This is a genomic window from Bacillus cereus ATCC 14579, from assembly GCF_000007825.1.
Lineage (GTDB): Bacteria > Bacillota > Bacilli > Bacillales > Bacillaceae_G > Bacillus_A > Bacillus_A cereus.
In genome coordinates, this window is record NC_004722.1 from 4,238,650 (window position 1) to 4,296,320 (window position 57,671).

The window sequence follows — 57,671 nt, forward strand, 5'->3', positions numbered from 1 at the left end:
TCCTCTAAAAACATCGTACAAATTGCATCGTATACGGAAACATTTTTATCAATTACAACCGGTCTAGATTGATAATCTTGTACTTTAATTTTCTTAACAGCTTCAGATAATAGCTGCCCCCCAGTTTTACCCGTATAAAAATAACCTACGCGTGGACGTGCTTCTAAATAACCAGCCATCGTTAAAATTGCTAAGTCTGGTCTTAGCGTCGCACGTGTTAGACCCAATTGCGCTGCAATTGATTCCCCTGTAATAGGACCGTGATCTTTTACAATCTGAATGATATGTTCTTGCCGTTTATTCAGCTCTATGATAATCACCACCTTTAATGCACAACGAAAAAAGTTATACTATCTCTTAAATATTATATACTAAATATGCTATTCGAAAAAGAAAGTATGTAAAAAGGACCGTATACGGCCCAAAATTATATTTGAAACTTATCAAGTTGTTCTAAAAAACGTCTTGATTTCAAATAAATTCCGCAATATTCATCATAATATGTATTCAATACTAAACGCATTTGTTTTTTTGTGCTATCCTTTACCGATACATTTCCGAGCCTATGTAAATCGAAATGGAAGAAAAGGCGTAATAATTTATGAACAGCTTCTCCTACCGGTATACGATATGGGTCTTGCTCTGCATGACGTGAGCACAGAAAACCGCCTTCCCTTACGGAGAAGGCGACAAAGTCTGTTTCTTGATGACAAATCGCACATGTATCAAAGTACGGGCGCATCCCTAATACCGGAAGCATTTTCGTTTGATAAATTAATGATAATACTTCTGGATCAACACCCTCACACATATAATGCAACGTTTGATATAACATTTCAAATAAATACGGATTATGTTTTTTATCTTCTGTTGCTTTATCAGTTAACTCAACAATAAATGATGCATAAGCAGTTAAAAATATATCCTCGCGAATTTCTTTCATAGTTGAAATAATCTCGCCTTGTTGCAATGTTCCAAGCCCAGATCCCATTTGAATTAGAAAATGGCCATGTGTCATTAATTGCGACACAGATGCTAATCGGCTTTTCGGTTTTTTTGACCCTCTTGCCATTGCACTTACCTTACCAAGTTCTCTTGAGAATATTGTAACAATTTTGTTCGTTTCTCCGTAATCTGTCGTACGGATAACGATGCCCTCAACTTTTTGAAACATGTTCGTCACCATCCAAGGTTTGAACAAAACGGGTCAAGAAATTGGAGAGTCTAGATGCGCTAGCTCCTCTTCATGTTGATCCATCTCATCGTTTACGTCTTTTTCCATTTCTTTCAAAAGCAAGTACGTTTCAATGCTTCCTGTTTTGGAGAAAAACTTCCAGGTAAAATCTAGCATAAGAATCCACCTTTCTCAATAAGCGTAGCCTATAAACCAATTTCCTTTGTTGTTATTAAATTGACCCATTTTGTCCATTTTCATGTGAGAAAAATTTTTCCTAATTTATCAAAGTTCATAAAAACCAATAATCAGTGGATGAACCAACCATCCACTGATTACAACTTTACTCTATTTTAGTACTCATCCTCGCGGAAACCTAGGTCACGAAGCTGAGACATTTTATTACGCCAATCTTTTTGCACTTTTACCCATACTTCTAAAAATACTTTAGAACCAAGTAGCGCTTCAATATCAAAACGAGCTCGCTTACCAACTTCTTTTAACATTTTCCCTTGTTTTCCGATGATGATTCCTTTTTGTGATGCACGTTCAACAACAATCGTTGCATTTATATAAACTGCCCCGCCCTCACGCTTTTGAATCGCATCGATAACAACAGCCACAGAATGCGGCACTTCTTCACGTGTTAAATGTAGTACTTTCTCACGAATAAGCTCTGCAATAATAAATCTCTCCGGATGATCCGTTACTTGATTCTCTGGATAGTATTGTGGTCCTTCTGGTAAATACTTTTTAATTGTTCCAATTAAAGCGTCCACATTATTACCGTCTAACGCAGAAATTGGTACAATCTCTGCAAATTCATGTAGTTTACGATATTGATCAATTAACTCTAGTAATTGCTCTGGATGAAGTTGGTCAATTTTATTAATGACTAAAAATACTGGTTGTTTCGTTTCTTTTAATTTCTCAATGATGAATTCCTCACCACGACCAAATCCTTCAACTGCATTAACCATAAACAGAACAATATCAACTTCTTTTAATGTCGTTTGAGCCATCTTTACCATGAAGTCGCCTAATTTATGTTTAGGTTTATGTATTCCTGGTGTATCAATGAAAATAACTTGTGCATCATTTTCTGTATATACACCTTGAATTTTATTACGAGTCGTTTGTGGCTTATCACTCATAATAGCAATTTTCTGGCCAATAATACGGTTTAAAAATGTAGATTTTCCAACATTCGGTCTGCCAATAATAGAGACAAAACCTGATTTATAACCTTTTCTATTCATGTAAATCCTCCGCTAAAAATGCTCCTGGTAACAATTCTCCGACTGTCGTCTCCTGAACGTCACCATGTAAGTTTGATAAGTATACTTTCGTATCCTGTTTACATAATTCTACCATAACTTGTCGACATGCTCCACAAGGAGGTACTGGGCGCTTTGTATCTGCTACAACCGCAATGGCTACAAATTCTTTATCTCCTTCAGAAACCGCCTTAAATAAAGCTGTTCTTTCAGCACAATTACATAAGCCATATGATGCATTCTCAACATTACATCCACGATATACTTTTCCACCGCGCGTTAATAATGCTGCACCTACTTGAAATTTAGAATATGGTACGTACGCTTGTTTACGCGCTTCGATTGCTTCTAGAATTAATTGTTTACTATTCATATTCCCGCATCCTTCCTGTTCACAGCTATGAAGAGATACACTCTCTCATTAAAGGCCCTTACAGCACTTGCCAAAGCTTAATAAAAGCTTCGGAATGCAACTATACCATATACGGAAAAAAGATAATAGCACCGATTATAACAGCTATAATTGCAAACAATAAAACCGCTCCTGCCGCAACATCCTTTGCAATTTTTGCAAACGGATGAATATGGGCAGACGGTAAATCTACCGTATTTTCCACAGCCGTATTTACCATCTCTAAGCTCATTACACTCCCTATTACAACAAGTAATATCATCCACTCTATTTTCGTAATATGGAAATAAAAGCCGCAGCATATAACAATGACTGCGGCTAAATAATGGATTTTCATATTTCGTTCATGACGAAAACAAAAGAATATACCAGCTATAGCATATCCAAAACTATCTATAAGTTTTCCTTTTTTCATCGTCCTAATCCAAAAGCTTCTAAAATTTCTTTTTGTCTTCCGAACATTTCTTTTTCATCTTCTTCTGTCATGTGATCATAACCAAGTAAATGTAAAAAGCCATGTAACGCCAAAAATCCAAGTTCACGATCGAAAGAATGTCCGTACTCTTCAGCTTGCTCTTTCGCCCTTGGAATAGAGATAATAAGATCCCCTAACATGCGCGGCATCTCTGCACCAACAATCTCCATTTCTCCTTCTCCCATCTCTTCCATGGCAAAGGATATTACATCTGTAGGTTGATCTTTATCTCGGTAATCACGATTAATTTCTCTAATGCGCTCATTATCTACAAATGTCACCGATACCTCCGCACCATCCTCGATATTTTCCATTTGAGCTGCTTTTTCTAACACTTCACGAATTAAACTCATATACTCTTCTTTTACTTCTTCTGTTTCATCAATAAAATCAATTAACAAACTCATTCTTTCTCCTTTTCTTCCGGAGGTTCCGGATATGTAATACGCGAATGGAAAATACCATTTAACGTTTCACACAACGTTTTTCCAACGATTTGTAGTTCCTTAAACGTCAAATCACATTCACTAAATTGACCGTCTTGCAGTCGATCTTTAATAATACTTTGCACCAAATTATTAATTTGTTCTGGCGTTGGGTGATTCATAGAACGTACCGCAGCTTCTACACTATCAGCAATACCAACAATTGCCGATTCTTTCGAAGTTGCTTTTGAACCTGGATAACGGAACATCTCTTCTGTATATTTTTCTTTATCTTCTTTAATAGCTTTATAATAAAAATATTTCAGTAACGTTGTACCGTGATGTTGCCCAGCGATATCAATAATTTCTTGTGGAATATGATATTCTTCGAGCATTCTTACTCCATCCGTTACGTGAGCAATTATAATATCTTTACTTGTTACAGGATCTAATTTATCATGCGGGTTTTCAATTCCCATTTGGTTTTCAATAAAGAATTGCGGTTGTACTGTTTTTCCTACATCATGATAATATGCCCCTACACGCGCTAATACACCATTTGCCCCGACTGCTTCACAAGCAGCCTCAGAAAGATTCGCTACCATTACACTATGATGATATGTCCCTGGCGCTTCTAACAAAATTCTGCGTAAAAGTGGATGATTTGGGCTTGATAATTCCATAAGCTTCATACTTGATACGATTCCAAGTCCACTTTCTAAATATGGTAAAATCCCCATAGCCAAAACGGATGATATAATCCCTGAAAGTGAAGCCATTAATAATTGCGTACCAATTTCAAGAGGCGAAAAATTCCCATTACGTAATAATAAGAGCGCCGCCAATACGACTACATTTAATACAGAAACGAGTATACCAGCTTGTAAAATCATTGTACGACGATTTTTTTCTCGCAAGAAAATACTAACCGATAACGAACTTAACAATACGTAAATCCCTACACTATAATTTAATGTACTCGTTACTCCTTCATTAAACATAATACTTCCGCATACAGAAAAAATCATACTCGTTAAAAAGACAAATCGATCACCAATCATTAGTTTTACAAGTATTGTTCCCATCGCAACTGGGACAACATATGCAATCCCTGCGTATTCAAGTTTTTGAAACAAACTAATGATTTTCATTAAGACGATTGTGATAGACAAAATTGTAATATACGCTAAAACATACGGTCTATCTTCTCTTTTTCTCTTTAAAAATAATTCAAATTGTTTATGCATAAAGTATAGTAACACACCAATGAGTACCGCTAATCCAACATAAGGTTGAAAACCGTTCCCTTTTTCTAACAAACCAACTAATTTCAACTGATTATACACATCACTTGAAATTGTTTCACCTTCTCTAACAAGAACTTGTCCTTGAAGAATATAAACAGGTGGAACTAAATCTTCCTCTGCTTTTCTCTTCTCTTTCGTTAAGATTGGGTCATAAAAATAGTTAGCTGAAATTGCATATCTTCCTAGCGCCTTAATTGATTCTTTTAACCCATTATCAACATTAACACTATTCATCTCACTTACATATCGTTCTTTCGCATCTTTCAATTCGTCCATTTTAATATGCTCAGTCATGATACTATTAATCGCTGTGACCGCAGCATCTTTCGCTAATACTAATTGGCTCGGATCTGCATTAATCAAATTCAGTAAGTTTGAATCAGATAACTCTTTCGTTAAGTCAGCGGGTAGTTTCTTTTTTAACTTGTCCACTTTCTCAGCATCAGTCATCTTTTTTTGATCATCCGGTCCAACAGCTTTAATCTCTTGCACCACTTCATCCACTTTAGCAAAGACGTCATTCACAATATCAACTTTGTTTTGTTTATACTCACTTTTATATGTATATTGATCTTCAACTTTTGTAGCGGCTTCTTTTTTCTTTTTATCCGTTGTAACTTTATCTTCAATTTTTATAGGAGAATGGATTGTCTTTTTCGCAATAGAATACATATTAACATCTAATTGTTCTGGTTTTACATTATTCATAAGCGCAAAAAACAGCACTGCTCCTAACACAACGTAAGAAATCCAACTTAGTTTTTTCGAATGTTGTAAATTACGAAACCACTTAGAAATTTCTTGAGATCTTGACATGATTTCAATACCTTCTCCTCTCCAGAAATAAAGTGAAACTATTTATAGCTTTCATTTCTTCTACCAAACGATACTTTGAGGCAATATTTTATACACTAGTACCAATAGTTTATTTTCCTTATCTTTCATGATAGTAAAAAATATGACGTTCGCCAACCTTATCATACAAAAAGAAATGATCCTGACAAATAGGATCATTCCATTTTATCATATGCCTCAATAATACGTTGCACCAATGGATGTCTCACAACGTCCGTTTGTTCTAATGTAATAAATGACAGACCTGATACACCAGATAAAATATTAGCAGCTATAGATAGCCCTGATTTTACCCCTTTTGGCAAGTCTACTTGTGAAGGGTCCCCTGTAATAACCATTTTAGAACTAAAACCTAATCTTGTTAAAAACATTTTTATTTGAGCACCCGTTGTATTTTGAGCCTCATCTAAAATAACAAATGAATCATCAAGCGTACGCCCCCTCATATAAGCAAGCGGAGCTATTTCAATTACTCCTCGCTCCATCATACGCTGCGTATATTCTTGTCCAAGAATATCATGTAAAGCATCATATAACGGGCGTAAGTATGGATCTACCTTCTCTTTCAAATCCCCTGGTAAAAAACCTAAATTTTCTCCAGCTTCTACAGCAGGTCTTGTTAAAATAATTTTCTTTACATATCCTTGTTTTAAAGCCCTCACAGCCATTACTACAGCTAAATATGTTTTTCCAGTTCCTGCAGGCCCTATCCCAAAGACAATATCATTCTTCTTCATCGCATGAATATATCTTCTTTGCCCCATTGTTTTTACACGAATGGATTTACCTTTTGCAGTCTTGAAAATTTCTTCCTCATATAACTCTTCAAATTGAGCAATTTTCCCTTGTTGTGCAAGCTGAATCGCATACGCAACATCTCTCTCTGAAATTGATATACTTTTACGAATTACAACAAGTAATTGCTGTAAGATTTTTTCTACGAGTGCCACCGTTTCAACTGCCCCAGATACATGAACAGTTTCTCCTCTAGTTACGATCGATACATTCAGTTCTCGTTCAATTACTTTTAAATGCGCATCATTAACTCCAAAAAGAGCGATTGCTTCGTTAGCATTTTCCAATTGTTGGTTCATTTCTACTAATTGTTCTGCCATTACTCAGTCTCCTTGAATATCGGATTCGGATATTGGTTGTGGCTCTGCAATATTTTCAACCACAGTATAATGCAATGTGACTTTTAGTTGATCCGCCTCAACCTCTTTACTCAAAATCTTATCACTTACAATCATAGCATGTTCATCCAATTTTTTCTTTAGTTCTTTTTCGGCCATCTCCTTCGCTACTTTCAGCGCTTGCTTTTCTGTATATTCTCGATTCGCTTCTTCTTCTTCTCTCACAACATCTTTTTCATATGCAATCGGCAGTGTAAAACCAAATAATTTCACATCATGCTTTACACTTTCAGTACGAGAGCGTTTATACTTATCATGCTGAAATCCCCATATTTTTATTTTCGTATCCCCGAATTTAAGAAAATGTTCATTGTATACATTACCAGTATACACTTGGAATTGCGTCTTTAACGGGACATCCACCTTAGATGTATACCACGTTTCGCCATATACAATACCTTTCGCTGAAACAATCGTCGGACTTTCCTCATTACCATATATTCCCGATACGAGAATCTGTCCTTTTTCTACATGATCATTTTTCAGTACAACCGGCTTTCCAACTTCTACAAACGTTTTTGTAATAATCGCTTCTTTTTTTGCTACTAAATTTTGTGGCCTTTGTTCCTTTTCTTTCTTCGGTTCGTTTTTTTCAACAATTTTAAAATGATAAGTCGTTCCCCTTACTTCTAGTCCCGCCCAAGTAATGGCATTAATATTATCTGTCAAATGGCGTTGCACATCTTCTACATTCGGCATTTGAAATTGTAGTTTCCCTTTTTTAATACCCATTTTATCCAATTCTTTCATCAATATATATTCTGTTTCAGGTTTAGCTCCTGTAATTTCAATTTTCCAAACCATATTTGACATTGCAATCACACCAAAAAAGAAAATTAAAAAACCAATTAAAAATCCACTGTTTTTAATTAAACGTTTATTCCAAAAAGGAAAACCATAACGTCCAATAAAATATAATTTACATTCATTTTTTCTATAAATTGGTTTTATTTTTTTCACATCGCGTAACAACATACAAAAAACTAACGTTTCATCAGCTATCTTTTTAACATCCCAAACTAATAAATTCCTCCGTACACATTCATTAACAAACCGTTCCGCTCCTCTACCTTCAATTCGCACTTTTACATATCCAAGCCACTTTATAAACCATTTATTTTTCATTTACCACCTTCACTACCTTTCTAAAAGTAGATATACTACTTTTTATTTGAAGCATTAAAATAGCTCGTACTAAAATAAAACAGAGTAAAACTGTAATCAGTCTCTATCAACGGAACTTTTACAGGATAAAGAAGAAAAACTTCACAAATGGAAGTTTCACTTCAATCACCTTTTTTTTCATTTTCTAAAAATGTTACTTGCTCAATTATCCCCTCGAGTAAAAGCTCTTCTGGAAGAATCGTTTTAATAACAAAGGATTGTCCTTTAATTAATAATTGACCGTGTTTTAAAAGCAATCGCACTTCTTTATCTGAAAACACTAATAACCCCCGATGATTTTCTATATAAATATGTATTTGCCCAACAAGAGTAATCCGAGGTAGATCCATTAATACATCCACTGGTAGGTCTACTTGTTTTGTCAACCAATTTTTCATTTGTTCTAATTTCTTCATCTCGAAAGACCCCCTCTCATCCCATATATATGTATTTCTTCACAAGTGCCTATCGTGTTATAACGACTTCACTAACATAACTATATTCTGCAAGAGTTCATATCATGTTAATTAAAACAGTCGCTATATGAAATCATATTTGTCAGGACAATGATGGATCAGAGGATGTTACCTTTAATAATAGAAGTATTAATACAAGAATATGCGCCCCTACAGGATATCAGTACAAGTTACATTAAGAAATTGAGCCTAGCAAGAAGTTGGAAACTTGAAAAAACCTGTTACAATTCGTTCTGGACGTGACATACTGACCATAGAATAAGTAGTTGTCATTCATTAGACAAATGAGATAAAATCCGAAAAAGGAAATTGCTCCACTCTGAATTTTGCGGTGTAAGTAAGAATATTTTATAGGTGGTTGTTATATGAATTTCAAAAAAATATTAGGATTCATTAAAAAACAAAAAAATGAATTAATAAGCGAGGAAATACGAAAGGAAATTGGATTTAGTCAAGAAATTTTGAATGTTATAAAACAAGTTACTAACAGCAGCATCCAGCCCTTTTATGCAACTGATTCAAAATCTAAAATAGCCGGAGTCTCTTTCGTTACCTTTGAGGATTCTGCTGAACAGCAAGTTATAAAACTTCAATCTGAGGTTCAGAAACTTGGATACTTAGCTTTTATTTGCGAAAGAAGTTTTAGTCAAGGAAGTAAGAGTGAGTGTAGAATTGCAATTACACAAGGAAATGACCAATTTGATATCCTTACAATCCAACAAACAAATGGCGTTAATTACGAAGTTAGCAATATAGATGTTATTTTTAAACTAAGAAAATGGAATGATCGCTATCCTTTTATCATAATCGGTGCAGATCATGACTGGGTTGATGCCATTTTTAGCGCGTTACCTACAGACGAAGAAATGCAATCTTTCGCGCAAGAAATGTATGAATTTTGTCCAGATATAGTGGAACAAGGAACAGAAAGCATTGAGGAGTTAGTCGAAGAAATTAAGAAAACGAAAAAGCTTTTTTTATGGTGGGATTAATCATAACTAAGGCCGTTACCTTTTTTTACATACCAGAGGCGTTTCTACCACTTACAGAAACGCTTTTTAAGCAATATAGCGTTTTTCCTTAATAAGAACAATAAAAAAACGTCTCATACGAAATGAGACGTTTTTTTATGCTAATAGCTGGATAACCAGCTTATTCACAAGTGATCCGTCTGTTTTACCTTTTACTTTCGGCATAACAGCAGTCATCACCTTACCCATATCTGCTTTAGAAGTCGCACCAACTTCAGAAATAACTTGCTTGATTACATCAACTAGTTCTTCTTCAGTTAATTGCTCTGGCAAATATGCGCTTAAAATCTGAATTTCACTTTGCAGTTTATTAACAAGGTCTTCACGACCAGCTTTTTTAAATTCAAGGAGGGAGTCCTTATACTGTTTTACTTCACGAGCTAAAACTGTTATTTCCTCTTCTTCAGTAAGAGTATGTTGCAGTTTAATACCTTCATTTTGTAAAGCAGCCTTAACCATACGAATAACGGTTAATTTTTCTTTTTGTTTATTCTTCATCGCTTGTTTCATATCATCGTTTAAACGACCGAGAAGACTCATAACTTACACCCTCTCTTAGAATTTACGCTTTCTTGCCGCTTCAGATTTCTTCTTACGTTTTACACTTGGTTTTTCATAAAACTCGCGCTTTCTTGCTTCAGCAAGTGTACCAGTTTTAGAAACCGATCTTTTAAAACAGCGAAGTAGCATCCTCCAAAGACTCGTTTTTACGAACGACTGTTTTTGACATTCTCTTTCCCTCCCTCCGAAACATCACACTTACATACTAACTTCAGCATGCAAAAAGAAACACTTCTTCAGCATGTCTTTTACGATTATAATACATTTTATCACTTCAGGTCAACTCTTTGGCAGAATAAAAGAAGAATAGAAGCATTTCCTTTTCAAAAGTTATACAAATAGCTAGTATCCTCTCTTTCATGAAGACAACTATATTTTTATCATTTCAACTTTTTTCATACAGGGATGCACGAAATGCCTCTCCACCCTTCTAGTACTTAACCGCTTCAAATAAAGAAAGCATGCAAACCGTTTCCGGTTGCACGCTCTTTTTTATGCGCTTGCTGATTCTTTTTTCACATCATCTTCAAGAACACGAACAAATTGCGCTTCGTTATATGGATAACCAGCTTTCGTAATTTTCACTTTCACTAGCTTACCAATTAATTCTTCTGATCCTTCAAATACAATTTTCAAGTAGTTATCTGTATACCCTACATATAACCCTTCACGGTCGCCGTCTTTAAATTGCTCTTCTGGAATGATTTCAAGCACTTCACCTTCAAACGCTGATGCATATTCTTTCGCTAATTGATTAGATAGCTCAATTAAACGATGAACACGATCATTCTTCACATCTTCAGGAACTTGATCTTCCATGCGTGCTGCAGGTGTTCCTGTACGTTTTGAGTAAGGGAACACATGTAACTCAGAGAAGCGGTTCTCTTTAATGAAATTGTATGTTTCCATGAATTCTTCTTCTGTTTCACCTGGGAAACCAACGATTACGTCAGATGTAATCGCAAGGCCTGGTAACGCTTCTTTCAAACGATCTAAACGCTCTTGGAAGAATTCCATCGTATATTTACGACGCATACGTTTTAATACAGTATTAGAACCAGATTGCAACGGAATATGCAAGTGACGTACAACTACTTCAGATTTATCTAACACTTCAATTACTTCATCTGAAATTTGACTCGCTTCAATAGAAGAAATACGAAGACGTTTTAATCCGCCTACTTCCGCTTCCATATCACGAAGTAATCCAGCTAAGTTATAATCTTTTATGTCTTCGCCGTATCCACCTGTATGAATACCCGTTAATACGATTTCTTTATAGCCTGCATCCACTAATTGTTGCGCTTGTTTAATAACTTCTTTTCCATCACGAGAACGCATTAAACCGCGCGCCCAAGGAATGATACAGAATGTACAGAAGTTATTGCAACCCTCTTGTATTTTTAAAGACGCACGTGTACGATCCGTGAAATAAGGTACATCAAGTTCTTCGTACACACGTGTTTTCATAATATTGCGGACAGCATTAATTGGTTGACGCTCTTTACGGAATTCTTCGATGTAACCTAACATCTTTTCACGATCCTGTGTACCAACTACAATATCTACACCTGGAATCGCCATAATTTCAGCTGGAGATGTTTGTGCATAACATCCCGTTACGCAAATAACTGCATCTGGATTTTGACGCACAGCACGTCTGATTACTTGACGGCTTTTTTTGTCCCCAGTATTCGTTACTGTACATGTGTTAATAACATATACATCAGCTTTCTTTTCATATTCTGTTCTTTCATAACCACCTTGTTTAAACAATTGCCAAATGGCTTCTGTTTCATAGTGGTTTACTTTACAACCTAACGTATGGAACGCAACAGTTGACATTGATCATCACCCCATCAATTCAAAATGATACGAAGCAGCACTTAACGCGTATAACGGCGCCGTTTCTGTTCTTAAAATTCTTGGGGCCTAAACTACATGGTACAAATTTATGTTCACGAAGCGCTGTAATCTCTTCCTCAGCTAAACCGCCTTCTGGGCCAAATACAATCAATAGCTTTTGACCTGGTTTCATTGTCGTTAAAGCTTTCGCAAAATTAGATTTCTCGCCTTGTTTTGCTTCCTCTTCGTAAGCAACAAGACAAGTATCATACTCACCACTCATTGAAAGCAATTGCTTAAATGATGCCGGAGCATGTACTTCTGGAATTTCACTTCTATGTGATTGTTCCGCAGCTTCTTTCACAATTTTTCTTAAACGCTCAACTTTTTTATCAGCTTTTTTCGCATCCCATTTTACGATAGAGCGAGATGCTTGAAATGGTAAGAATGCAGCTGCCCCAAGCTCAGTTCCTTTTTGAAAAATTAACTCTAGCTTGTCTCCTTTTGGCAGTCCACTTGCAATCGTCACGAAAACAGGAAGTTCACTTGACGCCTCTACCCATTCTACAATAGCCGTATTAATAAATTCACTGGTAATTTCATCAATTGAACATACTGCTGTTTTTCCATTCACACAGCAATAAATATGATCACCAGCTGACATACGCATCACTCTTGCGATATGATGTACGTCATCACCTACAATGCGAATACTTGTCTCATTTACATATTTCTCTTCTACAAAATAACGTTGCATATAATCACTTTAGTAGAGTTTCGTTCCTTTCGTAAGTCAACACTTACGAAAAGAACGAAACGTTATCATTTTTCATATAACAAACGGCAAGTCCCTCACCTTATAGTGAGAGACTCCCCTTTTCATTATAGACTAAAATCTATATTACGCATTTCGTGCAATAATTGCTACCCAATCTTCCATTCGTAACACTTCTTCAATTGTAAATCCAGCTTTTTCTAGCGCCTCAGAAATTACTTTTTCCTTCGCAGCAATAATGCCCGATGTAATAAATAATCCACCTGACTTCACAACTCTTGCTGCATCTTCAGGGAATAATAGAATAATTTCTGCTAATAAGTTAGCTACGATTAAATCAACTGGACCTTCAATACCTTCTAAAAGACTATTTTGTCCAACAGACACGATATCATCTGTTTTATTTAAACGTACATTCATTTCTGCACTTTCAACCGCAACCGGATCTAAATCATACGCTTGAACAGAAGACGCACCTAATTTTGCTGCTGCAATACTAAGTACACCAGAACCTGTTCCTACATCAATAATATTGTCACCTGGCTGTACTGTTTTTTCTAAAGCACGGATACACATCGTTGTTGTTGGATGAGTTCCTGTACCAAACGCCATACCCGGGTCTAATTCAATGATTTTTTCATCAGGAGAAGATGGTGTATATTCTTCCCAAGTCGGTACGATTGTGAATGTATCAGAAATTTGTACTGGATGGTAATATTTTTTCCAAGCAGTAGCCCAATCTTCTTCATTGACTTCGTTAACGGTAATATTTCCAGTACCAATTTCGATGTCGTAAGATGGAAGCACATCAATAGATGATTTTACACCTGCAATCGTTTCATGTAAAGAATCCGTTTGCGGGAAATACGCTTTTATTAATACACCTTCCGCCGGATATTCATCTGGGTTCAATGCATAAATTTCACCATATTGTTGCTCGCGCTCTTTCGTTAACTCCGCTGGATCCTCAATCGCAACTCCACTAGCACCAGCTTCATGTAAAATATGAGAGACAGCTTCTACTGCTTCTTCTGTTGTATGAATACTAATTTCTGACCATTTCACAATTTACCAACTCCATTTTTTATTTCCATTATTCCCCTTTGAAAGCACGTTTAAGCTTTCCGAATAAACTATCATCCTGCTCTTCTTGTCCTGCAAATTCACGTAATAAATCTTTTTGCTGTGAAGTCAATTTCGTCGGTACAACAACACGAACGACTACATATTGATCTCCTTGGCCGTATCCACGTACATTCGGAGCACCTTTTCCTTTTAAGCGGAATTCTGTTCCAGTTTGTGTTCCTGCTGGAATTTTCAGCTTCACTTTACCATGAACAGTAGGAACTTCCACTTCATCACCAAGCGCCATTTGCGCAAATGTTAATGGCATTTCGCAAATAATGTGATCTCCTTCACGCTCGAAGAATTCATGATTTCTTACATGAACGACAACATATAAGTCTCTTGCTGGTCCGCCATTTACGCCGGCTTCACCTTTTCCAGACACTCGAATTTGTTGACCATTATCGATACCCGCTGGAATTTTAACATTGATTTTTTTACGTTTACGAACTTTACTTGAACCGTGACATGTCGTACATTTTTCTTTAATAATTTGTCCAGTTCCTGAACAATGACCACAAGCTTGACGGTTTACGATACGACCAAACGGTGTGTTTTGTTCAACACTCACTTGACCAGAACCTGAACAATGTTTACATGTTTCTTTTGAAGTTCCTGGTTTTGCTCCACTACCTTTACAAGTATCACATGGATCTTCTACTGGAATTTCCACATTTAATTCCTTACCAAAAATAGCTTCTTCAAAATCTAAAGTGACTTGATATTGTAAGTCAGCACCTTGGCGCGGAGCATTTGGATCACGACGTCTGCCGCCGCCACCGCCAAAGAAAGAACTAAATATATCTTCAAAACCGAAGCCACCGCCGAAGTCTCCTCCGCCGCCAAATCCACCGAATCCTTGATTTGCACCAGCATGACCAAATTGATCGTACTGCGCACGCTTTTGATCATCACTTAACACTTCATATGCTTCTTGTACTTCTTTAAACTTTTCAATTGCATTTTCTTCTTTGCTTACGTCTGGATGGTATTTTTTAGCCAAACGACGATACGCTTTTTTTATTTCATCTGTTGAAGCGCCCTTGCTAAGTCCAAGGACCTCATAATAGTCTCGTTTACTCATAAATTTACAACCCCCGAATCTTTCACATAAACGTAATTTTAACACCGAAAGAAAGTGCTTTGCAACAAAGTTTCCTCACTTACAGTATGCAAAGCGAAAAACTTAAGATCCTCACACATCGCTTCTCATTCGTGAAAAAAGCCAAAGTCAAGGCACGCTTGACTTTGACTTTTTGTCATCTTACTTATTATGTTTACAGTTGAATTACTTGTCTTCTTTTACTTCTTCAAACTCAGCGTCAACTACATTGTCTTTCTTCGCGCCAGCGTCTTGTGCACCTTGCGCACCTTCTGCTTGACCAGCAGCTGCTTGAGCTTGCTCGTATAATTTAACAGTTAATTGTTGTACGATTTCTTGTAAAGCATCTTTTTTCGCACGAATTTCTTCAAGCTCGTTTTTCTCAATTGCAGCTTGTAATGCTTCTTTCGCTTCTGTTGCTTTTGCAACTTCAGCTGCATCTACTTTACCTTCTAAATCTTTTACAACTTTGTCTGTTTGGAATACAAGTTGGTCAGCTTCGTTACGAAGTTCAACTTCTTCCTTACGTTTTTGGTCAGCGTCAGCATTTGCTTCCGCTTCTTGTACCATACGTTCTACTTCTTCATCAGAAAGACCTGAAGAAGATTGGATTGTAATAGCTTGCTCTTTGCTTGTTCCTAAGTCTTTCGCACGTACGTTAACGATACCGTTCGCATCAATATCGAATGTTACTTCGATTTGTGGAATACCACGTGGTGCTGGTGGAAGGTCAGTTAATTGGAAACGACCTAACGTTTTGTTGTCAGCTGACATTGGACGCTCACCTTGTAATACGTGAATGTCTACTGCTGGTTGATTATCAGCAGCTGTCGAGAATACTTGTGACTTACTTGTTGGAATTGTAGTGTTACGCTCAATTAATTTCGTGAACACGCCACCCATAGTTTCAATACCTAAAGAAAGTGGAGTTACGTCTAATAATAGAACGCCTTCTACATCTCCAGTAAGTACGCCACCTTGAACTGCAGCACCTAATGCTACAACTTCATCAGGGTTTACACCTTTATATGGCTCTTTACCAGTTTCACGTTTAATAGCTTCTTGTACAGCTGGGATACGAGTAGATCCACCAACAAGAATAACTTTATCTAATTCGCTTGGAGCAAAACCAGCGTCTTTTAATGCACGACGAGTTGGCTCTAATGTTCTTTCAACAAGACCTGCTGAAAGCTCTTCGAATTTCGCTCTTGTTAACGTTAATTCTAAGTGTAATGGACCAGCAGCTCCAGCACTAATGAATGGTAATGAAATTTGAGTTTGTGTTACACCAGAAAGATCTTTTTTCGCTTTTTCAGCTGCATCTTTCAAGCGTTGAAGCGCCATTTTATCTTGGCTTAAATCAATGTTATTTTCTTTTTTGAACTCAGCTACTAAGTGATCGATGATAACTTGGTCAAAGTCATCGCCACCAAGACGGTTGTCACCAGCAGTTGAAATAACTTCGAATGTGCCGTCTGCTAACTCAAGGATAGATACGTCAAATGTACCGCCACCTAAGTCATATACTAAGATTTTTTGTTCTTCGTCTTGTTTTTCTAAACCGTAAGCAAGTGCTGCTGCTGTTGGCTCGTTAATGATACGCTCAACTTCTAAACCAGCGATACGACCAGCATCTTTCGTTGCTTGACGCTCTGCATCGTTGAAGTATGCAGGTACTGTAATAACAGCTTTCGTTACTGTTTCACCTAAGTATGCTTCAGCAGAAGCTTTTAAGTTTTGTAAAATGATGGCAGAAATTTCTTGAGGTGTATAATCTTTACCTTCAACTTCTACTTTGTAGTCTGTACCCATATGACGTTTAACAGACATGATTGTATTTGGGTTTGTAATTGCTTGGCGCTTTGCAACTTCCCCAACTTGACGTTCTTCATTTTTGAAAGCTACAACAGAAGGTGTTGTACGGTTCCCTTCTGGATTTGGGATAACCTTTGGTTCTCCACCTTCCATAACAGCTACACAAGAGTTTGTTGTACCTAAGTCAATACCGATAATTTTACTCATGGCGAATCCTCCTAGTTTTATGTAAATTATTGATTTACTTTTACCATTGATGGGCGAATCACACGGTCTTTTAATTTATAACCTTTTTGGAATTCTTCCACAACCGCGTTTGATTCAAATTCACTATCTTCCACTTGCATAATAGCTTGGTGTTCATTAGGATCAAACTGTTTACCAACAGCTTCAATCACTTCCACACCTTCTTTAGTCAGCGCTTCTAACAATTGACGATGCACCATTTCCATACCTTGTAACAAGGATTTCGTTTGCTCATCAGTCGCTTCCACTTGCATTGCTCTTTCAAAATTATCAAGAGCTGGCAAGATGTCTGAAACTAGACTTTGTGCTCTATATTTTTCAGCAGCCTGTTTATCCATTTGGACACGGCGCTTATAATTTTCAAAATCAGCTTGTAGACGTAATGTGCGACCTTCCGTTTCCGTTAGTTTCGCTTGTAACTCATCTACTTTTTCTTGTAAAAGAGCAGCCTCACTTTTTTCTTCTACAGTTTCTTCACTGTTTTCTGGCGTGACAGCTTCTTCAACTTGCGCTTCTTTTACTTCTTCTACCACTTGTTCGTTACGCTCTTCCACAATATTCACCTCCTTAAAAGGTATTAGGTATCATGCATAGCATGATTACCTAAGCATTATATATTACACACAGCAATGAAAATTTCATCACTTGAGCGAATGTATTACTCTCATTTACTTTTTAAGCCCATCAGTAAATTGTCTCGTAAATAACTGTAACAAACTAATTACACGAGAGTATTGCATTCTCGTAGGACCTAAAATAGCAATTGTTCCAAGTTGCTCTTCGCCGATCGAATATGTTGCAGAAATTAAACTACAATCCTCCATAGCCGTCGAAGAGTTTTCCCTACCAATTTTCACTTGAATCCCGACTTGTTTATGACGCAAAATGTCATAAAATTCGGCTTCATTATCAATCATGGTAAGTAAAGATCTAACCTTTTGAATGTCATGGAACTCTGGCTGCGAAAGCATATTTGCTTTTCCTCCAAAGTATATCTTTTCCGATAACGGAACTTGAAATGTACCATCCAACATTTTTATTGCACTATCGTAATTATGAACATACCCACGTAAAACTGTAACAATTTCCTTAAAGATTTTATTATGAAGTTCTTCCATCGGTACGCCAGATAGCTTTTCATTTAAAATATTAACCATTTTTTCTAAATCTGATAAATCAACAGATTCCGGAACGGTAATCGTTTTACTTTGTACATGCCCTGTATCGGTTACAATAATAGCGACTGCAGTTTGACGATCAAGCGGCACAATTTGTACATTTTTAAGTTTATTTGTACTTAACTTCGGTCCAAGAACAATTGCCGTATAATTCGTAAGTTCTGATAAAATTTGAGCAGATTGCTGTGCAATTTTTTCCGCTTCAAAAATTCTTTCAGCAAATAAATCTTTAATTTGTACAATTTCAGCGTTCGGTAAGTTTTGCGGCGCTAAAAGATGGTCTACATAAAATCGGTAGCCTTTCTCAGAAGGAACACGTCCAGAAGAACTGTGCGTTTTTTCAATAAAGCCTAATTCTTCTAAGTCCGCCATTTCATTTCGAATAGTAGCTGAACTAAATGTGATTTCATCTTTTTTAGCCAACGTTCTAGACCCAACGGGCTGCGCTGATCCAATAAAGTCATCAATAATTGTTTGTAAAATTAAGAGCTGACGTTCCGTAAGCATCTCATCATCACCTCTGTTAGCACTCTTTGTCTTTGAGTGCTAAATCTATTAATAACTTACCAAAATTGACATTCAATTGTCAACGGAAACGTCACGAAATAATGAAACTTTTTCACGCCTATAGAACATTTAATTAGTCAATCAAAAATGATTGGAATACTTCATTCCCTAATAATTTTCCTTTTCGCGTTAAACGCACATGTCCATCTTCCTCTTCAAGCAATCCCTGCTCTTGGTTGCTTTGTAACTGCTTCGCGAAAACTTGATCCATCTCTACATTAAATTTATTGCGGAACGCCGTTTTAGAAACACCTTTTGTTTTTCGAAGCCCTAAGAACAGCTCTTCTTCCATTCTTTCTTTCTCCGTCACTTTGTGAACATCTAAATACGGAAATCCTGTTTCATCAATTTTATTAAAATATTGCTTCAGGGGACCAACATTTTGAATACGTTCTCCGTTCACATAACTATGAGCTCCAGCTCCAAATCCATAATACTCTTCATTATTCCAGTATGTGAGATTATGTCTACTTTTATTGTCACCTTTTGAGAAATTACTAATTTCATACTGGTTATAACCGTGTTTCTCCATTTCATCCATTACTATTTCATACATTTTCGCTTCATGGTCTTCACCCGGAAGACGTAATTTCCCTTTGTTCATTAAGTTATAAAACACTGTTTTTGGCTCCACAATTAATGAATATGCCGAGAAATGTTGTACACCAAGCGTAAAAGCAATATCTAATGTTTCTTTTACATCTTCTATCGTCTGTCCTGGCAAAGCATAAATAATATCTACATTAATATTTTTAAAGCCTACTTCCTGTGCCTCTCGAATCGCGAGGAATGCATCTTCCCTCGTATGCTTGCGCCCGATCTTCTCAAGAAGTTCATCACGGAACGTTTGCACACCAAAACTAATTCGATTTACTCCACCTTCTAGCAGTACATTTAGCTTCTCTTTCGGTAGATCTCCTGGATTCGCTTCAAATGTTAATTCACAATTCGGGGCGAACGGACGCAAATGACGATTAATAATCTCGAGTAATTTTTTTGTCTGTTCCATATTTAACGCTGTCGGAGTTCCCCCACCCACAAAAATCGTTTTCATACTATCAAATGGAACTTTTTGAACCGTATTTATTATTTCCTTCTCTAAATAATCTAAATATTGATCAACCGGTTGGCGTTCAATAAACACTTTATTAAAATCACAATAGTGACAAATGTGCTGACAAAACGGAATATGAATGTATGCAGCTTGTACCAAATATAACTCCTACCTTTCTAAAAAGAAAACCTCCGCACTCCGGAGGGTTCTCTACTTCTCTAACGTATTACGAATTTGTTCCATTCGCATTTTTCCCCAATCATACATCATTTCAACGATCGGTAAAAGTGACATGCCTAGTTCCGTCATATAATACTCAACGCGAGGAGGAATTTCGGGATATACTGTCCGATCAACAATCCCATCTTCCATTAACTCTTTTAATTGGTTCGACAAAACTTTATGAGAAATGCTTGGGAATAACCGTTGTAATTCACTGAAACGATGCGGCCTTTCCACACCAAGATGCCACAGTATCACAACTTTCCACTTTCCACTAATAATAGAAAGCGTCAATTCCTTTTCACAATTAAAATTACCATTTTGTATTTTATCTTGAATATCTTTTCGAATATTTTCGGACATTAACAATCTCCTAACTCTATATGAACTAAAAAGCTCTCTCATTATTGTAAATGAGAGCTGCTCAGATGTCTAAAAAGTAATTATACAGAAAAAAGAAGCCGCACAAACGACTTCTTTTTTATTTCAAATATTAGTTGTCATCCATTTTCAGTACAGCCATGAATGCTTCTTGCGGTACTTCTACAGAGCCAACGGACTTCATACGTTTTTTACTTTCTTTTTGCTTATCAAGAAGTTTACGCTTACGAGAAATGTCACCGCCGTAACATTTTGCAAGTACGTTTTTACGCATCGCTTTAATTGTAGAACGTGCTACAACTTTATTTCCGATAGTCGCCTGAATTGGCACTTCGAACTGTTGTCTCGGAATTAATTCTTTTAATTTCTCTACGATTACTTTACCACGGTCATACGCTGAATCACGGTGTACGATAAATGATAAAGCATCCACTTGTTCATTATTTAAAAGAATATCCATTTTCACAAGTTTAGATGGTTTATAGCCAATTAACTCGTAGTCAAATGATGCATACCCTTTCGTATTTGATTTCAATTGATCAAAGAAGTCATATACGATTTCTGATAACGGGATTTCATATGTTAATGTAACACGCGTTTCATCTAAATATTGCATATCAATAAACGTTCCACGTTTACCTTGGCAAATCTCCATTACAGCTCCAACATAGTCATTCGGAACCATAATTGAAGCCTTCACAAACGGCTCTTCTACACGATCGATAGACTGTGGATCTGGCATATTAGATGGGTTATCAACAATAACATCTTCACCGTTAGTTAAATAAACTTTATAAATAACGCTTGGCGCTGTTGTAATTAAGTCAATCTTAAATTCACGTTCAATACGTTCTTGAATGATTTCCATGTGAAGAAGTCCTAAGAAACCACAACGGAAACCAAATCCTAGCGCTTGAGATGTTTCTGGTTCAAACTCAAGGGCAGAATCGTTTAACTCTAATTTTTCTAATGCATCACGTAAATCGTTATAACGAGCAGAGTCAATTGGATACAGACCACAGAATACCATCGGGTTTAACTTACGGTAACCTGCTAACGGCTCTGCAGCTGGACGTTTCGCATGTGTAATCGTATCACCAACGCGTGTGTCACCAACATTTTTAATCGATGCTGCTAAGAAACCTACATCACCTACCGTTAACTCGTCACGTTGCGTAGTTTTCGGTGTAAATACACCTACTTCTGTTACTTCAAATTCTTTACCCGTTGCCATCATACGTACTTTATCGCCAACTTTTACTGTTCCATTTACAACACGGATATAAGCAATTACACCGCGGTATGGATCATATAAAGAGTCGAAAATCATACATTGTAACGGCTCTTCTGAATCACCCGCCGGAGCTGGTACTTTTTCAACAATTTGTTCTAAAATTTCTTCAATACCAATTCCAGCTTTCGCAGAAGCAAGTACCGCTTCTGATGCATCTAAACCAATTACATCTTCTACCTCTTGACGTACACGTTCTGGATCCGCACTCGGTAAGTCGATTTTATTAATAACTGGTAAAATTTCTAAATTATTATCAAGCGCTAAGTATACGTTTGCTAACGTTTGCGCTTCAATACCTTGCGCTGCATCTACTACAAGAATCGCGCCTTCACAAGCCGCTAAACTACGAGATACTTCGTACGTAAAGTCGACGTGTCCTGGTGTATCAATTAAATGAAGAATATACTCTTCACCATCTTTTGCTTTATAGTTTAATTGTACTGCGTTTAATTTGATTGTAATACCACGCTCACGCTCTAAATCCATAGAGTCAAGCAACTGAGCTTTCATTTCACGTTGTGTTAACGCGTTTGTTTTCTCTAAAATACGGTCTGCTAACGTTGATTTTCCGTGGTCAATATGAGCAATAATAGAGAAATTACGGATTTTGGACTGTCTTTTTGCTCTTTCTTCTTTATTCATCTATGTTCTCAACTCCTAATAGTCTCGCCAATATACACTAGCACTGATTATATCAATAGAGCAACAAAGATTCAATGAAAACTCGTGCTGCTTACGATACAAATCATTCTATCTATATCTTATGCGAATAAACCATAAGAGACAAACCCTTTTCAAATTTTAAAACGGCTGTCTTACAAACCAGTAAAACAACCGCCTCCCATGTTACTCTTAGCTAAAAATTCCTTTTATTTTCCCAACAACGATATCCGTTCCGAACTTCGTCATTTCATAAGCTACACTTGCTACTGCCATCCCAATTCCTTCTACAACATTAAAACTTCTTAAACGTTCTAACTGTTGTTGTTTTTCTGAGGCCGAAAACGAGCTACCCAAAATTTCTGATTCAGCACCTGTACTTTCTGTCCCTGTCATATGAGCTATTTGTTCATATGACAATTGCTGATAACCTTTCATACTTTTCAAACCATGATTAGCAAGTGCCACTCCTGCTATCATCATAAGTAAACATAAAGCCACACTACATATACACAAAAGCGTAAAGCGACTCAAACGATAATCATCTGTTCCCCTCAATGTGTATATGCTCCCGTATTATCTTGATCAATTTGATGATGCAACGCCGCATTTAAACCACTCGCTATTACATTCGCCATATCCTCAATAAAAGAATCTACTTCTTTTGGGGGTACCATTAAATTATGACCAAGAAGAGATAGCACTTCGTAAATCAGCCTTCTTTTTTCTTCTTCTTCCAACGTACCAACAACACCTAAAAACATATTTCTGCTCTTTTCATCCGGCATATCTTCTTGTGTTAATTGTTTCTTTTCTCCAAATGAAAATCCCGCTGGTAACAAAGATCGTGAAGGTTTATTTCCTTCTTTCATCTCTCGGCCGAAATGTTTCAAAATAAAATCAATCGTATCACTTGTAATCGAAACAGCATCGACCACAGTCGGAACACCAATTGCGATAACAGGGATACCCAATGTGTCTTTACTTAGTTCTTTACGTTTATTCCCAACCCCCGATCCAGGATGGATTCCAGTATCAGAAATTTGTATCGTGCTATTTACTCGTTCAATAGAACGGGCAGCTAATGCATCAATTGCAATTACAAAGTCCGGGTTCGTCTTCTCAATAATCCCATAAATAACATCGCTCGTTTCGATCCCTGTAATTCCCATTACCCCCGGCCGAATTGCACTAACAGGCCTAAACCCTTCTTCTACACTTTCAGGCTGTAATTGAAACAAATGTCTCGTTACTAATACATTTTCTACAACTATCGGTCCAAGAGCATCTGGTGTTACATTCCAATTCCCAAGACCTACAATTAAACAGCTTGCTTCTTTTGTAACTCCAACCTCTTCTAAGAAACAAGAAAATTCTTTTGCAAAAATACGCTCCACTTTTTGTTGAAGTTCTGTATCTTGCTGACGTATCCCTTGTACTTCAAGCGTTAAATAATTTCCAGGCTTTTTACCCATCGCTTCAGAGGCAGCTTCATCAATTGTTACTTTTGTAATTATAGTCCCCTCTTCTTCTCTCTCTTTTACAATAACTCCCTGTATCCCTTTTTGTTCTTCTTGGCTTTCTTGCAACATTTGATGAGCTTCTACAGCAAGGTCAGTTCTAATGCTATATTTACTTAAATCTAATGGTTCTTTCATCGTATCTCCTCCGTAATTCATAGTAAATATCGTTAGATTTCCCAAAGTTATATAAGGTCATTCTTTCCTTTACGTGAAATTTCATGGATATACTATTGCAATTCTCTTCACCGTTTGATAGAATATCACTTGTTCTATGTAAGAATCGAGTCATTCGATTGCACCAGGGAGGTGAAAAGTATGGCAAACATCAAATCTGCTATCAAACGCGCTAAACTTAGCGAAGAGCGTCGTGCACATAACGCTTCTATCAAGTCTGACATGCGTTCTGCTGTTAAAACTGTAGAAGCTTTAGTTACTAATAACGATCTTGAAAATGCTAAAGAAGCTTTCAAAACTGCTTCTAAAAAACTTGACAAAGCAGCTCGTAAAGGTCTTATCCACCAAAACGCTGCAGCTCGTCAAAAATCTCGCTTAGCGAAACAAGTAAACGCGTAAGGCGTTTAAAAAACGATCCATTTGGATCGTTTTTTTATATACAAAAAAGTTCATGTACTTAGTACATGAACTTTTTTGTGTCATCACATATGATTTAATCGCATTAAGAAAAACTCGAGCACAAGTTTCTTATCCATCTTTCCCGTCTTCATACTATAATCAGCTTCCGCTAATTCTATAATCACTTTTTTTAATTCTTCAAAAGAGAAAAACTTCGTTTGATTCATTGCCAACTTCACGCGATACGGATGTACACCAATATGAGACGCAATTTGATTTTGTCCATAACCACGTTGCTGTAGCTCTTTCACTTGATACAACAAGCGGAATTGACTCACTAATAACGCAAGCAATTTAATCGGCTCTTCCTGCTGCGTAAATAATCCATCCAAAATTTGCATTGCACCTGCAATATCTTTTTTCACCACTTTTTCTGTCAAAGCGAATACATTTTGCTCAACGGATTTTGGCACAAGCTCTGCAACAAGTTTCGTCGTAATCTCTCCACCCATACCAACGTATAACGTTAACTTGTCCATTTCCTTCGCCAACATTGTTACATTACTTCCCACAAGCTCTAGCAACAAACTAACAGCCGCGTTATCAATATGCACATGCACTTCATCTGCACGAGCAACAATCCATTTCTGAACATCCTGTATTTGCATCGCATTTGCTTCTACTACATCTGCTGTTTTCTTTAATAGTTTTGTAATTTTTTTTCGCTCATCAAGTTTTTCGTAAGGCGCAACAAAAACAAGAATAGAAAATGGAGAAGGTTCACCAATGTATTCTTCTAAAATTTTTATATTTTGCTCTAACTTTTCTTTTTGCGAAGTCAAAAATAACGGTGATTTTATTAACAGTACTTTCCGTTCTCCGAAGAAAGGAAGCGTACGCGCATCCTCAACCACATCTTCTAAATACGCTTCTTCTAAATCGTATGTCACAACATTAAACTCTCGATCTTCTTCTTCAAGAGCTTCTGTCGTAATAAGCTTTATCGTTTCATTTATAAAAAAAGCTTCCGTTCCATATAGTAAATATAACGGAGCAAACTGTTTCTTTTTAATTTTTTTATGTATATCACTCATACTTTTTCCTACTCCCTAACTTGGCAATATATATTTATACTAATGCCCTAGCTTTTGTTTTACAAGTACAAAGGAACAGGCTTTATAACCCGTCCCTTTATTTATATTAAACGCCACGCAATAAGCCCCGGGTTTCTTATTGGTGTGCGGTAATCACCTTCCCTTTATTATTCGCAATAAAAATTTGAGTATAAGTGCCAACTGTTAACATGCTTGGAAACGAAAAACTCACATTACTTCATGATTTAAAAGTAGCAAAAAAGCTCGTTTTCTCTTCATATGGAAATTGTAGATTTTTTTCTGACAATATTTTATACTAAAGTGGAATGTTGGGGAGGGATTCTAAATGAATGATTTTGAACAAAACGTTCAAAGTAAACGCAATGACGCTATTGATTCAGGGGTAGGATTTATCGTCTCATTTGGTTTTTTCGCAACACTTTTCATCATTGCAACTGTTATTAAATTTATCGGTTCTTAAAGACTGCCACTTCATGGCAGTCTTCTCTTTTTCATCTATTATGTGTTTTATCATATGTGATTTTACTTTTAAAGGTTCCATTTTCCCCTTTAAAAACATAGGAAATAGCACCTTGCTTGTCCGTGCGCCATATCGCACTCCCCATCTTCTCAAAACGCTCTATCACTTCTTTATGCGGGTGTCCATACCTATTCTGCTTACCAACAGATATAATCGCTACACGAGGCTGCATGACGTTCAAAAAAGGCTCTATAGATGACGTATTACTCCCATGATGAGCAACTTTTAAAACATCCACTTGTAAATCTGGATATGCCTCTACTAAAATCTTTTCCCCTTCTTCTTCCAAATCGCCTGTAAATAGCCACTTCAACCCTCCAAATTTTGCCCATATTACAATTGAAGCGTTATTTTCGCTTTTTTCTTTTCCTTTTGGAGCTAAAACGAAAAATTCCGCTTCATTTACACTCCAACTCGCCCCTTCCCCCACTTCAGTTATTTTCATTTCCTTTTCTAATGCCTGTTTCTTGACTACTTTTTCTAATACTGCATCTTTTCCCTTTCGGCCAAATACCACTTCTTTTACAGGTATATATGATAATAATTCTTGTGCAGCACCTATATGATCTGCATCTCCATGCGTTACGATTAATTTATCAATTGTTTTAATACCTTCTTTTTGTAAAAAGGGTATTAAAACATCATTCCCAACAGAAAATTCATGCTTTTTTTGTTGCCATTCTTCCTTATTCACACGAAGCGTTCCACCTGTATCAATAAGATAAATCCCTTTATCATACGGAAGGCGAATTAATATTGCATCACCTTGTCCAACATCAATAAATGTTACACTTCCGCTTCCTCTAAAATATGGATATATATAATGACATGTGCTAATAAAAAGAAATACACTTGCAACTATACAAACTATTTTTTTCGGCGCTCTTCTTTCCCAAACCATCAATATGCTGACAATACTCGCGCAATATACAGCTACAAGATTGAGGGGCGTTTCCCCGAAGATAAGCTGGGTAAATGGTAAACTTTCACAATAACTTAGAAAATCATTAGACATACTCAAGCCTATTGATAATACATCGGCAAATCCTTTTGCGAGAAACGGGACAATTGGCATACACAGTAAAATAATAATGCTACATGGTAATACAATGATAGATAAAAACGGAACGTATAAGAGATTGAGGAGAATGCTATATGGAGAAAAATAACCAAAGTGATATAACAAAATCGGAGTACTAACGAGCTGTGAAATGATAGAAATATAAATAGAATTCCGGATTACTCCGTTGCTACTCCCTAACAATAACGGAGCAGACAAAAGTAAAGCGAAGCTACCTACAAAAGAAAACTGAAATCCAATATTAAAAACAAGATAAGGGTCATATATAAGCATGCATATAGCTGTTACACTTAAAGCATCTAAACTAGACAAACGAATCGAGCACATAAAAGCAATCAACATCAAAACTCCTGTTATAGAAGCTCTTATAACAGAGGGTGACGCCCCTGCTAAAACCATATACAAAGGAATACAAACGATAAGGCAAATTGTTGCTACCTCCCTTGTCGCACCGCTTCTTAGCAAAATAAAATATACTATTACCATTAACAATACAATGTGCGAACCTGAAATTGCTAACAAATGTACAAGACCAAATTGTTGATATTGCTCTTCCACTTCAAACGTCATTTGTTGTCTATCACCAAATAGTAATGCATTCATAAAAGCACCTGATTGCTCTGGAAACATTTCTGTAACTTTCGAGATTGCTTGTTGCCTCAAAAGAAGAATCCATTGCGTAAGCGACAGTGATGTTTTATAGCATTCAGAAATATATGTAGCCTCAAATGTGAAATGAATATGTTGTTTGTATAAATAATCACGGTAATTAAAACCATGAAAATTCCGAGCTGTTTCCGGTTCTTTCCTCTCACCCTCGAATACACATGATATCCCTGCGTATAATTGTTGCATTTTTTTCTTTTCCAAAGCTGATTTTATTCTATAACTTAACTGCACTATATTTTTATTCTGATCTTCAAATTGAAAAGATAGGCGATCCCCATTAACAAGTGGTGTATTTTGTATAACCCCTCTTGTAACTCCATAGGACTCCCCTAGAGGCTTATTCCACGTTTGAACATAGGAAGTGTATATAACGCTACTAAAGCACGCTACAATACAAAAAATGAAGGTTTTACGCGAAGTGCGATATAAACAGAAGAAAACATTTAAAAAGAGGCAAAAAACTATCAATAAAAGTGACGAGGAAAAGGCAATTGCAATCCCTATTATAAACGAGATTGCAACATACCCCCATTGTTCTTGCAACTTATACTCACTCCTTATAGCATCATTTTTGCTTTCGTGAATACTGCTGTAATTCTTCCATTGATAAATTATCTTTTTCTAAAGACGCAAATAATTCTTTCAACTCTGTATAACGTTTTTGATCCTCTAATGCAGCAATATCATATTCTAGCGGAACGTGTTTCACTGTTACATTCGCTTGTTCAAATAACTCTATGGCGTATGGATGATTTTTATAATCCTGCGCATAATAAACCGCTGTAATACCACTTTGAATAATTGCCTTACAACATTGTAAACAAGGGAAATGCGTAACGTAAATTTCTGCTTCCTCTGTTTTCGCACCAAACTTGGCACATTGTAATAAAGCATTCATTTCGGCATGAATTGTCCGAACACAATGATTATCGATTACGTAACAACCATCATCTATACAATGTACGCCACCTTTAATTGAACCATTATATCCACCAGCAATAATTCGTTTATCGCGAACGATTGTCGCTCCTACCGCAAGCCTTGTACATGTACTACGCAAAGATAGTAGATGGCTTTGCGTCATAAAATATTGATCCCATGAAATTCGTTCCATATTTTTCACCTACTTTTTTGTCTACTTGTAGTGTAGCGAAAGAAGAAAAACTTCGTCAATCTTTTACGGAATAATAATTTGATCTTTTATCTTTTCAAGAGACTTCGCACCAATCCCATCAATCTCTAATAAATCTTCTATTTTCTGAAACGGACCATGTTCTTCTCGATATTTCAAAATACTTTCTGCCTTTCGAGAGCCAATCCCTGTAATTTTTTCTAGTTGTTCTTTCGCCGCTGTATTTATTCGAATCTTGCCATCTTCCTTAGAAGAAGTAAGCACCCCTTGTTCTGATTCATTTTTACTCGGTATATAAAGGAGCATTTGATCTTGTACAATTTGTGCTAAATTCACTTTTTTCATATCTACTTCTGATAAAAAACCACCAGCCTTTTGAACCGCATCCTTTACGCGATCTCCTTCCTTCATTTCATATACCCCTTCTTTACTAACCGCTCCTTTCACATCAATTATAATTGTTCTTTTCTGTTCCTTTGTATCCGATATTTTCGGTTTACCCTTTTTTTCGATTTCCTTCTCTTGTACATTCATTGTAATAGGCGTTCGTTCTACACTCTGATTCGTTTTCCAAAAAACAAGAAAAAGTAAAGTTCCAATAATAACTACTAAACCTAACCACTTTTTCGGAAAATCCCACATCATTTTACACCTCTAATCATAAATTTATAACATCATTCATATTGTTTAGGAGAAAGCTGTTACGAAGGAGGGATGAAACTTTGAACATAGGAATTATAGGGACAGGAAACATGGGGAATATACTAATCGATGCATTTTTAGAAACCCGTGCTGTCAAACCTTCGTGCCTTACAATCATTAATCGAACGCCTGCAAAAGCATATCATATAAAAGAAAAATACCCTTCTGTTCATATAGCAAAAACAATCCCGGAAGTAATCGAACAATCACAACTTATTTTTATTTGTGTCAAGCCGATAGATATATACCCTATCCTAAAAAAATACGCTGAACATTTTTCTGATGAAACGTGCTTAGTTTCTATTACAAGTCCAATATCTCCATCACAATTAGAGACTCTCGTACCTTGCCACGTCGCGCGTATCATTCCAAGTATCACAAATCGCGCGCTCTCTGGCGCCTCACTATTTACATTTGGAGATAATTGCTCTGAAGAATGGCAACAAAAACTACTTCGTCTATTCAAAAACATTTCTACACCTCTTGTAATAGAAGAAGATATAACGCGCGTTTCATCTGATATAGCAAGTTGCGGTCCTGCTTTCTTTAGTTATTTACTACAATGCTTCATTAACGCTGCTGTAGATAAAACAAATATTACACACGAAGAGGCTACTACTTTAGTAAGTGAAATGGTCGTGGGGATGGGGAAATTACTTGAAAAAGAAATCTTCACATTACCTACCTTACAAGAAAAGGTTTGCGTGAAAGGCGGCGTTACTGGGGAAGGCATTCGGGTTTTAGAAGAGCACGTTGGAGATATGTTCCATAAGTTAATCGAGCGAACACATGAAAAATTTGATGAAGATTTAGAATGCGTTGATCAGCAATTCAATAAACACACATAATAAATACGTCATTTTCATTCCAAATCCTTTTTATAAATACTTACTTTTTTACAATACATTTTCACTTCAACTACTATTCCCGCACTTTACTCATACGATCTTCAGATTATGCTAGAACTAAAAATACATCTTCTTTATAAAACAAAAGCAACCTTCTCGGTTGCTTTTGTTTTATCCGTTTTTCTTCGCCATGAAGAAAATACGCTCTGTTTGTTCTGTAACTTCAAGTCGCTCAAAATCACCTGTTACACGAAGCACTGTAAAACCTGCTTCTTCAAGCCATTTCGTTAACTCTTCCACTTGATATGCACGTTGCACGTGACATTCGTCAAACCGATGGTACACATCTTCTTCCGGATCTTGAACAAAGAATGTTAAATCATGCTCTACACTATTTGATTCTTCACCAGGGAAGCAATTCCAAATAAGAGATATTTCTTCTCCATTCACTGTATACGTTTCATTTTGAAATACATGATGTATTTTATATAAAGAATGTACATCAAATAAAAACAAACCATCTTGACGTAAATGGTGAAATACTCTTCTAAATGTTTCTTGTACTCCATCTTCTTGCAATACATAATTTAATGAATCACAAAAGATGGTTACACAATCAAACTCACCTGGAACATCAAGCTCTCGCATGTCTTGTTGATAAAAAGGAATAAAGTATCCCTCTCCTCCTAGTTTTTGCTGAGCGACTGTTAACATTTCTTCTGAAAGATCGACACCTATTAAATCGTAACCCTTTTGCACAAGCGGCAGGGTTACATTACCCGTACCGCATGCTACATCAAGAATTTTTGCCTCTTTCATATCTGCCTGCTGTAAACTTTCCTCTGTAAATTCCACCCATTTATCATAAGGGACATCATTCATTAGTTCGTCGTACAACAATGCAAATTGTTCGTATTTCATTGGCCTAACTCTTCTGTAATATCTTCACGTGGCACATCGCCCCATAGACGCTCTAAATTATAGTGATTACGCTCATCTTTATGGAATACATGAGCAACTACATCTCCAAGATCAACTAATACCCAACGTGCTTCGTCAAACCCTTCCATACGTTGTACGTCGATTTGGAACTCATGTGCTTTTGATTTAATTTCACGTGCAATTGCTTGCACTTGTTTGTCTGAATTCCCGTGACAAATAATGAAATAATCTGCAATTGGTGAAATACCTTGCATATTTAGGACAACCATATCTTCTGCTCTCTTATCATCAGCTGCTTTTGCCGCTAATACTAATAAATCTTTATCGTTCATTTACTCATTTCCTCCTTGATAACTGCATTGTATGTTTGGAATGTTAATGGATAAATCGTCTGATCTTTTTCCATTAAAAATTGAATTGTTCTCTTTAACGCAAATAATAAAGCTTGATTTATATCCGTATATGCGAGTTTACGAGCCTCTTCCACTCCTGGAAACTTTCGCCCAGGTTCAATGTAATCAGCTACATAAATCACTTTATCTAACATCGTCATATTCTCATGACCACTTGTATGATATGTAATAGCTTGCAAAATTTCAGAATCCGTAATGCCTACTTCTTTTTCTACTAAGTATGCCCCAACAGGTGCATGCCATAACTCTTTGTTATAGCAAAGTAAATCTTTCGGCAAATCTTCACGTTTAATAATCTCTTCCATCTCTGAAATCGCTCTACATTTCGCATAATCATGGAATATAGCTGCCATCTCTGCTTTTTTTTCGTCCACACCGTATAACTTAGCAAGCTCAATCGCTGTCTCCATTACACCAATTGTGTGTATATAACGTTTTTCATGCATTTGTTGTTTGACAATATGCAGTGCATTCTCACGATTCATACAACCCATTCCTCTCGATATATACCTGTACTTTTTCGGGAAGTAAATATTTACACGTTTTCTTCTCCTTATATCTCTCACGTAATAAGGATGAAGAAACTGCAAATTCCGGAATTTCCACTGTAGTAATCTTATATGGTGTATGCAATGTATACCCAGGTCTTGCAACTCCAACAAACGTTACAAGATTAAGTAAAGCTTCAATGTTATACCACTTCGGTAAATACTCAACCATATCCCCACCAATAATAAAGTGAAACTGCACATCCGGATACTTCTTCGTCAATTGTAACATAGTGTCATACGTATAAGATGGGCCCTTCCTACTTAGCTCTTCTAAACAAATAGAAAAGTGCTCTTCTGCCTCAGTCGCGAGCTCTAACATATGTAAACGACTTTCTACACTTGTAATATTCCGCCCTTGTTTATGTGGCGGAATCTGGTTTGGCAAGAACCATACTTCTTCCAAGTTCAAAGCGTGATATACTTCATTTGCAATTAGCAAATGTCCATAGTGAGGCGGATCAAATGTACCGCCAATGATGCCAATTTTTCTCAAAAGAAACGCCCCTTCCTTTTACATACAGCAACTCTCCTCGGTTAGGAATGAAGAGAGTTGCTATTAATAAAAGTTCAATTGGTTTCGCTCTCTACATCATTACGCATAAACGATAAAAATAGCGCATGCTAGTCTTTTTATCGAGGAAGCTTAATTTGTTTATTTTCTCTTGATTCTTTGTATAAAACGATTGTGCTTCCAATTACTTGAACGATTTCAGCACGTGCACCTTTTGCAAGTTCTTCCGCAACCTCACGGCGATCAAATTCACAGTTTTGTAATACACTTACTTTAAATAACTCACGAGCTTCTAAAGTATCTGCGATTTGTTTAATCATATTTTCATTTACTCCGCCTTTTCCTACTTGAAAAATTGGTGTTAAATTGATGTGCTTGTGCACGTAAAAATCTTTTTTGTTTTCCTGTTAACATATATGTTAGCCTCCAAGCTTTTCTATAACTAATTGTTTCATTCTTTCGATATTTGGCGTGCGTCCTGTCCACATTTCAAATGCAAGTGCTCCTTGATAAACAAACATATCAATACCATTTTGAATGATTGCACCTTGCTCTTTTGCCTCACATAAAATTTTCGTTTCAAATGGATTATAAATTATATCTGATACAATCGTTCCTTTTTTTAACGAACAAATTTGTAATGGCGTATGTTCTACGTGTGGATGCATACCTATCGTTGTCGTCTGAATGATAATATCATAATTTCCTTGTTCTTCTGTCGCTTTTTCTAACGACAAAGCAACAGAATTAACATCGGCCGTACGTGCAGCAATAAGTTCCTTTGCCTTATCTACTGTACGATTGGCTACATCAATCTCTTTTACACCTACATCAGCAAGAGAAAAATAAATAGCTCGGCTAGCACCACCTGAACCAAGTAACAAAATACGTTTCCCTTGAAGTGGTTCATTACTAATTGACTGCAACGCTCGAACAAAACCAATCCCGTCTGTATTATAGCCAATTAATCTTCCATCCTTATGAACCACTGTATTTACTGCACCGATTTTCCTTGCCAATGGGTCAATCTCATCCAAATACTCCATAATAGCAACCTTGTGCGGAGTTGTTACATTAAATCCTGAAATACCTAATGCTTTTAAACCTCTTACTGCTTCCCCTAGCAATTCCTCTTCAACAAGGAACGCATGATAATGGGCATCCATATTCAAGTGTTCAAATGCGTCGTTATGCATAACGGGTGATAATGAATGTCCAATTGGATTTCCGATTACACCATATAATTGTTTCATAAATCCCTCTCCATATTAAATTAAAGATTTACGTAGTGAAACACTTACTCCTTTTGGTACGTGTGCAACAATTTTTGCTCCTGGTTCGGGGGGGGGGCCCATCCTAATCCAAAAAATACAACATCCGTTTTAGGTTCACGAATATTAAATTCGTATTTCACTAGCTCAGGCATATTTGCTAATTCTTCTGGCGTTGGTGGGCTTAGTAAATCCCCGGCATGATTTTTATATAATTCATCTGCTTTCTCAAGCTTTGTACGATGGATTGTTAAGCGATTCGAGAAGTGACAAGTAAATGCACGACGACCACCACTTACATAATCAAAACGTGCCAATCCACTAAAGAATAACGTTTGTTCTTCATTTAATTGGAATACCATCGGCTTAATTTCTTTTGTTGGTGTAATAAGCTTTAAGCTTTGCTTTCCAACATAATGAGCCATTTGGTGGTGGTTAATAATACCTGGCGTATCATATAAAGAAGACTCTTCGTCCAATGGAATATCAATTAAATCAAGTGTTGTTCCTGGGAAATGAGATGTTGTAATTACATTTTCAGTCTCATCACTAAATTCTTTAATCATACGATTAATAAATGTCGATTTCCCTACATTCGTACATCCAACAACATAAACATCTTTGCCGCCGCGATAATACTCAATAGCATCTGCTAATTCAGCGATTCCTTGTCCCTTCGCTGCACTAATTAAAAAGACATCTTCTGGTTTTAATCCTAGCTGCTTTGCACTATAGCGCATCCAATGTTTTACTTTATCATGTTTTACTGACTTTGGAATTAAATCAGCTTTATTTCCAACAAGTAATACTTTATTATTCCCTACGAAACGATGTAAGCCAGGTAACCAGCTACCATTAAAATCAAAAATATCTACAATTTTGACTACTAATGCATCTGATTTTCCAATTCCATTTAAAATGCGTAGGAAGTCATCATCTGTTAACGATACATCTTGAATTTCATTGTAATGCTTCAAGCGAAAACAACGTTGACAAATAACTTGTTCTTTCTCTAAAGATGAGGCAGGAGCATACCCCACTTCGTTTTTATTTTCTGTTTGAATTTCTACACCGCAACCAATACATTTAATTGTTTCAGTCAAACTTTATTCCTCCCAGTTAATTAAACCTTTTTTCTTCATATTTTTCATAATTCTTCGTTCAATTTTTCGATTAAAGCGCGTTACTAATCCGTCCGTTTGTGCTACCGGTACAACTAAAATTGTATGAAGGCCTACTCGGTTTCCACCAAGCACGTCAGTCAGTAACTGATCTCCAATTACTACAACTTCATCTGGCTGCAAACGCATCTCTTGTATCGCACGCTTAAATGCGCGAACAAATGGTTTACGTGCACTATGAATAAATGGAATACCTAATGGATCAGCAAAATCTTTTACACGTTGCTCATTATTATTTGAAACGACCGTTACTTGAATGCCTTGCTCTTTCATTTCCAAAAACCATTTTTCAAGTTGCGGTGTTGCATTGGGACGATCCCATTCAATTAAAGTGTTATCTAAGTCAGTAATAACACCTTTAATCCCACGTTTTTTTAAATCTTCTGGTTGAACATGATATACATTTTTCACATATTCATTTGGTAAAAATAGTTTCAATTTCTTTCACCTCTTTGAGGATTTTTCATAAAATTTTTCGACAACATTTTTCGATATATAACCTGTGGATAAAATTGTACACATTTTCCACATTAATTTTTCAGTTAATTTGGAATTTACTAACAAACTATACACACTTTATCCACCTAGGTATGTGGATAACCACTTGTTTGTGACTGTCATATTTTTTTGGTACATTAAATGCATCAACGAATCAATCCTTATATTATTAGGAGGTGACTCACCTTGAAAACAAAACATATGGAACAGTTATCCACTGAGTTACTCACTGAGTCTTATTATAAAGCAAAAGAACTAAAATTAAATCCCGACTTCATTTTACTTATAAAACAAGAAATCATTAGACGCTCATTAGAGGACAAGCTTGTCAAATCATCTTGATTACATATAAAGTGAAAGTTTAATCAGCCCTTACCAATTAAACAGTTAAAGGATAATTTATTGGATGCCCTGTAAAAAGAGCCATCCTACGATGGCTCTCGAATAAACAAGTACTCCCATCTAGGGGATTTCATCATTAAGTATCTTTGCCCATAACTCTTACTTACGGTTATAAAAGCTTTTCTTTATTTATGAGCTAAGCGAGTAGCTATTTTTTCACCAAGACGAAGCTCTTGTCCACTCTTTAATTCCTGCACTACTTCTATCATATCTTTTTCAAACAATAACACAACTGTTGAACCAAATGTAAAGTATGCCATTTCTTCACCTTTTTGAACAGTGTCTCTCTCATGCAAAAGCTCAATACTATTAACAAACATGGCCCCTACTTTTACAAGAGCCATATGCTCGCCATCACTGCTTACTTCTGTAACAGAACGATAATTTTTTGACAGTGGTTCTTTCCCGTATTCCATACCAGCTGCATTTACCGGATATGATTTTCTACCGAGTACAAATCTTTCAGTCACAGAACCAGAAAGCGGACTATGAATGCGATGATAATGACTTGGACTCAAATAAATTACCATATATGTACCGCCTGCATATCGCGTTGCACGTTCTTCATTACCTAGCATATCCACAATTGAATAGCGCTTTCCTTTAATATCAAATGTTTTTGTATCCTCAATAGGACCATGATCTGCAAAAACACCATCAACAGGACTAACGATACTCGATGCATCTGTATCAATACTACGCTTTCCTTCTTTTAGCTTACGCGTAAATAATTCATGCAATGTTCTATATTCCTTCAAACCCTTTTCCATCTCATCTTGATTAATTTGAAAAACTTTCGCATACGATGGAATAATGATAGAGCTCAAACGAGATTGTGCAAATTTACGTAATATATAAGAAGTAAAGCGACCATTTGTAAGTTCTATCATAAGTCGATATAATGTACGTCGCAAATTGCGAAACCCCCTAATCAGTCTATAACTTTAGTTTTCCCTTCTTTTCTTTCTATATCATATGTAAAATTGGTTCTTATTCCCACATATCATATAAAGCAGCCTTATTATATATACAGAAAACTAAGTATGGTATTATTCTTAAATTATTTAGCACCTTCTAATATTACAGATAGAATCCGTCATTTTCAACAGTGAACATGTATTTCTTCTTAGCATAACGCGTTTTCTTTTCTTATTTACAATAAGAAAAGCAGCCCATTTTAAATATGGCTGCTTCTAATACACTTTACTCTTTCGCTTTTTTCTCTTTCTCTGCCCTGACAAACTCGTGGAACATTTTCATTAAAGCACGCTTTTCAATCCGTGATACGTAGCTTCTAGAAATACCAAGCGCCTTAGCGATTTCCCGCTGTGTTTTCTCCTTATCTAGCCCAAGTCCAAAACGTTTCACAATCACTTCTTTTTCTCTTTCGTCTAAAATATCGATATACTCTTTAATTTTTTCTAACTCCATACTAAGCTGAATCATATCAATTACATCTTCAGACTCTGATTTTAATATATCAATAAGCGATATTTCATTGCCCTCTTTATCTTGCCCGATCGGATCATGAAGTGAAACATCTTTTTTCGTTTTCTTTAGTACACGTAAATGCATCAAAATTTCATTTTCAATACAGCGTGCTGCATACGTCGCAAGCTTCGTTCCCTTTCCTGCAGAATAGCTCTCGATCGCTTTAATGAGCCCAATCGTACCAATTGAAATTAAATCTTCTGCATCTTCTCCTGTGTTCTCAAATTTTTTAACGATATGAGCTACAAGCCGTAAATTATGTTCAATTAAAAGATTTCTCGCTTGAGCATCACCTTGCTCCATTAACTCTAAGTACTTTCTCTCATCATCTGATGATAACGGCTGCGGGAACGCATTATTCTTCACATAAGAAACAAAGACAAACACTTCTCGAACCATATATCCAATTGCGGCGAATAGACTCAAACCTTTCACCTCCGCCAAAATAGTGGTCTTTATTATGTGTATGTGGGCGTGAGGTTGTTTGTGTCTGTACAGTTTATTTATAAAACTCAACACTTCCAACATTTAAAATATTTTATTGTTATATTATAATTATATAAAATTGTTATTTATATATGAATATGCTATTAAAGGGGACATTATTCATGATTACATTAGAACGATTATTAAATGTAACAATTTATTTAGGGGTATTTTTACTTTTCATTTCGTTCATTACTTTTGTTATTAAAAGAGGACCTGATTTATTATTTTTTCAATTTGGAATTTCTTTATTTTTTGGAGCTCAAATTATAACTGGAATAAAATTTTTTCATAACTATGGTTTCTCGTTTCACTCAAAACTAGAACTACTTATCTTTATTTTCTATGTAATTGGAATTATTACATGTATACTATTGTTCTTTCATTTTCAAAATCTGTATCGAATTTTTTTATTAATTTGTAGTTTTTTATTTTTAACTGGATCCAATTATTACTTTAAAGAAACATTAAATTTTAGTAAAAAAATTCCAAAGCAACATAAAACTTTTTTAAGTACACAAGAAGACTCTTTTCCAAAAGAAGTCCGTAAATTTTCAGAGGATTACAATAATATAATAAGGAATGACTTTTATGAAATACCGATGATTCCTACTGAATTACAGATTACAAGCAAAAAAGATTCTTCACATAGTACATCTTTCTTAGTTGAACTTCATAATAGCGAGAATGAAATTACTGATGACTCTGTACAATTAACTCCATCAGACCGTTTTTATGTGCTGTTAAATACACAAAAAACAAAAATATCAAAAATAGTATATGAAGGGCAGAATTTTTTCACATTTACAGTCACACTAAAGGCTCTTAATTTACAGCAAGAACCAGAAATTCATAATATGTTTTTAGAAATAGATAAACGTAGAGCGATGAATCTTCTTAATTTTGAAATTAAAGCCCATACTAAAGAATGGAAAGTAATATTTAAAAGTGATAGTTCTCATTCCAATCTTCCTATCACATTTACTTTTGAAAAGCGAACAGGCAAATTATAAAAATAAAAAGAGTTATTTTCTTTGAAAAATAACTCTTTTTATTTTACTTACTCCAAATCTTTCTCCCCGCTTGGGCATCAATATAACGAATTTCCCGACTACAATCAAAAGGTTCTTTATGTTTTTCATCTGTCGTTTGTTTGTACAGTAGTTTGTATTTCGTTTCCTCTGCATCATGATCTAAAAACCATTCTAATTTAACTCGGATAGCCGCTCTGTATATTTCTAACGCTTTTTCTTTTATTAATTTTGGTGTTGTTTCATATGTAAGTAATTTTTTTATAAAGTTGCTAGACTCCCCCGAGTAGTGCATAACAGCACCATTTTCTGCATTGATGTTGATCATAAATTGGTTATACTCTGCCGGAATATCATTTATATATACAGAAAAGATAAATCTTTCAATCCCATCTTCTGCTTCTTCACGTTCCTCCCAAAGACGCAGATATTGTTTGATATCTGGAATAACTCGTTCTAAAAATTGAAGTGCTTTTTGTAAACATTCCTCTCTAGACAGTATTTGCTTTACTTCTTTATCATCTGTCAGTTTTATAAAACCAGTTAATTCATTGGTTAATTTATCAATTGTAACGCTAACTAAATTATTATATTTCAACATCGGTAAATGCTTTTTAAAGAATTCATTCATTAAATATGGATTCTTTTCTTCTTTCTGTTTTTGTAATTCCTCTTTCGGAACAAATTTCATCCTTATTTCATCATCATTTTCCGTCTCATCTACTTTTGTAAAACCTTCTTTATTCCAGTCAAATAATTCGAATATGTCACCTCGTTCGTTACCTTTTCTCGATTTTCCAACAGCTACAGCCGAAGGCAATTTATAATGATCTGGCTCATATAAATCTTTACCTGTACTTGCATCAATAAACGCATGACTAGGCTCTGGTTCATATACAAGATGGTACCCTTTTACTTCTTCCCCGCTTTCATACTCACATGAAGAGTATGTTAAATCTATAAATACAAGTCTCATATCTTGTCTAGCTTTCAAATTTTCTAAAACGATATTCTCCTCAACAATTTCACTTGGCCATAACGGTTTTTTCTCTATAGCTTTTTGTCCATTGTAATGAAATTGCACAACATTACCTGAAGGGTTCACTCGCACAACGCACCCTGTATTCGGCAATGGATAGCTATTCACTTCTTGCATATAATTTACTTCTTTCCAACCACGCCTGTCGTCCTTAACCGTTACATATGTATAGAATTCATATCCTTCTTTTGTATATTTTTTCAAGAACGCATTTGCAATCTCCCTTGCCTTCTTCTCCTCTATCGCTTCCTTACCACTTGAAAAAGAATTTTCATCATCTATCCTAAACTCAATTAAATTACCAGTATGTCTATTCAATGTAATTTGTATCGTTCTCTCCTGATCCTCTTTATGCTCCCACCATAATAGATGATACGGGTCATCAACCCCTTCTTGATCATCTACAACAAGACTATATTCATCTGGAATGTTAATAATATGAGCCACTCGCTCTTTTCTTTCTTTATCTTTTTGATTCATCATACCGCTCCCTTTATTACATTTTAAGGTAATTATAACAAACAAAACCAAAGAACTATAAAAAAAAGACTAGAGATATCTCTAGTCTTTTACTTCGTCTCACGATGTAACGTTACTCGCTTTAATCGTGGACAATATTTTTTTAGTTCGATGCGTTCTGGATTGTTTCGTTTATTTTTTTTAGAAATGTAATTACGATCGCCACACTCCGTACAAGCTAATGTAATATTTACACGCATATTTAATTCTCCTTTCTTTCAAAGATTGCAACTAAAACGTAATGATTACGATTTATATATTATAAAACTTCATTCTATTTGTCCATTGCAAAAACAAGAAGATTCCATTTAGAATCCCCTTGTTTTTTATAGTTAAATAAATTTTGTCCCGCATTAACGGCCAATAAGACCCCTACTGATTTAAAGTTTCACTTTATTAAAACGATTCGTATGTAACAAACTCACTAATCGGCTTTCGATATCCTCGTGGACGAGTTTTAGTCGTATCACTTTTTCCTATCGTAATCATTAAAACAGGTACTATATGCTCCGGCATATTTAATTCACTTTGTACTGCTTTTTCATCGAAACCAATCATTGGACATGTATCATAGCCATAATATTTAGCTGCGTACATAAAAGTCATCGCGCTTAACGAAGCATTTCTAATCGCTTCATCCTCCATGAAACGCTCTCCTTTTCCTTCATATAAACCTTTCGTTTTCCTAATTGTATCTTCATATTCACATTCATCAATCATCTTTAAAACTTTCATGCCGAAGTAAATATTTTCAACATTTTGGTATGCTTTTTTATCACCACAAACGAACACTACCGCTGATGCACTCGATACTTTATATTGACCGAAAGCTAATTCTTTTAATCTTTCTTTTCGCTCTTGATCACGAATTACAACATAATGTGTGTGCTGCAAATTATAGCAAGATGGAGAAAGCTTAGTTAACTCAAATATTTTTTTAAAATCCTCATCAGGGATTTCTATACCTTGTATAAATTTCATTGCAGAACGTCTAGCAATTGCTAATTCTTCAAAGTTCACCATATATCCTCCTCAATAACTATAAATTTAAATATACATTAATTTATACAAATAGATAAATCAAATAAAAACACTTTAAATCCGAATAATAATTATGATTAACAGCAAAAAAGACAAAAAGCTGAAACAATTAGTTCATACGAAATTCACACGAATCTATTACTATAGAAACTGTACATAGTGAACTTATTAACAATCACGTTTATTAATATAAAATCTTACTCGAAAGGAGTTGAAAGTATGAAAACTAAATATCGCTTTATGATCTCATCATTTGCTGCTTGCGCTTATATGATTTGGTATTTAGTATAATAACGACCTCACTTGCAAATAGGAAAAGGTGTGTATATAAATGGAATATAATCAATCAACAGTTAACTACTGGAAAGCTTTTGTATTACCATATACATTTGCTTTAGAAGAGTTAAAAACTAAATTTGAAATTATGAACCGGGAAGCTCAATTTCTAGAGGATTACAACCCGTTTGAACATATAAAAACAAGACTAAAACAACCTGAAAGTATTATTAAAAAACTAGAGCGCAAAAACTTATTACCAACAGTTGAAAATGCTCAAACACATTTACAAGATATTATTGGTATTCGTATTACATGTTGCTTCGTAGAAGATATCTATCATTTGAAAGAAGTCATTCAAAAACGCGAAGATATGGAAGTCATAGAAGTAAAAGATTATATCGCTAACCCAAAACGAAACGGATATAAAAGTTTACACATGATCATTAAATACCCTTTATCACTAAATTCTGGTACAAAAGATGTATTTGCAGAAATTCAGTTACGTACACTGGCAATGGACTTTTGGGCAAGTTTAGAACACAAACTTTATTATAAATATGAAGGGAAAATACCGGAGTATTTAAAAGATGAACTACATGATGCAGCAATGAAAGCTGAAGATCTGGATAATAAAATGGCCACAATTCGTCAAGATATTGATGATATTGAGGCATGTTCAAATCAAATTATGCTACCACTATAAAAAAAGGTTCTCGCCAATGAGAACCTTTTTTCTATCATTTTTGGGAAGTACGACTCCACACTTATTAAAGTTTCACTTTATTTTTTCTCTATCGTTCGAACCTCTTCAATCTTCCATTTATCATCTTCTTTCCCAAGAGCATACTGTACTTTCTTTTGAAGAGTGATACTGTCGTCTACTTCCTTTTCTTTCGTTTCAACAATAACATACCCTACTTTACTAACTTTCATATCTATATGTTCCAATTCAATTTTCTTATTTCCCTTTTGAAATGCGGCTTCTTTTTGTGTTTTTAAGTCTTCAGCACTAGGCATCTTCTTTGAAAATAACTCCATATGTTCTGCAAGATTTTTTTCATTCGTCGTTCGCACAAATGTATGAATAACATCTTGAATAGATCTCTCTTCTTCTTTTGTTATTTGTACCTTTTCCTCAGTTTTTTTAGTAGTAGATTTTTGTTCTACGTTATTCTCTTCTTGTTGACATCCAACTAGTAGTACTACAAACACTAGAAGGAATCTTAATTTCCTAAATAACTTTTTCATATTCCCAACTCCTAAAAAGAAAAGTGAGGCATTTCGCCTCACTTTCGCTCTTAATTAGCGTCTTCCTTTATTCGGATCGCCACCGCCAACAATATCAAAGACACGTTTCGCTATATTTGTATTCTCTTGAACGCCAGAGAACAAGTATTTACCTGGACCAAATGCATATACGTTCACATCTTCCCCTGTATGTCCACCCGTTGTCCAGCCTGTAACCGAGCGCTTATTGAAAATATCTTCAATTGCATTATCAATCTTTGTTACATCTTTTGACGGAGCTATATCATTTACAGCTTGAATTTCTTCTGGAGTTAATTGTAAATCAATATACTTTTTCAATGTTTCTTCTACATTTGCACCTTTTGCAATCTCATTTGCCATAAAGTCTGGTGTGCGCTTTGCAGCTTTAATTGGTTCTACTTTAAAGTTATACTCGCCATTGGCACCTAAAGATAAGCCACCAGTAGCGTGATCTGCCGTTGCAACAACTAACGTATTTTTATCTTTTTTCGCAAACTCAATCGCTGCTTTGAAAGCTTTTTCGAAGTCTTCCATTTCACTCATTGCACCAACAATATCATTATCATGTCCAGCCCAGTCGATTTGACTTCCTTCCACCATTAAAAAGAAACCATTTTTATTTTTGTTCAAACGCTCAATTGCTGCATTAGTCATTTCTTCTAATGAAGGTGTTTTCTCATTACGGTCAATCATTTTATCTAATCCACCTGGTGCAAATAAACCAAGAATTTGGTCATTTTTATCATTTAACAATTGATCTCGATCCGTTACATAGCTATAACCAGATTTCTTAAACTCTTCTGTAAGATTACGATCTTTTCTAACAAAGTTCTTTACGCCGCCGCCAAGCATAACATCTACTTTATGCTTCCCTTTAATTTTCTCATCAAAATAATCATTTGCAATTGCGTCCATATTTTTACGGCTAATGTCATGCGCACCGAAAGCAGCTGGTGTTGCATGTGTAATTTCAGAAGTTGCAACGAGTCCCGTTGATTTCCCTTTTTCTTTCGCTTGCTCAAGAACTGTTTTCACTTCCGCTTTATCATTATCAACTGCAATTGCAGCATTATATGTTTTAATCCCTGCTGACATAGCTGTTGCTGCCGATGCAGAGTCTGTAATATTTTCATGTTCATCTTCTGGGTATGTTTTTTGTGTTCCTACAAGATGCTTATCAAATTCTGTAGATTCCATTTCAAAGGTTTTTGGATTATCTTTCATATAACGGTGAGCCGTCATATATGAAGGACCCATACCATCCCCAATTAATACGATAACATTTTTAATCTTTGCATTGCTTCCGTTCTCATCTGCATTAACCTCACTAGAACGAGTAAAATTCCATGTTGCTACCGAAGTAACTGCTAATGATGCCACAACTGCAAATGGCCATGCTTTTTTCACAAACTTTTTCACTGTCTTGTCCCCCTAATTAGGTTATTCATTTCCCACTATCAAATTTAACGGAAGACTATTAAGAGAAAATTAGCTGTATGTAAATTTTTTGTTAACTTATGTAAATATCAGTTATAATTTGTATAACTTTGTCTTTTTGTATCAATCATCCCGCCCTTTACAATTTAAATATAAACAAGTTGGATTTCATTTAACGTAAATCTCTTTTTTACATTTTGACTCTATTTTTATGAAAATAAATAGAAATGCGGTGAGCCTTTATGAAAATAGTAAAGCTAAATGAGTCTTTTATTTTTGAATTACTTAATCTTTGCAAATCTGTTGGATGGTTACACGATGAAATTTTTATGAAAAAACAATTCGAAATGTATCTTTCTATCGGCACACTTGTAGGTTACATTCATGAGAACAAACTCATTGCGACTGGAGGAGTATTTCCCTTTACAAGTAACTTCGCTTCCATTGGTATGTTAATCGTTCACCCTAATTTTCAAGGACGCGGAATAGGGCGCATGTTGCTAAATCATTGCTTGGAACAAATTCATCCAAAACAACCCATTGCACTTATTGCGACAAAAGCTGGCGAACCTCTATACACATCATGCGGATTTCAAACAGCAACAACGATTCATCGTTTTGAAAAGCAAACTATTAAGACGTACCCTTCTCACTTACAACAAGTACAAGAAGAAGACCTTATATCTCTTACTTCTCTGGATCAAATTGCAACTGGTATGAATCGTTCTCTACTTTACTCTTTGCTATTACCAAGGGCTGTACACTCTTTTAAAATTGAAAGAAATAACTGTATAGAAGCTTTTTCATTATGCATACAAAAGGGCAATATATTATGTATCAATCCACTTATCGCCAAGCAAGCAGAAGATGCTATTCAATTATTAAAAAAGATATGTGAATGTTGGAATGGTATAGTACGAATTGATGTCCCACACTCACAATTTACATTTCGTAAATTTCTTCAAACAGAAAATTTCCAAGAAACGCTCCTTTCACCTCTTATGATAAAAAATGGTAGCCGACTTCCTGGAAATCGTAATATGCTATTTGCTATGATAGATACAGCGTTATGTTAGAAAGGAGACACCTAATTGAAGCGATTTAGCTATTTTATGGTAGGTTGTCTTACTCTTACACTATTAGTAGGATGTAGTGCAGCAGAAAAGCCAGTAGAACAAGTAAAACAAGTTAAAAATACAATTACAGCGAAACTAGCTACCGAGGAAAAAATGGTAGAAATAGATGGTCAAACCATTTACTTTAAAAAGATTGGTAATGAAAAACCACCTTTACTTATGATTCATGGCTTTGGAGGGTCATCAGATGGTTTTCAAAAGATTTACTCCGATTTAGCAAAAGATCATACAATTATTTCTGTAGATGCTTTAGGATTCGGGCGCTCATCTAAGCCAATGGATTTTTATTATTCTTTTCCAACTCATGCAAATTTGTATTATAAATTAATGAAAAAACTAGGGTATGATTCATTCGCAATACTGGGGCATTCCATGGGGGGAGAAATTTCTCTAAATTTAACATATTTATATCCTGAAGCAGTTACTCACCTTATTTTAACTGATGCTACAGGTGGCCCTCATACATTCGTTACTAAACAAGGCTCACCAAAACCACAATTGTCGACTGATTTAAATGCAGTTTCTTCTATTACAGATTATGATGAAAGCAAAGTGAAATTCAAACGTAATGATGAAGAGCATTATAATAAAATGAAATTATGGCCTAGACGTCTTAAAATTAATGCAAATGAAATAAAACAGCCAACTTTAATTATATGGGGCAGAAATGATAGTAGCGTTTCCTGGAAAGAAGGAGAAACGTATCATCAATTCTTAAAAAATAGCACTTTACATATTATTGAAAAAGGTTATCATGCACCATTTCGCCAAGAACCACAAGAATTTGTCGGGTATGTAAAAGATTTCTTTAAGAACAATCCGATCAAAGTTGAAAAATAACATAAACGGGTATCTCATTTTGAGATACCCGTTTTCATATATTAAGCAGCTTGCTTTTGGCGTTTTTGAGTTTTTGATCCTAATACTTTCGGGATAACAAAGCCATCCATTCCAAATTTCCCAGCGTTCATACCGGAAACAAGAACAAACATAGATAAGATAACCATCTCAGGGTTCACACCAATTGACCCACTAAACATATAGGAAAAGTTCATTACAAGACCAAAAAAGACCGCTGTTTTTGTTAAACAGCCTACAATTAAACCAATTCCGACTAAAATTTCCCCCCATGTTACAAGTGTATTAAACAAATCTACATTTGGAATTGCAAATTCTTGTAAGAATGATGCCCACCAAGATTGAACAGCCGGTTGTGCACCTTTAGATTTTTCAATTGCACCTTGCAAATAACCTGTTGCATCGAATCCTTTTCCTTGTAGTTTACCGATTCCAGCCATTAACCATGTGTAACCAAGATATACTCGAATTACTGCTAATACAAAAGAAACTGCTTTGTTTTCTCTTAAAAATTGAATAACCATATCTTCCTCCTAAAGTTGTAATTAAGTTAGTTACAGATAATATAATAACATTAGTTACTTATTTTTAAAACGTTAATTATGAATAATTTGTGACATGCGTATGAAACATTCAAAACTAACGTTTATATAGTAACTTTTATTACCTGTAAAAACTTGAACATATCATACCACAGGTGATAATCATTTTCATTGAAAAAAATGTAAAAAAATTGTGAGTTAAATGTGAAACACGTTTATTCGAATATAGAATAAACGTGTTTCACACTAATTATAGAATCGAAATGTATGTGTCTCCTCATCAATTAAACTCGCTTCTTGAAACGCTTCTTCTAACGTTTTCCCATGGTTAATAACCCCATAAAATAAGCGTATAGTAAACATAAGTGCTGCATTTCCATCTACATAATCAATCGATCCAATATATGATTTCGCACCACTATGTAAAAAAGATTTTGCTAGATTTTTCTCCCCTAACGTGCACCCGCTATTTACAATATGTGTATTATGCAATTTTGCATATTCATAAATTTCTTCTGCACCAAAATACCCTCTCGGTTCATCTTGTTCATATACTTCTTCGCCTAACTCTTCCATGACAAACTTCCCTTCTTCACCATGAAAGCAAAAAATAATATAATTAACATCGTTAAATAAGTTCTTTCCAGAAAGAACTCCCACAAAATCTTTCGGTCTACCAATCCAATATGTCACAACCCTTGCACCAAAATATTCAAGAGATGCTCGGATTGATTGCGCCTCTAAATCCGAATTAAAACCAACTACTAATGCAATATTCAACATACAATCCCCATCCTATAATCAGCCCTTATCAATCAGAATTTTCTGGGATAAATCCATTTCATATATACCCGTTTCTTTCAAAAAATCTGATCTAGTTAAAACGACTTTCTGTAAATATTGCCTATATGCTGTAATTGTTCCATCGTGGGATACAATGCAAATTCTTTCAACACTCAGTTCATAACACCAAAGAAGAAATTCATCTACTATTTGCTGAAAACTATTCTCTGAAATAGTGTTTATACCTTCCTTCCATAACTGATTATTTGAGCTTTTCTCTATCGAAAAATGCGGAAATAACTTTGTTATCATTCCCTGATCTACTATATAATCGCACGGTAATGTTCTCGCTTCTTCTCGATAAGGAAAAATACGCGGAGATACATATGGATGAACGATTTTTTGACAAGCAACTTTCGCACTCCATATTGTCGCCGTTTGCAAAGTTCTAAGTGTAGGACTAGCAATTAATATATCCGCCTCTTGTAATGGCACATTGCATTGAAGTAATTTAGCCTGATTCCTTCCTTCATCCGTCAATGGCGGATGAAGCACTTTTAAACTTGATGGCAAATCCCTTGTATGTTCTCCTTCCCCGTGCCGAACAAAGACGATTTTCATCCCCTTCCTCCTCTCATTATGAAATCCTCTTACATATTTCTTCCCTATCTCATACTTTATTCCTGCTATATGAAAAACTGATATGTAAAATACTTTTTACAAGGGAGAAGTGAATCAAAAAATATAAAATGGATAACCATCTTAATTGGAATGATTATATGGGGATACATAAATGGATTTTTTAGTAGTGATAAAGTGAAACTTTAATCCGTGGGGGTTTTGTTCATCCCCCCACGGATTATTAGTTGAACCAATCGGGCTTTTACGGACAGTTGATCCCCACCTAACTTCTTTGCCTCCGCTGAATTTTGAGGTGGGGGTCTTACTGCCCGTTAATGCGGGATAAAACTGCTAATCCTTGGATTACAGATGATGAACGTGAAACAAAAATTAAGCAAAAAGCAATTACGGCAAGCTGGTCCGGTGTTTTTATGTTTTGTACCATTAGCCTCTTAAATAAATGGTTAGGTTTAAGCACAAACGATAAATCACCGTACTTACCAGACACTATCGCAGCTATTTTAAAAGAAAATGTAGAGTTACAAGTTTTACTCATGCTATTTGTTATGTATGGAATATTTTACTTACATTATCGAAGAAAATTAAGTGCCTAACTTCTAACTCATGATTATCCTCCTAAATGGTTATAGTAATCATGACAAAATGAAAGGAGAGATATAAACATGAGTAACTCGAATGAATTTTTAGATACACTACATGAAAAACAAGCAAAAGATGAACAAAATAGAAAGCGCCAAGGGAACGGAAACCCAGCGAAAAAAAAGCCAAATAAAACACATAAATAACAATTAAAACTGCTTAAAATGATCTTTTAGGCAGTTTTTTTATTCTTCTTTCACCGAGATAACATTTCCCCAATTCCATTTCTCATAATACCACGCTGGTACATCTATATTTTCAATCCACTTCTTTTCCTGCTTCCGATCTTTATGAGCAAGCCATACATCCGCTTTCTTACGGTCTGAACGTATCCAAATTAATTGATTACTCTTCTTCATGAAGATCGGGTGGTAATCCCCTTGCTTGTTCGTTTTCTTTGTGATTTGATGCTGTGCATTACTTGTACTATCGACCTCATATAAAGATGGTAGTGGCCTTTTTTCTGGTGGAGTTTCTATCCCTGCCTCTTTTGCTCGTGAAACGATAATTACTCTATCGTTCTTCCATACAAAATCCCAATCAACATATCCTTTCGGCGTAAATATGTTCTGCTGAAGTGCTGGCAATTCCTTTACTTTTAAATGTTTATTTTCTAATGCAACTCTTCCGCTCCCTTCAATATAAGCTAATATATTTTTTGATGGTGCCCATTGAAACCATTGTGCGTTTAATAACATTTGATCTACTTTTTCAAACCGACTGCCGTCTGCACGAACTAAGCAAAGCGTATTACTATCAGCTGACCATGAAGCTGTCGGTACTGCTAAAAATGAAATCCACTTTTGATCTGGTGACCACTTAAAGCCACTTGCTACTAGCGCTAGGAAATCATCGTGTTCATTTGGCAATGCATACAAATGCTTCATTTTGTGAGGATTCATATGTGCATCTTTTTGCACTTCATATAGCTGAGCCCCTGTCCATCCTGTTGGAAGTAAGTGCGCTTCAGAGGATACAAGAAAGTTCTTTCCATCGGGGTACCATGCATAATCCCCTACACCAGCCGATACATTTTCAAAATCTGCATTCTTTTTTTCTACATCAAATGTATTTAATGTACCTGTAAATATAAATGCAATTATATTTTCTGTTGGTGACCATTGATAATTCGATGCTTCTGAGTGAAACGGCGTAACTTTCTTTCCATCTTTCAGCCGATATAACTCAAGAATACTTTGTTTCTTCCCTTTTACATACGCTAGCCATTCCCCATCATATGACCACTTCGGCCCTGTTATGTACTCTCCTTTTGTAATCTGTATTTCTTTCCCATCAACTTTAATCCAAAGATTATGATGACGAATAAAAGCAACTTTCACACTATTATTTTCTGCACTAGTAATAGTGATAGAACATAAAAACATAAACAACACTACACTACTACTTACTATTAGCCTTTTCATACCATCACTCCATTTCCCTCATAGCATTCCTCACTTTATCCCTACAATATGTGAAAAATATCGATTCGACATAATCAGAAAAAATTTCCCAAGAAATTTTCAATCCATAGAGGATTGGTATGAATTATGTCGAAAGTATAGTTTAGCCAACATTTATATGTATAATTTCTAACTAAAATGCAAGATTTTATTTCTGAATATTGGCACTTTTATTAGGGGGAGTATCAATGAAAAAAACTACATCTACACTATTAAGCATGGCGCTTGTCTTTTCTAGTTTTGGAGCTTTAAGTGCTCATGCTGAATCACTACAAAAGGAGAAGCAATTTAGTCCACAATTAAAAACAACGATTGAACAGTGGGGAGAACATAAAATCGCTCAAAATGTTGAAACGAAAACAACAAAAGAAATATCAGTAATTGTAGAATTACAACATGCACCTCTCGCTGCTCAAAGTAATATTCAGCATGCTCCAGATTTACAAAATAGTAATGCACAGTCTTATCATGCTGAGCTCAAAAAAGCACAAGAAGATACGACTAAGAAAATAAAAGAAAAAGCACCTGGTGCAAAAATTAAAGAAGTGTATAATACGTTATTTTCCGGATTCTCTATTTCAATTCCTGGAGATCAAATTACCTCTCTTGCCTCTTTACCTGAAGTAAAAGCAGTCTATCCGAACTTAACATATAAATTACATGAAACATCAAAAAGTGCTATTAACGAAGAAGCACCAAATATCGGTGGACCGACAATTGGTGCACCTGAAGCGTGGAATTTAAAAGATCCATTTGGCAAACCGCTTGATGGAAAAGGCATGAAAATAGCCATTATCGACTCTGGCGTAGACTATACACACCCTGACCTAAAGGCAAATTATATCGGTGGATATGACACGGTTGATGAAGATAACGATCCAATGGATGGTAACGTACATGGTACTCATGTAGCTGGAATTATTGCGGGTAACGGAAAAATTAAAGGCGTTGCTCCAAACGCTTCTATTCTAGCCTATCGTGTAATGAATGACGGTGGAACTGGTACAACAGATGATATTATCCAAGGAATTGAGCGAGCAATTCAAGATGGTGCGGATGTGTTAAACCTCTCCCTTGGGCAGGATTTAAATGTACCTGATCAGCCTGTAACATTAACGTTAGAACGAGCAGCGAAACTTGGTGTTACTGCTGTCGTTTCAAATGGAAATGACGGACCAAAACCTTGGTCTGTTGATGCTCCCGGTAACGCAAGTAGTGTCATTTCTGTTGGAGCATCTACGGTTTCTATCCCGTTTCCAACATTCCAAGTAACTGGTTCCAGCAAAACATATCAAGGGTTACCATTATCAAAATCCGATTTTCCAATAGAAAATGATTCTCCTCTTGTATATGTTGGTTATGGCAATCCAAGTGATTATGCAAAACAAGATGTGAAAGGGAAATTCGCACTTATTTTACAAGGTACTTCTAGTACATTAGTAAAAGCAGAACAAGCGAAGCAAGCTGGTGCACTTGGTGTGTTATTAATCTCTAGCGAAAAAGAAATTAATATGATGCCGGAATATTTTTCACGTGAACATCTAGCTGTCCCAGTAATGCAATTATCAAATACAAATGGGGAAGAATTAAAAACTTTAATTACAAAACGAAAGAAAAATATAAAAATTGGACAACCAAAGCAAACAGAACTTATCGGTAACTTTAGTTCAAGAGGACCATCACAAGGAAGTTGGCTAATAAAGCCTGATGTTGTTGCACCTGGAGTACAAATTACTAGTACAGTACCGCGAGGCGGCTATGAATCGCATAACGGAACAAGTATGGCTGCTCCGCAAGTAGCTGGAGCGGTTGCCCTCTTGCGTCAAATGCATCCTGATTGGACGACAGAACAATTGAAAGCGGCTCTTGCCAACAATGCCAAAACATTACATGATGTCAATGAAAATACATACCCTGTTATGGCACAAGGATCTGGTTTAATTAACATTCCGAAAGCAGCTCAAACAAATGTATTAGTAAAACCTAACAATGTCAGCTTCGGTCTTATTAAGCCCAATAGCGGAAAAGTAAAACTGACGCAAAATGTTACATTACAAAACCTTTCTAGTAAAAAGAAAAGTTTTTCAACTCGTGTGGAATTACTAGATGCAAACACAAAAACAAAAGTAAAAGCTTCTGTCCCTTCATCGATTAGCATTCAACCGAATAGTAGTACCGAAAAACCATTTACTATCACTGTAGATAGCTCACTACAACAAGGTGTGTATACTGGAAATGTATATGTAAAAGAACAAGGGGCAAAAGAAGAAATTCGAATTCCATTCACATTTAGTATCGATCCTAAAGATTATAAACGTATCGATGGACTTGAAATTATTAATTCTACTTTTAGCCCAAATGGCGACCACGTACTAGATGATAATCTCATCAACTACTATTTAGTTGCGCCTGTGGATGATATCACATTGCATGCAAATTTAGTTACGAAAGAACGTGTAACGTATCAAGGGATTATCCATCAAGCTAAAAATGCAACTCCTGGGTATAAACCTTTCAAATGGAATGGTACAAAAGCAGATGGCACTCCTTTAACTGATGGGCTATATCAAATTGAAGCAGTTGCTTCTAATTCTGGCGGGGAAACAAAGCAAACAGCTGCTGTATTTCTTGATCGAACTGCACCTAAGTTAACACACGAGGTTGACCAAGAAAATCTCGTAATTAGAGGAAAAGTTGATGATATTCTACTAGATTGGATGTCAGAATCTGGTTGGATAGCACCTGGTATTCCAGTGAGAATGCAATATGAAATTAACGGAAATGGTGTATGGGAACAGGCATTCCTGAACCCTTGGGAGAAAAGCTATGACATTTATTTCGATCGCACTCAATTACAAGAAGGAAAAAATACTATTCACATTGTAGCAACTGATGCAGCTGGCAATACCTCTAATTTAACTGTTAATTTAGAAGTGAAATAAAGTAAAATTTTAATCAGTGGAGATTTCGTTCATCCCCACTGATTATTAGCCTTCACCAATCGGGAGTTACGGGCAGTTAATCTCCCATCTCACTTCTTTGCTCCAACCGAATTTTGAGGTAGGAATTTTACTGCTCATTAACACGGGATAAAAAATTTTTGTTGACAATTTTTTTAATATAGTTTTATAATACAAAACATAGTTTAGTTGAACGAATTATATATCGGCTTTGAAGGAATACTAGTAGCGACTTATATCACTGTCTCAGAGAACTGATGGTTGGTGCGAATCAGTACATATACAAGCGTGAATTACAATTCTGGAGCTTCTTTCCCGTAATGCTTTTTATGCATGAAGAGAAAGACGGATCTTTCCGTTATCGTAAAGTGAGTGGTAAACAATTAGTTGTTTACAAATAGGGTGGTACCGCGATTTTTATCGTCCCTATCGGATTTTCCGATAGGGACTTTTTTGCGTCCATCCTCTTACACAATTTCATATATACGCGTTGAAAGAATCGCAGTAGTATCTTATATCCCTGTTACAGAGAGCTAATGGTCGGTGGAAATTAGCACATATATAAGTATGAATTACAATTCTGGAGCTTCTTTTTCGTAGTGCTTTTATGCATGAAGGAAAAGACGGAATTTTTCCGTTATCATTAATTGAGATGTAAGTATATTTTCACTTACAAATAGGGTGGTACCGCGATTCTTTCGCCCCTATCGGATTTTCCGATAGGGGCTTTTTCTATTTCTCACAGAAACAGATGTTAAATAATTCCGAATCTTATGATAAAATTTTATAAGCGCTTACAAATAATGAAGGGAGGTGATACAAGCTATACGAAATCGATATTCAATTTTATAGAAAAAAAGGAGGATGTCTAAATGACAAAGAAAACAGAAATTCCATCGCATTTAAAACCATTCGTATCCACACAACATTATGATCAATACACACCGGTGAATCACGCTGTGTGGCGTTACATTATGAGACAAAATCATAGCTTCTTAAAAGACGTTGCTCATCCAGCCTATGTGAACGGACTACAATCATCTGGTATTAATATAGATGCAATTCCAAAAGTAGAAGAAATGAATGAGTGTTTGGCACCAAGTGGCTGGGGCGCTGTAACGATTGACGGACTTATTCCCGGCGTAGCATTCTTCGATTTTCAAGGACACGGATTACTACCGATCGCAACAGATATTCGGAAAGTAGAAAATATCGAGTACACACCAGCTCCAGATATCGTACACGAAGCCGCAGGACACGCACCGATTTTACTTGATCCTACATATGCAAAATATGTGAAACGTTTTGGGCAAATTGGTGCAAAAGCTTTCTCTACAAAAGAAGAACATGATGCATTTGAAGCTGTTCGTACATTAACGATAGTGAAAGAAAGCCCTACTTCTACTCCTGATGAAGTTAAGGCTGCTGAAAATGCTGTAATTGAAAAACAAAACTTAGTTTCTGGTTTATCAGAAGCTGAACAAATTTCACGTCTTTTCTGGTGGACAGTAGAATATGGATTGATCGGAAATATAGATGATCCAAAGATATATGGTGCTGGTCTCCTTTCTTCTGTTGGCGAAAGCAAACATTGCTTAACAGACGCTGTAGAAAAGGTTCCATTTTCTATCGAAGCATGTATAGGGACAACTTATGACGTAACAAAAATGCAACCACAACTATTTGTTTGTGAATCCTTTGAAGAATTAACAGATGCGCTTGAAACATTTTCTAAAACAATGGCCTTTAAAACAGGTGGAAAAGAAGGTTTAGAAAAAGCAATTCGCTCTGAGAACTATGCAACAGCTGAGCTAAATAGCGGATTACAAATTACAGGTACATTTAGCGAGACAATTGAAAACGATGCAGGTGAATTAATTTACATGCGAACAAATTCGCCAACGGCATTAGCACTTCATAATAAACAGTTAGCGAATCATTCTACTTCTGTACACAGTGACGGATTTGGAACACCGATTGGATTACTCACTGAAAATATTGCATTAGAAAATTGTACAGACGAACAACTACAATCATTAGGAATTACAATTGGAACTATCGCTGAGTTTACTTTTGCAAGTGGTATTCATGTAAAAGGAACAGTAACAGATATTGTAAAAAACGATAAGAAAATTGCTCTTATTTCCTTTATCGATTGCACAGTTACTTATAACGCCCGCGTTTTATTTGATGCTTCATGGGGCGCATTTGATATGGCTGTTGGCTCACAAATCACTTCAGTATTCCCAGGTGCCGCAGATGCCGCAGCATTTTTCCCAATGGATGAAGAAGTTCACGAAATTCCTGCTCCACTTGTACTGAATGAACTTGAACGTATGTATCAAACAGTTCGAGATATTCGAAGTGAGGGGATTTTACACGACGCGCATATCGATCAATTAATAGCAATTCAAGAAGTATTAAATAAATTTTATGCGAAAGAATGGTTACTGCGCCTTGAAGTATTAGAGTTACTTTTAGAGCATAACAAAGGGCATGAAACATCGGCAGCATTACTACATCAACTTTCTACTTTCACAACTGACGAAGCTGTAACACGCCTTATTAACAATGGTCTTGCGTTACTTCCAGTAAAGGATGTGAAAAATGATGCTAAGATTAACTGAAGAAGAAGTTCACGAAGAATTATTGAAGGTAGATAAATGGATGGTAAAAGATGAGAAATGGATTGAACGAAAATATATGTTTTCCGACTACTTAAAAGGAGTCGAATTTGTCTCTGAAGCCGCCAAACTATCAGAAGAACATAATCACCATCCATTTATCCTTATCCAGTATAAAGCAGTTATTATTACTTTGTCATCTTGGAATGCAAAAGGTTTAACGAAACTAGATTTTGAGCTTGCAAAACAATTTGATGAACTATTTTTACAAAACGAAAAAGCAATTATAAGAAAATAAAAAGAGAAGCCTTTTTAGGCTTCTCCTTTTATTTTGAAATGGATACAATGTCCAAATGGATCCTCGACTTGTAATATTCCATCTTTGTACGTAGCAATCTTGCCAATATTTTTTAAGCTTTCACATACTTGCTCTTTTTGTTTTTCATCCGCTAGTACAATTGTGAAATATTTTAAACCAACAGAACCTGGCATTTGCGGTGGTACCCCTTCACCTTGCCACGTATTTAAACCGATATGGTGATGATAACCACCTGCTGATACGAACAACGCTCCATTACGAGCTGGGATCGTTACTTCAAAACCAAGACCATCAACATAGAAACATTTCGCTTCCTCTAAATCAGCTACATGGAAATGAATATGCCCCATCACAGTACCAGCTGGAAATCCATTCCATGTACTTCCTTGCTGTAATAATTCTTCACCAGCTAACGGGTTACTAACAAATGGGAGTTCTCCATTCTCATCACGCCAAACTTCTTTTTGTCGATCATGATAAATTTCAATCCCGTTTCCATCTGGATCAGCTAAATAAAGAGCTTCACTAAAGTAATGATCGGCTCCGCCATGTAGTGGATATACCATC

Annotated in this window: 58 protein-coding genes, 5 pseudogenes and 2 other annotated features (2 of these 65 only partly in view); of the genes and pseudogenes, 14 read left to right on the forward strand and 49 right to left on the reverse strand. The window is 35.8% G+C overall.

What is annotated here, in order from left to right:
* The 11 genes from BC_RS21445 to yqfC form a co-directional block, all read right to left on the reverse strand.
* Nucleotides 1–320 carry the 5' portion of a helix-turn-helix transcriptional regulator gene (locus BC_RS21445; RefSeq protein WP_000583756.1) on the reverse strand. It extends 313 nt beyond the left edge of the window, so only the first 320 of its 633 coding nucleotides appear in the window; the start codon lies at nt 318–320; its stop codon lies off the left edge, out of view.
* 107 nt (nt 321–427) lie between these two features.
* Complete coding sequence (recO, locus tag BC_RS21450; RefSeq protein WP_000487015.1) at nt 428–1,174, reverse strand: DNA repair protein RecO; 747 nt, start codon at nt 1,172–1,174, stop codon at nt 428–430.
* A 33-nt stretch (nt 1,175–1,207) separates the two neighbouring features.
* A complete protein-coding gene (locus BC_RS21455) occupies nt 1,208–1,351 on the reverse strand; it encodes a YqzL family protein (RefSeq protein WP_000883924.1) in 144 nt (47 codons plus the stop codon).
* A 176-nt stretch (nt 1,352–1,527) separates the two neighbouring features.
* Nucleotides 1,528–2,433, reverse strand: a complete 906-nt coding sequence (gene era / locus BC_RS21460) for a GTPase Era (RefSeq protein WP_001080230.1) — start codon at nt 2,431–2,433, stop codon at nt 1,528–1,530.
* Nucleotides 2,426–2,824 carry a cytidine deaminase gene (locus BC_RS21465; RefSeq protein ID WP_001086285.1) on the reverse strand — a complete coding sequence of 133 codons (399 nt, stop codon included), beginning with the start codon at nt 2,822–2,824 and terminating at the stop codon, nt 2,426–2,428. Before BC_RS21465 ends, era begins: the two co-directional genes overlap by 8 nt.
* 100 nt (nt 2,825–2,924) lie before the next feature.
* Nucleotides 2,925–3,278, reverse strand: coding sequence for a diacylglycerol kinase family protein (locus BC_RS21470; RefSeq protein WP_000715468.1), 354 nt, complete (start codon nt 3,276–3,278; stop codon nt 2,925–2,927).
* Nucleotides 3,275–3,745 carry an rRNA maturation RNase YbeY gene (gene ybeY / locus BC_RS21475; protein ID WP_000054684.1) on the reverse strand — a complete coding sequence of 157 codons (471 nt, stop codon included), beginning with the start codon at nt 3,743–3,745 and terminating at the stop codon, nt 3,275–3,277. Before ybeY ends, BC_RS21470 begins: the two co-directional genes overlap by 4 nt.
* A complete protein-coding gene (locus BC_RS21480; RefSeq protein ID WP_000091509.1) occupies nt 3,742–5,886 on the reverse strand; it encodes an HD family phosphohydrolase in 2,145 nt (714 codons plus the stop codon). The genes ybeY and BC_RS21480 overlap by 4 nt, the downstream gene beginning before the upstream one ends.
* A 194-nt stretch (nt 5,887–6,080) precedes the next feature.
* Nucleotides 6,081–7,040 carry a PhoH family protein gene (locus tag BC_RS21485; protein ID WP_000840501.1) on the reverse strand — a complete coding sequence of 320 codons (960 nt, stop codon included), beginning with the start codon at nt 7,038–7,040 and terminating at the stop codon, nt 6,081–6,083.
* 3 nt (nt 7,041–7,043) lie between these two features.
* The gene (yqfD, locus tag BC_RS21490) at nt 7,044–8,243 is read right to left on the reverse strand and encodes a sporulation protein YqfD (protein ID WP_000792498.1); all 1,200 of its coding nucleotides are present in this window, start codon (nt 8,241–8,243) and stop codon (nt 7,044–7,046) included.
* 161 nt (nt 8,244–8,404) lie between these two features.
* A complete protein-coding gene (gene yqfC, locus BC_RS21495; RefSeq protein WP_000732269.1) occupies nt 8,405–8,698 on the reverse strand; it encodes a sporulation protein YqfC in 294 nt (97 codons plus the stop codon).
* A gap of 425 nt (nt 8,699–9,123) precedes the next feature.
* Here yqfC and BC_RS21500 point away from each other — a divergent pair, with 425 nt between their 5' ends.
* The gene (locus BC_RS21500; protein ID WP_001009615.1) at nt 9,124–9,750 is read left to right on the forward strand and encodes a DUF4253 domain-containing protein; all 627 of its coding nucleotides are present in this window, start codon (nt 9,124–9,126) and stop codon (nt 9,748–9,750) included.
* A gap of 135 nt (nt 9,751–9,885) precedes the next feature.
* On the opposite strand, the gene BC_RS21505 is transcribed toward BC_RS21500, so the two are convergent.
* The 14 genes and pseudogenes from BC_RS21505 to gpr all read right to left on the reverse strand — a co-directional run bounded on the left by BC_RS21505 (nt 9,886) and on the right by gpr (nt 24,272).
* Nucleotides 9,886–10,329 (reverse strand): GatB/YqeY domain-containing protein, encoded by a 444-nt coding sequence (locus BC_RS21505; protein ID WP_000054562.1) that lies wholly within the window; start codon nt 10,327–10,329, stop codon nt 9,886–9,888.
* 15 nt (nt 10,330–10,344) lie between these two features.
* Nucleotides 10,345–10,519, reverse strand: a pseudogene (gene rpsU, locus BC_RS21510) (30S ribosomal protein S21).
* Nucleotides 10,520–10,842: 323 nt separating this feature from the next.
* The gene (gene mtaB / locus BC_RS21515; protein WP_000108679.1) at nt 10,843–12,195 is read right to left on the reverse strand and encodes a tRNA (N(6)-L-threonylcarbamoyladenosine(37)-C(2))-methylthiotransferase MtaB; all 1,353 of its coding nucleotides are present in this window, start codon (nt 12,193–12,195) and stop codon (nt 10,843–10,845) included.
* A gap of 6 nt (nt 12,196–12,201) precedes the next feature.
* A pseudogene (locus BC_RS21520) lies at nt 12,202–12,952 on the reverse strand (16S rRNA (uracil(1498)-N(3))-methyltransferase).
* 144 nt (nt 12,953–13,096) lie between these two features.
* Entirely contained in the window at nt 13,097–14,035 is a 939-nt protein-coding gene (gene prmA / locus BC_RS21525) for a 50S ribosomal protein L11 methyltransferase (RefSeq protein WP_000872101.1), read from the reverse strand.
* A gap of 28 nt (nt 14,036–14,063) precedes the next feature.
* Nucleotides 14,064–15,179 carry a chaperone protein DnaJ gene (dnaJ, locus tag BC_RS21530; protein ID WP_000043949.1) on the reverse strand — a complete coding sequence of 372 codons (1,116 nt, stop codon included), beginning with the start codon at nt 15,177–15,179 and terminating at the stop codon, nt 14,064–14,066.
* Between the two features lie 204 nt (nt 15,180–15,383).
* Nucleotides 15,384–17,219: a chaperone protein DnaK gene (gene dnaK / locus BC_RS21535; RefSeq protein WP_000034700.1), complete on the reverse strand. Its 1,836-nt coding sequence runs from the start codon at nt 17,217–17,219 to the stop codon at nt 15,384–15,386.
* 26 nt (nt 17,220–17,245) lie between these two features.
* Nucleotides 17,246–17,812: a nucleotide exchange factor GrpE gene (gene grpE / locus BC_RS21540; protein WP_000392711.1), complete on the reverse strand. Its 567-nt coding sequence runs from the start codon at nt 17,810–17,812 to the stop codon at nt 17,246–17,248.
* 114 nt (nt 17,813–17,926) lie between these two features.
* Complete coding sequence (gene hrcA, locus BC_RS21545) at nt 17,927–18,943, reverse strand: heat-inducible transcriptional repressor HrcA (protein WP_000954941.1); 1,017 nt, start codon at nt 18,941–18,943, stop codon at nt 17,927–17,929.
* A 133-nt stretch (nt 18,944–19,076) separates the two neighbouring features.
* Nucleotides 19,077–20,216, reverse strand: coding sequence for a radical SAM family heme chaperone HemW (gene hemW, locus BC_RS21550; RefSeq protein WP_000249433.1), 1,140 nt, complete (start codon nt 20,214–20,216; stop codon nt 19,077–19,079).
* Between the two features lie 51 nt (nt 20,217–20,267).
* Nucleotides 20,268–20,642: a winged helix-turn-helix transcriptional regulator gene (locus BC_RS21555; protein ID WP_001293542.1), complete on the reverse strand. Its 375-nt coding sequence runs from the start codon at nt 20,640–20,642 to the stop codon at nt 20,268–20,270.
* 130 nt (nt 20,643–20,772) lie between these two features.
* Complete coding sequence (lepA, locus tag BC_RS21560; RefSeq protein ID WP_001030950.1) at nt 20,773–22,596, reverse strand: elongation factor 4; 1,824 nt, start codon at nt 22,594–22,596, stop codon at nt 20,773–20,775.
* 210 nt (nt 22,597–22,806) lie between these two features.
* Nucleotides 22,807–23,172: a YqxA family protein gene (locus BC_RS21565; protein WP_001215037.1), complete on the reverse strand. Its 366-nt coding sequence runs from the start codon at nt 23,170–23,172 to the stop codon at nt 22,807–22,809.
* Complete coding sequence (gene gpr / locus BC_RS21570) at nt 23,169–24,272, reverse strand: GPR endopeptidase (protein WP_000662617.1); 1,104 nt, start codon at nt 24,270–24,272, stop codon at nt 23,169–23,171. Before gpr ends, BC_RS21565 begins: the two co-directional genes overlap by 4 nt.
* Before the next feature lie 180 nt (nt 24,273–24,452).
* Between gpr and rpsT the strand changes: the two genes are divergently transcribed.
* Nucleotides 24,453–24,710, forward strand: coding sequence for a 30S ribosomal protein S20 (rpsT, locus tag BC_RS21575; protein ID WP_001274011.1), 258 nt, complete (start codon nt 24,453–24,455; stop codon nt 24,708–24,710).
* 83 nt (nt 24,711–24,793) lie between these two features.
* Here rpsT and holA read toward each other — a convergent pair whose 3' ends face one another.
* The gene (holA, locus tag BC_RS21580) at nt 24,794–25,804 is read right to left on the reverse strand and encodes a DNA polymerase III subunit delta (protein WP_001279916.1); all 1,011 of its coding nucleotides are present in this window, start codon (nt 25,802–25,804) and stop codon (nt 24,794–24,796) included.
* A gap of 346 nt (nt 25,805–26,150) precedes the next feature.
* On the opposite strand from holA, the gene BC_RS21585 reads away from it, so the two are divergent.
* A complete protein-coding gene (locus tag BC_RS21585) occupies nt 26,151–26,285 on the forward strand; it encodes a YqzM family protein (protein WP_000997609.1) in 135 nt (44 codons plus the stop codon).
* A gap of 31 nt (nt 26,286–26,316) precedes the next feature.
* On the opposite strand, the gene BC_RS21590 is transcribed toward BC_RS21585, so the two are convergent.
* From BC_RS21590 to BC_RS21600, 3 genes and pseudogenes are all read right to left on the reverse strand, one after another.
* Nucleotides 26,317–28,638, reverse strand: coding sequence for a DNA internalization-related competence protein ComEC/Rec2 (locus tag BC_RS21590; RefSeq protein ID WP_001157831.1), 2,322 nt, complete (start codon nt 28,636–28,638; stop codon nt 26,317–26,319).
* Between the two features lie 14 nt (nt 28,639–28,652).
* Nucleotides 28,653–29,209: pseudogene (locus BC_RS21595) on the reverse strand (ComE operon protein 2).
* 63 nt (nt 29,210–29,272) lie between these two features.
* Nucleotides 29,273–29,872: a helix-hairpin-helix domain-containing protein gene (locus tag BC_RS21600; protein ID WP_000989944.1), complete on the reverse strand. Its 600-nt coding sequence runs from the start codon at nt 29,870–29,872 to the stop codon at nt 29,273–29,275.
* 77 nt (nt 29,873–29,949) lie between these two features.
* Here BC_RS21600 and comER point away from each other — a divergent pair, with 77 nt between their 5' ends.
* The gene (gene comER, locus BC_RS21605) at nt 29,950–30,777 is read left to right on the forward strand and encodes a late competence protein ComER (protein ID WP_001020554.1); all 828 of its coding nucleotides are present in this window, start codon (nt 29,950–29,952) and stop codon (nt 30,775–30,777) included.
* A gap of 171 nt (nt 30,778–30,948) precedes the next feature.
* On the opposite strand, the gene BC_RS21610 is transcribed toward comER, so the two are convergent.
* From BC_RS21610 to BC_RS21645, 8 genes and pseudogenes are all read right to left on the reverse strand, one after another.
* A complete protein-coding gene (locus tag BC_RS21610) occupies nt 30,949–31,698 on the reverse strand; it encodes a class I SAM-dependent methyltransferase (RefSeq protein WP_000873069.1) in 750 nt (249 codons plus the stop codon).
* Complete coding sequence (gene rsfS / locus BC_RS21615; RefSeq protein WP_000998173.1) at nt 31,695–32,051, reverse strand: ribosome silencing factor; 357 nt, start codon at nt 32,049–32,051, stop codon at nt 31,695–31,697. Before rsfS ends, BC_RS21610 begins: the two co-directional genes overlap by 4 nt.
* A complete protein-coding gene (yqeK, locus tag BC_RS21620) occupies nt 32,048–32,617 on the reverse strand; it encodes a bis(5'-nucleosyl)-tetraphosphatase (symmetrical) YqeK (protein WP_001078477.1) in 570 nt (189 codons plus the stop codon). Before yqeK ends, rsfS begins: the two co-directional genes overlap by 4 nt.
* Entirely contained in the window at nt 32,607–33,176 is a 570-nt protein-coding gene (nadD, locus tag BC_RS21625) for a nicotinate-nucleotide adenylyltransferase (protein WP_001226048.1), read from the reverse strand. Before nadD ends, yqeK begins: the two co-directional genes overlap by 11 nt.
* A 137-nt stretch (nt 33,177–33,313) precedes the next feature.
* Nucleotides 33,314–33,608, reverse strand: a pseudogene (gene yhbY / locus BC_RS21630) (ribosome assembly RNA-binding protein YhbY).
* 5 nt (nt 33,609–33,613) lie between these two features.
* Nucleotides 33,614–34,447, reverse strand: a complete 834-nt coding sequence (gene aroE, locus BC_RS21635) for a shikimate dehydrogenase (protein WP_000812076.1) — start codon at nt 34,445–34,447, stop codon at nt 33,614–33,616.
* 15 nt (nt 34,448–34,462) lie between these two features.
* A pseudogene (yqeH, locus tag BC_RS21640) lies at nt 34,463–35,568 on the reverse strand (ribosome biogenesis GTPase YqeH).
* A gap of 3 nt (nt 35,569–35,571) precedes the next feature.
* A complete protein-coding gene (locus BC_RS21645; RefSeq protein WP_000765314.1) occupies nt 35,572–36,084 on the reverse strand; it encodes a YqeG family HAD IIIA-type phosphatase in 513 nt (170 codons plus the stop codon).
* A gap of 246 nt (nt 36,085–36,330) precedes the next feature.
* Between BC_RS21645 and BC_RS21650 the strand changes: the two genes are divergently transcribed.
* Nucleotides 36,331–36,486, forward strand: coding sequence for a sporulation histidine kinase inhibitor Sda (locus BC_RS21650; RefSeq protein ID WP_000850094.1), 156 nt, complete (start codon nt 36,331–36,333; stop codon nt 36,484–36,486).
* Between the two features lie 185 nt (nt 36,487–36,671).
* On the opposite strand, the gene BC_RS21655 is transcribed toward BC_RS21650, so the two are convergent.
* Complete coding sequence (locus BC_RS21655) at nt 36,672–37,460, reverse strand: phosphatidylserine decarboxylase (RefSeq protein ID WP_001255000.1); 789 nt, start codon at nt 37,458–37,460, stop codon at nt 36,672–36,674.
* A 289-nt stretch (nt 37,461–37,749) separates the two neighbouring features.
* Entirely contained in the window at nt 37,750–38,463 is a 714-nt protein-coding gene (sigK, locus tag BC_RS21660) for an RNA polymerase sporulation sigma factor SigK (RefSeq protein ID WP_000051382.1), read from the reverse strand.
* 152 nt (nt 38,464–38,615) lie between these two features.
* On the opposite strand from sigK, the gene BC_RS21665 reads away from it, so the two are divergent.
* Complete coding sequence (locus BC_RS21665; RefSeq protein WP_002024823.1) at nt 38,616–39,536, forward strand: hypothetical protein; 921 nt, start codon at nt 38,616–38,618, stop codon at nt 39,534–39,536.
* Between the two features lie 43 nt (nt 39,537–39,579).
* Here the strand turns inward: BC_RS21665 and BC_RS21670 are convergent, their stop codons facing one another.
* From BC_RS21670 to BC_RS21680, 3 genes are all read right to left on the reverse strand, one after another.
* A complete protein-coding gene (locus BC_RS21670) occupies nt 39,580–41,073 on the reverse strand; it encodes a YcdB/YcdC domain-containing protein (RefSeq protein WP_001072094.1) in 1,494 nt (497 codons plus the stop codon).
* Between the two features lie 89 nt (nt 41,074–41,162).
* Entirely contained in the window at nt 41,163–41,312 is a 150-nt protein-coding gene (gene rpmG / locus BC_RS21675) for a 50S ribosomal protein L33 (protein ID WP_001265617.1), read from the reverse strand.
* A gap of 196 nt (nt 41,313–41,508) precedes the next feature.
* Entirely contained in the window at nt 41,509–42,135 is a 627-nt protein-coding gene (locus tag BC_RS21680) for a nitroreductase family protein (protein ID WP_000245977.1), read from the reverse strand.
* A 349-nt stretch (nt 42,136–42,484) separates the two neighbouring features.
* On the opposite strand from BC_RS21680, the gene BC_RS21685 reads away from it, so the two are divergent.
* The gene (locus BC_RS21685) at nt 42,485–43,135 is read left to right on the forward strand and encodes a GTP pyrophosphokinase (protein ID WP_000456219.1); all 651 of its coding nucleotides are present in this window, start codon (nt 42,485–42,487) and stop codon (nt 43,133–43,135) included.
* 77 nt (nt 43,136–43,212) lie between these two features.
* On the opposite strand, the gene BC_RS21690 is transcribed toward BC_RS21685, so the two are convergent.
* Both BC_RS21690 and BC_RS21695 read right to left on the reverse strand, forming a co-directional pair.
* The gene (locus BC_RS21690; protein WP_000732795.1) at nt 43,213–43,680 is read right to left on the reverse strand and encodes a hypothetical protein; all 468 of its coding nucleotides are present in this window, start codon (nt 43,678–43,680) and stop codon (nt 43,213–43,215) included.
* Nucleotides 43,681–43,734: 54 nt separating this feature from the next.
* On the reverse strand, nt 43,735–45,120 hold the full coding sequence (locus tag BC_RS21695; protein WP_000714913.1) for an alkaline phosphatase: 1,386 nt from the start codon (nt 45,118–45,120) through the stop codon (nt 43,735–43,737).
* A gap of 260 nt (nt 45,121–45,380) precedes the next feature.
* Here BC_RS21695 and BC_RS21700 point away from each other — a divergent pair, with 260 nt between their 5' ends.
* Complete coding sequence (locus BC_RS21700; RefSeq protein ID WP_000706693.1) at nt 45,381–46,214, forward strand: GNAT family N-acetyltransferase; 834 nt, start codon at nt 45,381–45,383, stop codon at nt 46,212–46,214.
* A gap of 15 nt (nt 46,215–46,229) precedes the next feature.
* Entirely contained in the window at nt 46,230–47,114 is an 885-nt protein-coding gene (locus BC_RS21705; RefSeq protein ID WP_000819814.1) for an alpha/beta fold hydrolase, read from the forward strand.
* Between the two features lie 41 nt (nt 47,115–47,155).
* Here the strand turns inward: BC_RS21705 and BC_RS21710 are convergent, their stop codons facing one another.
* The 3 genes from BC_RS21710 to BC_RS21720 all read right to left on the reverse strand — a co-directional run bounded on the left by BC_RS21710 (nt 47,156) and on the right by BC_RS21720 (nt 49,078).
* Nucleotides 47,156–47,656, reverse strand: coding sequence for a DoxX family protein (locus BC_RS21710; protein WP_000236612.1), 501 nt, complete (start codon nt 47,654–47,656; stop codon nt 47,156–47,158).
* 264 nt (nt 47,657–47,920) lie between these two features.
* Complete coding sequence (locus BC_RS21715) at nt 47,921–48,457, reverse strand: hypothetical protein (protein WP_000931931.1); 537 nt, start codon at nt 48,455–48,457, stop codon at nt 47,921–47,923.
* Nucleotides 48,458–48,475: 18 nt separating this feature from the next.
* Entirely contained in the window at nt 48,476–49,078 is a 603-nt protein-coding gene (locus tag BC_RS21720) for a histidine phosphatase family protein (protein ID WP_000706237.1), read from the reverse strand.
* A 335-nt stretch (nt 49,079–49,413) separates the two neighbouring features.
* Here BC_RS21720 and BC_RS21730 point away from each other — a divergent pair, with 335 nt between their 5' ends.
* Both BC_RS21730 and BC_RS21735 read left to right on the forward strand, forming a co-directional pair.
* Nucleotides 49,414–49,692 (forward strand): hypothetical protein, encoded by a 279-nt coding sequence (locus BC_RS21730; protein ID WP_002164427.1) that lies wholly within the window; start codon nt 49,414–49,416, stop codon nt 49,690–49,692.
* 69 nt (nt 49,693–49,761) lie between these two features.
* Complete coding sequence (locus tag BC_RS21735; RefSeq protein ID WP_000071866.1) at nt 49,762–49,884, forward strand: DUF4023 domain-containing protein; 123 nt, start codon at nt 49,762–49,764, stop codon at nt 49,882–49,884.
* Nucleotides 49,885–49,923: 39 nt separating this feature from the next.
* Here the strand turns inward: BC_RS21735 and BC_RS21740 are convergent, their stop codons facing one another.
* Nucleotides 49,924–51,162 carry a TolB family protein gene (locus tag BC_RS21740; RefSeq protein WP_000825732.1) on the reverse strand — a complete coding sequence of 413 codons (1,239 nt, stop codon included), beginning with the start codon at nt 51,160–51,162 and terminating at the stop codon, nt 49,924–49,926.
* Between the two features lie 227 nt (nt 51,163–51,389).
* On the opposite strand from BC_RS21740, the gene BC_RS21745 reads away from it, so the two are divergent.
* From BC_RS21745 to BC_RS21755, 3 genes are all read left to right on the forward strand, one after another.
* Complete coding sequence (locus BC_RS21745) at nt 51,390–54,143, forward strand: S8 family peptidase (protein WP_000754151.1); 2,754 nt, start codon at nt 51,390–51,392, stop codon at nt 54,141–54,143.
* Between the two features lie 220 nt (nt 54,144–54,363).
* Nucleotides 54,364–54,592: a binding site (T-box leader), on the forward strand.
* 50 nt (nt 54,593–54,642) lie between these two features.
* Nucleotides 54,643–54,870 (forward strand) — a binding site (T-box leader).
* A 163-nt stretch (nt 54,871–55,033) separates the two neighbouring features.
* Nucleotides 55,034–56,788, forward strand: a complete 1,755-nt coding sequence (locus BC_RS21750) for an aromatic amino acid hydroxylase (RefSeq protein WP_000163187.1) — start codon at nt 55,034–55,036, stop codon at nt 56,786–56,788.
* On the forward strand, nt 56,769–57,083 hold the full coding sequence (locus BC_RS21755) for a 4a-hydroxytetrahydrobiopterin dehydratase (protein ID WP_000979537.1): 315 nt from the start codon (nt 56,769–56,771) through the stop codon (nt 57,081–57,083). The genes BC_RS21750 and BC_RS21755 overlap by 20 nt, the downstream gene beginning before the upstream one ends.
* A 14-nt stretch (nt 57,084–57,097) precedes the next feature.
* On the opposite strand, the gene BC_RS21760 is transcribed toward BC_RS21755, so the two are convergent.
* Nucleotides 57,098–57,671, reverse strand: partial view of a VOC family protein gene (locus BC_RS21760; RefSeq protein WP_000009839.1) — the 3' portion only. The gene runs 284 nt beyond the window's last position; 574 of the gene's 858 nt are visible here — the last part of the coding sequence; its start codon lies off the right edge, out of view; it ends in the stop codon at nt 57,098–57,100.

Bases quoted from the DNA above. Each gene is read 5' to 3' on its own strand.
- BC_RS21755 (WP_000979537.1), top strand. From the start codon at position 56,769: ATGATGCTAAGATTAACTGAAGAAGAAGTTCACGAAGAATTATTGAAG.
- ybeY (WP_000054684.1), bottom strand. From the start codon at position 3,745: ATGAGTTTGTTAATTGATTTTATTGATGAAACAGAAGAAGTAAAAGAA.
- BC_RS21710 (WP_000236612.1), bottom strand. From the start codon at position 47,656: ATGGTTATTCAATTTTTAAGAGAAAACAAAGCAGTTTCTTTTGTATTA.
- BC_RS21750 (WP_000163187.1), top strand. From the start codon at position 55,034: ATGACAAAGAAAACAGAAATTCCATCGCATTTAAAACCATTCGTATCC.
- gpr (WP_000662617.1), bottom strand. From the start codon at position 24,272: ATGAAAGAACCATTAGATTTAAGTAAATATAGCATTAGAACTGACCTT.
- yqfC (WP_000732269.1), bottom strand. From the start codon at position 8,698: ATGAAGAAATTAGAACAAATGAAAAATTGGTTGACAAAACAAGTAGAC.
- era (WP_001080230.1), bottom strand. From the start codon at position 2,433: ATGAATAGAAAAGGTTATAAATCAGGTTTTGTCTCTATTATTGGCAGA.
- BC_RS21500 (WP_001009615.1), top strand. From the start codon at position 9,124: ATGAATTTCAAAAAAATATTAGGATTCATTAAAAAACAAAAAAATGAA.
- BC_RS21665 (WP_002024823.1), top strand. From the start codon at position 38,616: ATGAATATGCTATTAAAGGGGACATTATTCATGATTACATTAGAACGA.
- yqeK (WP_001078477.1), bottom strand. From the start codon at position 32,617: ATGAATCGTGAGAATGCACTGCATATTGTCAAACAACAAATGCATGAA.
- yqfD (WP_000792498.1), bottom strand. From the start codon at position 8,243: ATGAAAAATAAATGGTTTATAAAGTGGCTTGGATATGTAAAAGTGCGA.
- BC_RS21720 (WP_000706237.1), bottom strand. From the start codon at position 49,078: ATGAAAATCGTCTTTGTTCGGCACGGGGAAGGAGAACATACAAGGGAT.
- BC_RS21455 (WP_000883924.1), bottom strand. From the start codon at position 1,351: ATGCTAGATTTTACCTGGAAGTTTTTCTCCAAAACAGGAAGCATTGAA.
- BC_RS21690 (WP_000732795.1), bottom strand. From the start codon at position 43,680: ATGAAAAAGTTATTTAGGAAATTAAGATTCCTTCTAGTGTTTGTAGTA.
- BC_RS21485 (WP_000840501.1), bottom strand. From the start codon at position 7,040: ATGGCAGAACAATTAGTAGAAATGAACCAACAATTGGAAAATGCTAAC.
- aroE (WP_000812076.1), bottom strand. From the start codon at position 34,447: ATGAAACAATTATATGGTGTAATCGGAAATCCAATTGGACATTCATTA.
- BC_RS21685 (WP_000456219.1), top strand. From the start codon at position 42,485: ATGGAATATAATCAATCAACAGTTAACTACTGGAAAGCTTTTGTATTA.
- BC_RS21700 (WP_000706693.1), top strand. From the start codon at position 45,381: ATGAAAATAGTAAAGCTAAATGAGTCTTTTATTTTTGAATTACTTAAT.
- rsfS (WP_000998173.1), bottom strand. From the start codon at position 32,051: ATGAACGATAAAGATTTATTAGTATTAGCGGCAAAAGCAGCTGATGAT.
- dnaK (WP_000034700.1), bottom strand. From the start codon at position 17,219: ATGAGTAAAATTATCGGTATTGACTTAGGTACAACAAACTCTTGTGTA.
- BC_RS21610 (WP_000873069.1), bottom strand. From the start codon at position 31,698: ATGAAATACGAACAATTTGCATTGTTGTACGACGAACTAATGAATGAT.
- holA (WP_001279916.1), bottom strand. From the start codon at position 25,804: ATGAGTGATATACATAAAAAAATTAAAAAGAAACAGTTTGCTCCGTTA.
- hrcA (WP_000954941.1), bottom strand. From the start codon at position 18,943: ATGCTTACGGAACGTCAGCTCTTAATTTTACAAACAATTATTGATGAC.
- BC_RS21680 (WP_000245977.1), bottom strand. From the start codon at position 42,135: ATGGTGAACTTTGAAGAATTAGCAATTGCTAGACGTTCTGCAATGAAA.
- dnaJ (WP_000043949.1), bottom strand. From the start codon at position 15,179: ATGAGTAAACGAGACTATTATGAGGTCCTTGGACTTAGCAAGGGCGCT.
- BC_RS21670 (WP_001072094.1), bottom strand. From the start codon at position 41,073: ATGAATCAAAAAGATAAAGAAAGAAAAGAGCGAGTGGCTCATATTATT.
- BC_RS21470 (WP_000715468.1), bottom strand. From the start codon at position 3,278: ATGAAAAAAGGAAAACTTATAGATAGTTTTGGATATGCTATAGCTGGT.
- lepA (WP_001030950.1), bottom strand. From the start codon at position 22,596: ATGAATAAAGAAGAAAGAGCAAAAAGACAGTCCAAAATCCGTAATTTC.
- rpsT (WP_001274011.1), top strand. From the start codon at position 24,453: ATGGCAAACATCAAATCTGCTATCAAACGCGCTAAACTTAGCGAAGAG.
- BC_RS21730 (WP_002164427.1), top strand. From the start codon at position 49,414: ATGCGGGATAAAACTGCTAATCCTTGGATTACAGATGATGAACGTGAA.
- BC_RS21480 (WP_000091509.1), bottom strand. From the start codon at position 5,886: ATGTCAAGATCTCAAGAAATTTCTAAGTGGTTTCGTAATTTACAACAT.
- recO (WP_000487015.1), bottom strand. From the start codon at position 1,174: ATGTTTCAAAAAGTTGAGGGCATCGTTATCCGTACGACAGATTACGGA.
- BC_RS21555 (WP_001293542.1), bottom strand. From the start codon at position 20,642: ATGTCCGAAAATATTCGAAAAGATATTCAAGATAAAATACAAAATGGT.
- BC_RS21465 (WP_001086285.1), bottom strand. From the start codon at position 2,824: ATGAATAGTAAACAATTAATTCTAGAAGCAATCGAAGCGCGTAAACAA.
- BC_RS21745 (WP_000754151.1), top strand. From the start codon at position 51,390: ATGAAAAAAACTACATCTACACTATTAAGCATGGCGCTTGTCTTTTCT.
- BC_RS21735 (WP_000071866.1), top strand. From the start codon at position 49,762: ATGAGTAACTCGAATGAATTTTTAGATACACTACATGAAAAACAAGCA.
- BC_RS21600 (WP_000989944.1), bottom strand. From the start codon at position 29,872: ATGATGTGGGATTTTCCGAAAAAGTGGTTAGGTTTAGTAGTTATTATT.
- BC_RS21715 (WP_000931931.1), bottom strand. From the start codon at position 48,457: ATGTTGAATATTGCATTAGTAGTTGGTTTTAATTCGGATTTAGAGGCG.
- BC_RS21585 (WP_000997609.1), top strand. From the start codon at position 26,151: ATGAATGATTTTGAACAAAACGTTCAAAGTAAACGCAATGACGCTATT.
- BC_RS21505 (WP_000054562.1), bottom strand. From the start codon at position 10,329: ATGAGTCTTCTCGGTCGTTTAAACGATGATATGAAACAAGCGATGAAG.
- rpmG (WP_001265617.1), bottom strand. From the start codon at position 41,312: ATGCGTGTAAATATTACATTAGCTTGTACGGAGTGTGGCGATCGTAAT.
- BC_RS21740 (WP_000825732.1), bottom strand. From the start codon at position 51,162: ATGAAAAGGCTAATAGTAAGTAGTAGTGTAGTGTTGTTTATGTTTTTA.
- mtaB (WP_000108679.1), bottom strand. From the start codon at position 12,195: ATGTCAACTGTTGCGTTCCATACGTTAGGTTGTAAAGTAAACCACTAT.